Origin of the sequence: Blastococcus sp. TML/M2B (genome assembly GCF_016612865.1) — a bacterium.
GTDB lineage: Bacteria > Actinomycetota > Actinomycetes > Mycobacteriales > Geodermatophilaceae > Blastococcus.
Genome location: NZ_JAENZZ010000001.1, coordinates 284766 through 339731, shown reverse-complemented (window position 1 = coordinate 339731; position 54966 = coordinate 284766). Strand labels below are relative to the sequence as shown.

General features: G+C 74.7%; 57 protein-coding genes, 1 tRNA gene and 8 pseudogenes (1 of these 66 cut by a window edge). 34 read left to right on the top strand and 32 right to left on the bottom strand.

The annotated features are described in order from the left end of the window. Nucleotides 1-12: 12 nt before the first annotated feature. The 3 genes and pseudogenes from JKP75_RS23590 to JKP75_RS01580 form a co-directional block, all read left to right on the top strand. A pseudogene (locus JKP75_RS23590) lies at nucleotides 13-195 on the top strand (histidine phosphatase family protein); the annotation flags it as partial. Nucleotides 196-283: 88 nt separating this feature from the next. After that, a complete protein-coding gene (locus tag JKP75_RS20060; RefSeq protein ID WP_309229417.1) occupies nucleotides 284-565 on the top strand; it encodes a histidine phosphatase family protein in 282 nt (93 codons plus the stop codon). 103 nt (nucleotides 566-668) lie between these two features. Next, nucleotides 669-1430, top strand: a complete 762-nt coding sequence (locus tag JKP75_RS01580) for an adenosylcobinamide-GDP ribazoletransferase (RefSeq protein WP_200489448.1) — start codon at nucleotides 669-671, stop codon at nucleotides 1428-1430. Between the two features lie 393 nt (nucleotides 1431-1823). On the opposite strand, the gene JKP75_RS01575 is transcribed toward JKP75_RS01580, so the two are convergent. Beyond that, nucleotides 1824-2156 carry a tetratricopeptide repeat protein gene (locus tag JKP75_RS01575; protein ID WP_309229416.1) on the bottom strand — a complete coding sequence of 111 codons (333 nt, stop codon included), beginning with the start codon at nucleotides 2154-2156 and terminating at the stop codon, nucleotides 1824-1826. Between the two features lie 148 nt (nucleotides 2157-2304). Between JKP75_RS01575 and JKP75_RS01570 the strand changes: the two genes are divergently transcribed. After that, the gene (locus JKP75_RS01570; RefSeq protein ID WP_200489449.1) at nucleotides 2305-3021 is read left to right on the top strand and encodes a DUF4383 domain-containing protein; all 717 of its coding nucleotides are present in this window, start codon (nucleotides 2305-2307) and stop codon (nucleotides 3019-3021) included. 1 nt (nucleotide 3022) lies between these two features. Here the strand turns inward: JKP75_RS01570 and JKP75_RS01565 are convergent, their stop codons facing one another. After that, complete coding sequence (locus JKP75_RS01565; RefSeq protein WP_200489450.1) at nucleotides 3023-4204, bottom strand: glucose-1-phosphate adenylyltransferase family protein; 1182 nt, start codon at nucleotides 4202-4204, stop codon at nucleotides 3023-3025. A 62-nt stretch (nucleotides 4205-4266) separates the two neighbouring features. Here JKP75_RS01565 and JKP75_RS01560 point away from each other — a divergent pair, with 62 nt between their 5' ends. Further along, complete coding sequence (locus JKP75_RS01560; RefSeq protein WP_200489451.1) at nucleotides 4267-5532, top strand: MFS transporter; 1266 nt, start codon at nucleotides 4267-4269, stop codon at nucleotides 5530-5532. Here JKP75_RS01560 and JKP75_RS22340 read toward each other — a convergent pair. From JKP75_RS22340 to def, 4 genes are all read right to left on the bottom strand, one after another. After that, the gene (locus tag JKP75_RS22340; RefSeq protein ID WP_255523233.1) at nucleotides 5517-5645 is read right to left on the bottom strand and encodes a hypothetical protein; all 129 of its coding nucleotides are present in this window, start codon (nucleotides 5643-5645) and stop codon (nucleotides 5517-5519) included. The genes JKP75_RS01560 and JKP75_RS22340 overlap by 16 nt on opposite strands. Nucleotides 5646-5701: 56 nt before the next feature. Continuing rightward, complete coding sequence (locus JKP75_RS01555; RefSeq protein ID WP_207146568.1) at nucleotides 5702-6145, bottom strand: flavodoxin family protein; 444 nt, start codon at nucleotides 6143-6145, stop codon at nucleotides 5702-5704. 37 nt (nucleotides 6146-6182) lie between these two features. Continuing rightward, a complete protein-coding gene (locus tag JKP75_RS01550) occupies nucleotides 6183-6686 on the bottom strand; it encodes an FBP domain-containing protein (RefSeq protein ID WP_200489453.1) in 504 nt (167 codons plus the stop codon). An 85-nt stretch (nucleotides 6687-6771) separates the two neighbouring features. Beyond that, a complete protein-coding gene (gene def / locus JKP75_RS01545) occupies nucleotides 6772-7329 on the bottom strand; it encodes a peptide deformylase (RefSeq protein WP_200489454.1) in 558 nt (185 codons plus the stop codon). 158 nt (nucleotides 7330-7487) lie between these two features. Between def and JKP75_RS01540 the strand changes: the two genes are divergently transcribed. From JKP75_RS01540 to JKP75_RS01530, 3 genes are read left to right on the top strand one after another with little or no spacing between them, the layout of a single operon-like run. After that, nucleotides 7488-8156, top strand: coding sequence for a 1-acyl-sn-glycerol-3-phosphate acyltransferase (locus JKP75_RS01540; protein WP_200489455.1), 669 nt, complete (start codon nucleotides 7488-7490; stop codon nucleotides 8154-8156). A gap of 44 nt (nucleotides 8157-8200) precedes the next feature. Next, nucleotides 8201-8836, top strand: coding sequence for an MSMEG_1061 family FMN-dependent PPOX-type flavoprotein (locus JKP75_RS01535; protein WP_200489456.1), 636 nt, complete (start codon nucleotides 8201-8203; stop codon nucleotides 8834-8836). A gap of 37 nt (nucleotides 8837-8873) precedes the next feature. After that, complete coding sequence (locus JKP75_RS01530; RefSeq protein WP_200489457.1) at nucleotides 8874-9299, top strand: VOC family protein; 426 nt, start codon at nucleotides 8874-8876, stop codon at nucleotides 9297-9299. A 3-nt stretch (nucleotides 9300-9302) separates the two neighbouring features. Here JKP75_RS01530 and JKP75_RS01525 read toward each other — a convergent pair whose 3' ends face one another. Beyond that, nucleotides 9303-9500, bottom strand: coding sequence for a hypothetical protein (locus tag JKP75_RS01525; RefSeq protein ID WP_200489458.1), 198 nt, complete (start codon nucleotides 9498-9500; stop codon nucleotides 9303-9305). 331 nt (nucleotides 9501-9831) lie between these two features. On the opposite strand from JKP75_RS01525, the gene JKP75_RS01520 reads away from it, so the two are divergent. Then, nucleotides 9832-10215 (top strand): type II toxin-antitoxin system PemK/MazF family toxin, encoded by a 384-nt coding sequence (locus JKP75_RS01520; protein WP_309229415.1) that lies wholly within the window; start codon nucleotides 9832-9834, stop codon nucleotides 10213-10215. A 7-nt stretch (nucleotides 10216-10222) separates the two neighbouring features. Here JKP75_RS01520 and JKP75_RS01515 read toward each other — a convergent pair whose 3' ends face one another. Continuing rightward, nucleotides 10223-10438 carry a hypothetical protein gene (locus tag JKP75_RS01515; RefSeq protein WP_309229414.1) on the bottom strand — a complete coding sequence of 72 codons (216 nt, stop codon included), beginning with the start codon at nucleotides 10436-10438 and terminating at the stop codon, nucleotides 10223-10225. A 160-nt stretch (nucleotides 10439-10598) separates the two neighbouring features. Between JKP75_RS01515 and cobT the strand changes: the two genes are divergently transcribed. From cobT to JKP75_RS22335, 3 genes and pseudogenes are all read left to right on the top strand, one after another. Beyond that, a complete protein-coding gene (cobT, locus tag JKP75_RS01510; protein ID WP_242472904.1) occupies nucleotides 10599-11690 on the top strand; it encodes a nicotinate-nucleotide--dimethylbenzimidazole phosphoribosyltransferase in 1092 nt (363 codons plus the stop codon). Continuing rightward, nucleotides 11690-12694, top strand: a pseudogene (cobA, locus tag JKP75_RS01505) (uroporphyrinogen-III C-methyltransferase); the annotation flags it as partial. The gene cobT and the pseudogene cobA, both read left to right, overlap by 1 nt. A 112-nt stretch (nucleotides 12695-12806) precedes the next feature. Next, entirely contained in the window at nucleotides 12807-12929 is a 123-nt protein-coding gene (locus JKP75_RS22335; protein ID WP_255523232.1) for a hypothetical protein, read from the top strand. A gap of 5 nt (nucleotides 12930-12934) precedes the next feature. On the opposite strand, the gene JKP75_RS01500 is transcribed toward JKP75_RS22335, so the two are convergent. From JKP75_RS01500 to JKP75_RS01485, 4 genes are all read right to left on the bottom strand, one after another. Further along, entirely contained in the window at nucleotides 12935-13576 is a 642-nt protein-coding gene (locus tag JKP75_RS01500; protein ID WP_200489461.1) for a class F sortase, read from the bottom strand. Next, the gene (locus JKP75_RS01495) at nucleotides 13554-14444 is read right to left on the bottom strand and encodes a hypothetical protein (protein WP_200489462.1); all 891 of its coding nucleotides are present in this window, start codon (nucleotides 14442-14444) and stop codon (nucleotides 13554-13556) included. The genes JKP75_RS01500 and JKP75_RS01495 overlap by 23 nt, the downstream gene beginning before the upstream one ends. Nucleotides 14445-14662: 218 nt before the next feature. Continuing rightward, entirely contained in the window at nucleotides 14663-15514 is an 852-nt protein-coding gene (gene ygiD, locus JKP75_RS01490; RefSeq protein ID WP_200489463.1) for a 4,5-DOPA dioxygenase extradiol, read from the bottom strand. Nucleotides 15515-15589: 75 nt separating this feature from the next. Next, complete coding sequence (locus tag JKP75_RS01485) at nucleotides 15590-16723, bottom strand: CdaR family transcriptional regulator (RefSeq protein ID WP_200489464.1); 1134 nt, start codon at nucleotides 16721-16723, stop codon at nucleotides 15590-15592. Nucleotides 16724-16798: 75 nt separating this feature from the next. On the opposite strand from JKP75_RS01485, the gene JKP75_RS01480 reads away from it, so the two are divergent. From JKP75_RS01480 to JKP75_RS01450, 9 genes and pseudogenes are all read left to right on the top strand, one after another. Further along, on the top strand, nucleotides 16799-18103 hold the full coding sequence (locus JKP75_RS01480; protein WP_200492705.1) for an alkyl sulfatase dimerization domain-containing protein: 1305 nt from the start codon (nucleotides 16799-16801) through the stop codon (nucleotides 18101-18103). Then, nucleotides 18100-18459, top strand: a complete 360-nt coding sequence (locus JKP75_RS01475) for a DUF202 domain-containing protein (RefSeq protein ID WP_200489466.1) — start codon at nucleotides 18100-18102, stop codon at nucleotides 18457-18459. The genes JKP75_RS01480 and JKP75_RS01475 overlap by 4 nt, the downstream gene beginning before the upstream one ends. Beyond that, complete coding sequence (locus tag JKP75_RS01470; protein ID WP_200489467.1) at nucleotides 18459-18779, top strand: DUF202 domain-containing protein; 321 nt, start codon at nucleotides 18459-18461, stop codon at nucleotides 18777-18779. The genes JKP75_RS01475 and JKP75_RS01470 overlap by 1 nt, the downstream gene beginning before the upstream one ends. Nucleotides 18780-18810: 31 nt before the next feature. Next, a complete protein-coding gene (locus tag JKP75_RS01465; RefSeq protein WP_200489468.1) occupies nucleotides 18811-19974 on the top strand; it encodes an acyl-CoA dehydrogenase family protein in 1164 nt (387 codons plus the stop codon). Nucleotides 19975-20286: 312 nt separating this feature from the next. Next, nucleotides 20287-21441 (top strand): AMP-binding protein, encoded by a 1155-nt coding sequence (locus JKP75_RS20055; RefSeq protein ID WP_375539224.1) that lies wholly within the window; start codon nucleotides 20287-20289, stop codon nucleotides 21439-21441. Next, nucleotides 21329-21628 (top strand): annotated as a pseudogene (locus JKP75_RS20050) (AMP-binding protein); the annotation flags it as partial. The gene JKP75_RS20055 and the pseudogene JKP75_RS20050, both read left to right, overlap by 113 nt. A 211-nt stretch (nucleotides 21629-21839) precedes the next feature. Continuing rightward, nucleotides 21840-22238 (top strand): hypothetical protein, encoded by a 399-nt coding sequence (locus tag JKP75_RS20045; RefSeq protein ID WP_242471408.1) that lies wholly within the window; start codon nucleotides 21840-21842, stop codon nucleotides 22236-22238. Nucleotides 22239-22391: 153 nt separating this feature from the next. Next, nucleotides 22392-22892, top strand: a complete 501-nt coding sequence (locus JKP75_RS01455) for a phage holin family protein (protein ID WP_200492704.1) — start codon at nucleotides 22392-22394, stop codon at nucleotides 22890-22892. A 7-nt stretch (nucleotides 22893-22899) separates the two neighbouring features. Further along, the gene (locus JKP75_RS01450) at nucleotides 22900-23919 is read left to right on the top strand and encodes an alpha/beta hydrolase (protein ID WP_309229413.1); all 1020 of its coding nucleotides are present in this window, start codon (nucleotides 22900-22902) and stop codon (nucleotides 23917-23919) included. On the opposite strand, the gene JKP75_RS20040 is transcribed toward JKP75_RS01450, so the two are convergent. The 7 genes and pseudogenes from JKP75_RS20040 to JKP75_RS20025 form a co-directional block, all read right to left on the bottom strand. After that, nucleotides 23832-24215: a trypsin-like peptidase domain-containing protein gene (locus JKP75_RS20040; RefSeq protein ID WP_375539230.1), complete on the bottom strand. Its 384-nt coding sequence runs from the start codon at nucleotides 24213-24215 to the stop codon at nucleotides 23832-23834. The two genes, JKP75_RS01450 and JKP75_RS20040, sit on opposite strands and share 88 nt — an antisense overlap. Nucleotides 24216-24309: 94 nt before the next feature. Then, nucleotides 24310-24978, bottom strand: a pseudogene (locus JKP75_RS20035) (CvpA family protein); the annotation flags it as partial. A 38-nt stretch (nucleotides 24979-25016) separates the two neighbouring features. After that, nucleotides 25017-25484: a cupredoxin domain-containing protein gene (locus tag JKP75_RS01440; RefSeq protein WP_200489471.1), complete on the bottom strand. Its 468-nt coding sequence runs from the start codon at nucleotides 25482-25484 to the stop codon at nucleotides 25017-25019. Then, on the bottom strand, nucleotides 25481-26248 hold the full coding sequence (locus JKP75_RS01435) for a CoA pyrophosphatase (RefSeq protein WP_309229412.1): 768 nt from the start codon (nucleotides 26246-26248) through the stop codon (nucleotides 25481-25483). The genes JKP75_RS01440 and JKP75_RS01435 overlap by 4 nt, the downstream gene beginning before the upstream one ends. Next, entirely contained in the window at nucleotides 26245-26814 is a 570-nt protein-coding gene (locus tag JKP75_RS01430; protein WP_200489472.1) for a TlpA disulfide reductase family protein, read from the bottom strand. Before JKP75_RS01430 ends, JKP75_RS01435 begins: the two co-directional genes overlap by 4 nt. After that, complete coding sequence (gene nth, locus JKP75_RS20030; protein ID WP_309229411.1) at nucleotides 26814-27215, bottom strand: hypothetical protein; 402 nt, start codon at nucleotides 27213-27215, stop codon at nucleotides 26814-26816. The genes JKP75_RS01430 and nth overlap by 1 nt, the downstream gene beginning before the upstream one ends. Nucleotides 27216-27304: 89 nt before the next feature. Next, nucleotides 27305-27370 (bottom strand): annotated as a pseudogene (locus JKP75_RS20025) (hypothetical protein); the annotation flags it as partial. Nucleotides 27371-27789: 419 nt separating this feature from the next. Here JKP75_RS20025 and JKP75_RS01420 point away from each other — a divergent pair. Together JKP75_RS01420 and JKP75_RS01415 are read left to right on the top strand one after the other, a co-directional pair. Beyond that, nucleotides 27790-27972 (top strand): hypothetical protein, encoded by a 183-nt coding sequence (locus JKP75_RS01420; protein ID WP_200492703.1) that lies wholly within the window; start codon nucleotides 27790-27792, stop codon nucleotides 27970-27972. A gap of 150 nt (nucleotides 27973-28122) precedes the next feature. Further along, nucleotides 28123-28798, top strand: a pseudogene (locus JKP75_RS01415) (Crp/Fnr family transcriptional regulator). 63 nt (nucleotides 28799-28861) lie between these two features. Here the strand turns inward: JKP75_RS01415 and JKP75_RS01410 are convergent. From JKP75_RS01410 to JKP75_RS01400, 3 genes are read right to left on the bottom strand one after another with little or no spacing between them, the layout of a single operon-like run. Beyond that, nucleotides 28862-29653 carry an NUDIX domain-containing protein gene (locus JKP75_RS01410; protein ID WP_200489475.1) on the bottom strand — a complete coding sequence of 264 codons (792 nt, stop codon included), beginning with the start codon at nucleotides 29651-29653 and terminating at the stop codon, nucleotides 28862-28864. Further along, nucleotides 29650-30120 (bottom strand): RidA family protein, encoded by a 471-nt coding sequence (locus tag JKP75_RS01405; RefSeq protein ID WP_200489476.1) that lies wholly within the window; start codon nucleotides 30118-30120, stop codon nucleotides 29650-29652. The genes JKP75_RS01410 and JKP75_RS01405 overlap by 4 nt, the downstream gene beginning before the upstream one ends. Continuing rightward, complete coding sequence (locus JKP75_RS01400; RefSeq protein WP_091767663.1) at nucleotides 30117-30287, bottom strand: hypothetical protein; 171 nt, start codon at nucleotides 30285-30287, stop codon at nucleotides 30117-30119. Before JKP75_RS01400 ends, JKP75_RS01405 begins: the two co-directional genes overlap by 4 nt. A gap of 92 nt (nucleotides 30288-30379) precedes the next feature. Here JKP75_RS01400 and JKP75_RS01395 point away from each other — a divergent pair, with 92 nt between their 5' ends. The 4 genes and pseudogenes from JKP75_RS01395 (at nucleotide 30380) to JKP75_RS20015 (ending at nucleotide 35022) form a co-directional block, all read left to right on the top strand. Then, a complete protein-coding gene (locus JKP75_RS01395) occupies nucleotides 30380-31375 on the top strand; it encodes an ArsA-related P-loop ATPase (RefSeq protein WP_309229410.1) in 996 nt (331 codons plus the stop codon). Further along, a complete protein-coding gene (locus JKP75_RS01390) occupies nucleotides 31372-32568 on the top strand; it encodes an ArsA family ATPase (protein WP_200492702.1) in 1197 nt (398 codons plus the stop codon). The genes JKP75_RS01395 and JKP75_RS01390 overlap by 4 nt, the downstream gene beginning before the upstream one ends. Before the next feature lie 41 nt (nucleotides 32569-32609). Continuing rightward, nucleotides 32610-33317, top strand: a pseudogene (locus tag JKP75_RS20020) (transglycosylase domain-containing protein); the annotation flags it as partial. Nucleotides 33318-33726: 409 nt separating this feature from the next. Next, nucleotides 33727-35022, top strand: coding sequence for a penicillin-binding transpeptidase domain-containing protein (locus JKP75_RS20015; protein ID WP_309229409.1), 1296 nt, complete (start codon nucleotides 33727-33729; stop codon nucleotides 35020-35022). A 6-nt stretch (nucleotides 35023-35028) separates the two neighbouring features. Here the strand turns inward: JKP75_RS20015 and JKP75_RS01380 are convergent, their stop codons facing one another. Further along, a complete protein-coding gene (locus tag JKP75_RS01380; RefSeq protein WP_200489478.1) occupies nucleotides 35029-35481 on the bottom strand; it encodes a GatB/YqeY domain-containing protein in 453 nt (150 codons plus the stop codon). Between the two features lie 52 nt (nucleotides 35482-35533). On the opposite strand from JKP75_RS01380, the gene JKP75_RS01375 reads away from it, so the two are divergent. The 3 genes from JKP75_RS01375 (at nucleotide 35534) to JKP75_RS01365 (ending at nucleotide 38451) form a co-directional block, all read left to right on the top strand. Continuing rightward, complete coding sequence (locus JKP75_RS01375) at nucleotides 35534-36487, top strand: metallophosphoesterase (protein WP_309229408.1); 954 nt, start codon at nucleotides 35534-35536, stop codon at nucleotides 36485-36487. Between the two features lie 17 nt (nucleotides 36488-36504). Further along, nucleotides 36505-36581: transfer RNA gene (locus JKP75_RS01370), tRNA-Pro, on the top strand. Between the two features lie 61 nt (nucleotides 36582-36642). After that, the gene (locus JKP75_RS01365) at nucleotides 36643-38451 is read left to right on the top strand and encodes a prolyl oligopeptidase family serine peptidase (RefSeq protein ID WP_200489479.1); all 1809 of its coding nucleotides are present in this window, start codon (nucleotides 36643-36645) and stop codon (nucleotides 38449-38451) included. A gap of 56 nt (nucleotides 38452-38507) precedes the next feature. Here the strand turns inward: JKP75_RS01365 and JKP75_RS01360 are convergent, their stop codons facing one another. Together JKP75_RS01360 and JKP75_RS23585 are read right to left on the bottom strand one after the other, a co-directional pair. Further along, the gene (locus JKP75_RS01360; RefSeq protein WP_200492700.1) at nucleotides 38508-39545 is read right to left on the bottom strand and encodes an aspartate-semialdehyde dehydrogenase; all 1038 of its coding nucleotides are present in this window, start codon (nucleotides 39543-39545) and stop codon (nucleotides 38508-38510) included. Continuing rightward, nucleotides 39542-40808, bottom strand: a pseudogene (locus JKP75_RS23585) (aspartate kinase). Before JKP75_RS23585 ends, JKP75_RS01360 begins: the two are co-directional and overlap by 4 nt. A 74-nt stretch (nucleotides 40809-40882) precedes the next feature. On the opposite strand from JKP75_RS23585, the gene JKP75_RS01350 reads away from it, so the two are divergent. The 4 genes from JKP75_RS01350 to leuA all read left to right on the top strand — a co-directional run bounded on the left by JKP75_RS01350 (nucleotide 40883) and on the right by leuA (nucleotide 47045). Next, a complete protein-coding gene (locus tag JKP75_RS01350) occupies nucleotides 40883-42484 on the top strand; it encodes a phospholipase D-like domain-containing protein (protein WP_200489481.1) in 1602 nt (533 codons plus the stop codon). Between the two features lie 221 nt (nucleotides 42485-42705). Then, a complete protein-coding gene (locus JKP75_RS01345; protein ID WP_200492699.1) occupies nucleotides 42706-44202 on the top strand; it encodes a ferric reductase-like transmembrane domain-containing protein in 1497 nt (498 codons plus the stop codon). A gap of 295 nt (nucleotides 44203-44497) precedes the next feature. Next, nucleotides 44498-45139 (top strand): helix-turn-helix domain-containing protein, encoded by a 642-nt coding sequence (locus JKP75_RS01340; RefSeq protein WP_200489483.1) that lies wholly within the window; start codon nucleotides 44498-44500, stop codon nucleotides 45137-45139. A 172-nt stretch (nucleotides 45140-45311) separates the two neighbouring features. Beyond that, the gene (gene leuA, locus JKP75_RS01335; protein WP_200489484.1) at nucleotides 45312-47045 is read left to right on the top strand and encodes a 2-isopropylmalate synthase; all 1734 of its coding nucleotides are present in this window, start codon (nucleotides 45312-45314) and stop codon (nucleotides 47043-47045) included. A 22-nt stretch (nucleotides 47046-47067) separates the two neighbouring features. Here leuA and mnhG read toward each other — a convergent pair whose 3' ends face one another. The 7 genes from mnhG to JKP75_RS01295 form a co-directional block, all read right to left on the bottom strand. After that, on the bottom strand, nucleotides 47068-47517 hold the full coding sequence (mnhG, locus tag JKP75_RS01330) for a monovalent cation/H(+) antiporter subunit G (protein ID WP_200489485.1): 450 nt from the start codon (nucleotides 47515-47517) through the stop codon (nucleotides 47068-47070). Beyond that, on the bottom strand, nucleotides 47514-47858 hold the full coding sequence (locus JKP75_RS01325) for a monovalent cation/H+ antiporter complex subunit F (RefSeq protein WP_309229407.1): 345 nt from the start codon (nucleotides 47856-47858) through the stop codon (nucleotides 47514-47516). The genes mnhG and JKP75_RS01325 overlap by 4 nt, the downstream gene beginning before the upstream one ends. Further along, nucleotides 47855-48448 (bottom strand): Na+/H+ antiporter subunit E, encoded by a 594-nt coding sequence (locus JKP75_RS01320; protein WP_309229406.1) that lies wholly within the window; start codon nucleotides 48446-48448, stop codon nucleotides 47855-47857. The genes JKP75_RS01325 and JKP75_RS01320 overlap by 4 nt, the downstream gene beginning before the upstream one ends. A gap of 17 nt (nucleotides 48449-48465) precedes the next feature. Further along, entirely contained in the window at nucleotides 48466-50757 is a 2292-nt protein-coding gene (locus JKP75_RS01315) for a Na+/H+ antiporter subunit D (protein WP_242472732.1), read from the bottom strand. Then, nucleotides 50754-53630, bottom strand: coding sequence for a Na+/H+ antiporter subunit A (locus JKP75_RS01305; RefSeq protein WP_200489488.1), 2877 nt, complete (start codon nucleotides 53628-53630; stop codon nucleotides 50754-50756). Before JKP75_RS01305 ends, JKP75_RS01315 begins: the two co-directional genes overlap by 4 nt. Nucleotides 53631-53699: 69 nt before the next feature. Next, nucleotides 53700-54377 carry a response regulator transcription factor gene (locus JKP75_RS01300; protein WP_200492698.1) on the bottom strand — a complete coding sequence of 226 codons (678 nt, stop codon included), beginning with the start codon at nucleotides 54375-54377 and terminating at the stop codon, nucleotides 53700-53702. Continuing rightward, nucleotides 54374-54966, bottom strand: the 3' portion of a protein-coding gene (locus JKP75_RS01295) for a sensor histidine kinase (RefSeq protein ID WP_200489490.1). It continues 592 nt past the right edge of the window; the window shows 593 of its 1185 coding nt (coding positions 593-1185); the start codon falls outside the window, past its right edge — the gene reads right to left on this strand; it ends in the stop codon at nucleotides 54374-54376. Before JKP75_RS01295 ends, JKP75_RS01300 begins: the two co-directional genes overlap by 4 nt.

The following is a 54966-nucleotide window of genomic DNA, read 5'->3' as shown; positions in this document are numbered from 1 at the left end:
CTCCCTCCCACCATGGCCCGCCCGCTGACCCTCCTGCTCGTCCGCCACGGGCAGAGCGAGTGGAACGCCGCGGGTCTCATGCAGGGTCAGACGCCGCACGTGCCCCTGACCGCGCTGGGCCGCAGCCAGGCCGAGGAGGCCGCGGCCGAGCTGGCGACCCTCTCCCCCGGCGCGCTCATCAGCAGCGACCTGCTGCGGGCGGTGCAGACCGCGGAGGCCTGCTCCCGCGCGACCGGCCTGCCGGTTCGTCACGACGCCGTCGCTGCGCGAGCAGGGTTACGGCGTGCTCGAGGGCCGCCCGTCCCGGGAGCTGTGGGACGTCGTCGACTGGTCCGACGCGCAGTGGTCGGCCGAGGGCGGGGAGAGCCTGGCCGAGCTGCACGGCCGGGTCGCCGCCTACCTCAAGGACCTGTGCGCCGAGCCGCCCGCGGACGTGATGGCGCTGGTCACCCACGGGGACACGATCCGGGCGATCCAGGCGGTCGTCGCCGACCTGGGGCCGGACGCGATGCCCGCGGTCACGCCGCACAACGGCAGCGTCACCCGGGTGGAGTTCTGCCCGTGACGCCCGCAGCACCCACGGCACCCGCGGCACCCGCAACACCCGCGAGCCGGCCCGCATCCGCGACCTGGCACGTGCCCGCGGCCGGGGCGGGGCGCCGGTCCCGATGAGGACGACCGGCCCCTGGGAGTCGGTCGCGCTGCTCACCGCCCTCCCCGTCCCGGCGTCCGGGGCGCGCTCCACCCGCGGCGTGCTGCCGTGGGCCCCGCTGGTGGGGCTGCTGCTGGGTGGCGTCGCGGCCGCGGCCGGGGACGGCGGTGCACGCGTCGTGTCGCCGCTGACCGGCGCGGTGCTGGCGGTCGCCGCGCTCGCGCTGCTCACCCGGGGCCTGCACCTGGACGGGCTGGCCGACACCGCGGACGGGCTGGGCCCGCTGCGTGGCCGGGAGCGCGCGCTGCAGGTGATGCACCAGAGCGACGTCGGGCCGTTCGGCGTGGTCACGCTGGTGCTGACCCTGCTGCTGCAGATCGCCTGCCTCGCCGCGCTGCTCCCGCGCGACGGCGGCTGGCTGGTGCTCTGGGCCGCGGTCGTGGGCGCCCGGCTGGTGATGGCGCGCAGCGGGCTACCGGGCATCCCGGTCGCGGAGGGGTCCTCGCTCGGCCGCACGGTCGCCGGCACCGTCTCGCGCGCCTGGTTCGCCGGCGCGGCCGCCGCCACCGTGCTGCTCGCCGCGGGGGTCGCGGCCGCGCTGTTCGGGCCGGGGCAGGCCGCCGTGCTGCTCGGCTCGCTCGTGGCCGGCGCCGCGGCCGCCGAGGTGCTGCACCGCCGGGCGGTGCGCCGGCTCGGCGGCACGACCGGCGACGTCATGGGCGCCACCGCCGAGGTGGCGACGGCGGCGACCCTGCTGGTCGCCGCCGCCCTCTGGTAGCTCCGCCCTCTGGGGTTCGGCCGAAAACTCAGCGCCGGGACCTCAGCGCCGGGACCTCAGCGCCGGCGCAGCAGTCCGCCGACGAGCGAGCCGAGCCCGCCGGTAGCCGCCGGAGCGGCCCGGCCGCGCCGCATGCCGCCGCCGAGCGCGCCGCGCCCGCCGACCGCTCCGCGGGCGGCCCCGCGGCCGGTCCCCCGCGCGGGTCGTGCGGTCGTGCGTCCGCCGCGGACCGCTCCACGCGCGGCGCCTTCAGCCGTTCCCATCAGTCGTCCGAGGATGCTCATGGGCAGGTGGGTGCCCCGCCCGGCGGGACCCGATCCGTCCCGTCGCAGCGCCCCCGGCGTGGCGTGACGGGCGGTGGAGGAGCACGGACCAACCATCCGTGCCGGGGGGTCAGCCGGCGCCGAGGGCGTCGGCCATCCGGTGGTGCGGCACCGCCTCGGCGTGCCGGCTCTGCCGCTCCAGCGTGCGGGCCAGGGCCCGGCGGGCCCAGCCGTGCGCCGGCGCGAGCGCGACCAGCCGGGTGAGCGCGGCCTCGGCCCTGGCCAGCTGGGCGGAGCCGAAGTAGGCCCGCGCCAGCGCCTCGAGCGCCGCCTCGTTCTCGGGTGCGGCGTCGACGACGGGCTGCAGGATGCGCGCCGCCTCGTCGGGCCGACCCATGGACAGGAACAGGTCCGCGCGCAGGAACTCCGAGTGCAGGTCGATCTCGAACGGCTGCTGGTCCACGGCACCTCCAACGCCCGCGGGGGGCCGCGGCTTCCCCGGCCGACCTGGTGCTTCGCAGTCACCCCGCGCGACACGCCGGGAAGCCGCATCCAGGGCGCGGGGAGCGGCTGAAGACCGGGGCATCCCTCCCCCTCCCGAGGAGCTCGCCATGCAGCTTCGCCACCGCCCCACCCCCCGGACGACGGACCGCCCCGACCCGGCCCGCGCCACGGCCCGTGCCACGGACGCGCACGGCCGCAGCTACGACCCCCGCGTCTTCGCCGTCCAGCGGACCGGCGCACTCGTCGTCGCCGCCGTGATCCTGGTCTTCGGCGTGCTCGGCTTCGCCGGCGGCCTGGACTTCTTCTCGACCGACGGCGAGCCGATCCTGGGCCTGTCGTCCAACGGCCTGCTGTCGACGGTCTCCGTCGTCACCGCCGCCGTCCTGGTCCTCGCCGCGATGCGCAGCCCGCGGACGGCCTCGACGCTGATGATGGTCGTCGGCGTCCTCTTCCTGGTCTCCGGCCTGGCGAGCCTGGCGGTGCTCCGCACCGAGGCCAACCTGCTCGCCTTCGAGATCGAGAACGTCTTCTTCGCCGAGATCACCGGGCTGGTCCTGCTGCTCCTGGGCGCCTACGGCCGGGTCAGCGGGAACCTCCCGCCGGACAGCCCCTACGCCCGGCCGCGCCCGGGGAGCGACGACGCCGACGGACCGGAGTCCTACCCCTCGACGCCGGCCGAGTTCGCCGCCGAGCGCGCCATGCGCGAGGCCGAGATCGCCGTGGTCGAGCACCGGGCCACCGACGACCAGCGCCGCCGGGTCGAGGCCATGGCGCAGGTGCACACCCGGGGCGACCGGCGTCGGGTGTGGATGCAGTTCGGCTGACTCAGTCCTCGTCCGGCTCGGGGTGGCGGGCGCCGGCGGCGAGCCGGGTGCCGGCCGGCACCGCCGCCCGCCGGCCGACCAGCGCGATGTCCCCCTCACCCCCGACCTCGGCCGACGGGCCGATCTCGACGCCGTCGTCCAGCACCGCCCGGGTGACCCGCGCGCCGGCCCGCACGCGGACCCCGGGCAGCAGCACCGAGTCGACGACGACGGCGCCGCGCTCCACGACGACCCCCGGGGACAGCACCGATCCGCGCACCTCGCCCGCGACGCGGGTGCCGCCGGAGATCAGGCTCTCCTCGACCACCGCGCCGCGCAGCAGGCGCGCTGCGCTGTGCCGGCCGCCACGGGTGCGGATCGCCCAGGACGGGTCGTCGAGGTCCAGCGGTGGCTCCTCGCGGATGAAGTCCCGGTGCGCCTCCCAGTAGGCGGGGACGGTGCCGACGTCGCGCCAGTAGCCGTCCAGCGGCACCGCCCGGGCCAGGCCGTCGGCGGTCTGCGCGGGCAGCAGCTGCGAGCCGAGGTCGTCCAGCCCGTCCTCGCCCGCGTCCCGGGCCAGCGCCTCGAGCCGGTCCAGGGTCGGGCCGGGCGAGAAGACGAACACCTCGTTGGTGGCCGTCGTCGTCGCCGGCTCGTCGGGCTTGTAGGCGTAGCCGGTCACCCGGCCGCCCTCGCCCACCTCGACGATGCCGTAGCGCGAGGCGTCGTCGGGAGCCACCTCGGTGGTCACCATCGTCACCTCGGCGCCCGAGCCGAGGTGGGCCTCGGCGACCTCGCGGTAGTCCAGCTTGTAGACCGCGTCGGAGCTGACCACGACCAGCGCGTCGGGCGCGAAGGCTCTGATCAGCTCGGCCTGGCGCCACAGCGAGTCGGCGGTGCCGGTGTGCCACCCGCCGCGGTCGGTGCCCTGGAACGGCGGCAGGGTCAGCAGCCCGCCGGTCGTGCGGTCGAGGTCCCACGGGCGGCCGTTGGCCAGGTGCTCCGAGATCGAGGTCGGGTGGAACTGGATCGACACCCAGACGTCGGCGATCCCGGAGTGCAGGCAGTTGCTCAGCGGGAAGTCGACCAGCCGGTAGACCCCGGCGAACGGGACGGCGGGCTTGGCCCGTCGGTCGGTGAGCAGCTCGAGCCGGCCACCCGCTCCACCGGCCAGGACGAGGACGAGGATGCGGGGAAGCGCCATGAGCCGCCCCTACCCCGCCGCGCGCCGTCCCGACACGCGTCCGGGGAATCAGCACCCGGGCGATGCGCTTGCTCTCTGTCGTGCCCCCGTCCCGACGCCTGCCCCGCGCCCCCGCCTTCTGGTCGGTCGCCGTCCTCCTGGTGCTCATGCTGGCCGCGTCGGGCGTGCCCTCGCCGCTCTACCGCGTCTACCAGGACGAGTTCGGCTTCGGCCCCGGCGTCCTGACGACGATCTTCGGCATCTACGCGTTCGCGCTGCTGGCCTCGTTGCTGGTCGTGGGTGGCCTGTCCGACCACGTCGGGCGCCGGCCGGTGCTGATCGGGGCGTTCCTGCTCGAGGCGGTCGCCATGGTGCTCTTCCTGGCTGCCGACGGCGTCGGCTGGTTGCTGGCCGCGCGCGTGGTGCAGGGCCTGGCCACGGGCGCGCTCACCAGCACGCTGGGCGCCTCGCTGCTGGACCTGCAGCGCGCCGACCGCCCGATGGGCGCCTTCATCAACAGCGCCTCGCCCGGCCTGGGGCTGTCCGTGGGCGCGGTGGGCGCCGGGCTCCTCGTGCAGTCCGTGGCCAGCCCGGACACCTGGGTCTTCGCGGTGCTGGCCGTCGTCTTCGTGCTGGCCGCCCTCGGCGCCCTGCTGCTGCCCGAGAGCTCACCCCGCCTGCCCGGGGCCGTGGCGTCCCTGCGCCCGCGGGTGCACGTGCCACCGGCGAACCGGCGACCCTTCGTCGCCGCGCTGCCGCTGCTCGTGGCCTGCTGGGCGCTCGGCGGGCTGTACGCCTCGCTCGGCCCGTCGCTGGTCGCCGACGTCTTCGCCATCGACAACCACCTCGTGGGTGCGCTGCTGATCCTGGCGCTCAACGGCACCGGCATCCTCGGGTCGCTCGCGCTGCGCACCGCGGCACCCGAGCGCGCGATGCTCGTCGGCGCGCTGGTCTTCACCGCCGGCGTCCTCGGCACCCTCGGGTCGCTGGCCCTCACCTCCGCGCCGCTGCTGTTCGGCTCGGCCGTCGTCACCGGCTTCGGCTTCGGCGCGGCCTTCCTCGGCGCCGTCGCCACCATCACCCTCGGCGTCGCTCCCGGGCACCGCGCGGGGCTGCTGGCCGCCGTCTTCGTGGTCGGCTACCTGGCGTTCAGCCTCCCGGCGATCGCCGCGGGCATCGCGTCCGGGCACGCCGGGCTGACGGGGACGACGGAGGTGTACGGCGCGACCGTCGTCGTCCTGGCGCTGCTGGCCGTGACCGCCCTCGTGCGCGCCCGCCGGGCGGCCGGGTCGCTCGGCCCGGCCGCCACGGACGCGGAGCTGCGGGCTCCGGCTCAGCTGCCCGGGTAGGGCGTCGCCGTGAGCGCCCGGGCCAGGTGCGCGGCGTTCTCCGCCAGCGTCGCGGTCGTGGAGGCGACGGCCTCGGGCGTCTCGTCCAGGTCCTGGTAGTCGCGGCTGCCCATCGCCACGTCGTTCCAGTAGGTGCCGCCCTGCGACGGGATGGTGAAGCCGATGTCGTTCAGGCCCTGGAACAGGTCCGCGGTGATCTTGTGCGCGCCGTGCCCTCGTTGCCGACGACGGCGGTGACCGCCACCTTCCCGGCGACCAGCGGGCGACCCGAGTCGTCGGTCTCGGACAGCTCGCCGTCCAGGCGCTCGAGCACCCGCTGCGCGACGCTGCTCATGTGCCCGACCCAGGTGGGCGTCGAGACGATCAGGATGTCGGCGGCCATCAGCTGCTCGCGGATGGCCGGCCAGGCGTCGCCCTCGCCCATGTCGATCTCGACGCCGGGCTTCACGTCGTGGTCCACGACCCGGACGACGTCGCCGGTGACGCCGTGCTGTGCCAGCTGGTCGAGGACCTGGCGGGCGAGGAGCTCGCTGCTGGACGGTGCGGGCGAGGGCTTGAGGCTGCACACCAGGGCGAGGGCGCGCAGCGGCGGGGTGGGTGCGGTGTCGGTCATGCGGGGCGGGTGCCCCGGGAGGCCCCCGCCCCACACCTCAGCGGCGGACGGCGTCGACGAAGCCCCGCACCCGGTCGCGCAGCTCGGCGGCGCGCTCGGCGACCACCTCGGCCGGGTCGCGCTCCTGCAACCACGGCGGGATCTCCGTGCGGACGCGGTCCGCGCAGCCCAGGTCGGCGCAGATGTAGGTGCCGATCGTGTTGCCGTTGCGCCCGGCCGCCCCGGTCCGCTTCGCCGTGAACAGCGAGACGGCGTCCCCGCTCTGCGCCGTCTGGCAGAGCAGGCACATGGCCGTGGTCCGCGCCGACATCCGGGACTCCGCGGCGCGCACCGCGATGCCGACCGGCCGGACCCCGGAGGCGTCCCCGGTCTCGACGACGAGGTAGCCGCGCAGCGGCGCCTTCGGGTCCCGCCAGCCGAGCAGCTCGAGGGCGCCCCAGTCGAGCTCCGCGAAGTCCTTCGGCAGGGCCAGGCCCCTGGCCTCGCCCTGGGAGCAGTTGACGAACGAGCGGCGGACCTGCTGCTCGGTGAGGGCGTGCACGATCGATCTCCTCGGCTGGTGGGAACGCTCATCGTGCGGGACGACGGCAGTTCCCTCACCCGGTTTTCCGGCCCGGGAGGGCCCGTCAGGCGGGCAGGTCCCCGTTCGGGCCGGCGGCCTCGGCGAGCAGCCGTTCCCGGTCCGCCTCGGGCAGCCGGTCCACGTACACCGTGCCGTCGAGGTGGTCGACCTCGTGCTGGAGGCACCGGGCGGCCATGCCGGTGGCCTCGATCCGCACCGGGTCGCCGTGCACGTCGACGCCGTCGACGCGGGCGCGGAAGGCGCGCGGCAGCTCGGCATAGGGGCCGGGCACCGACAGGCAGCCCTCCTCGGTGACCTCCTCGGCCGGCTCGCCCTCCTGCGGGTCGAGGATCGTCAGCACCGGGTTCACCACGTACCCGACGACGTCGTCACCGACGGCGTCGGGGCAGTCGATGACGAAGATGCGGGCGTCCACACCGATCTGGTTGGCGGCCAGGCCCACGCCGTCCGCGGCCTCCATCGAGGCGAACATGTCGAGCACCAGGTGCCGCAGGTCCCGGTCGAAGGCGGTCACCGGCGCGCAGGAGCGGTGCAGCACGGGGTCGGTGCCGTAGGTGACGATGGGCCGGGCGACGCCGTCGTAACGGCCGGGCAGACGCATGACGCCGACTCTATTGACCGCCCGGACCGGAGCACCCCCGCGCTCCGGCCGCGGGGAGCCTGCGCGGGGCGCCCGGGGCCGTCGGGGAGGATGCGGACGCCGTACGAGCCGACGGTCCCCCGCCGCCGGCCGGGGGCGGGCCGAGGAGGGAGCACCCGGTGTTCTACGTCGTCGCCCGCTTCGTCATCCGCCCGCTGCTGTGGGTCCTGCTCCGGCCGCGCGTGACCGGCCGGGAGAACGTGCCGCGCACCGGCCCGGTCATCCTGGCCAGCAACCACCTGTCCTTCATCGACAGCATCGTGATCCCGACCGTGGCCCCCCGCCGGGTCGCCCTGCTGGCCAAGGCCGAGTACTTCACCGGCACCGGGATCTCCGGCTGGTTCACCCGCGTCCTGTTCACCGCGCTCGGCGCGCACCCCGTCGAGCGGGAGACCCACCGCGCCGCCCAGGCCGCGCTGGACACCGCACTCGGCCTGCTGCACCGGGGTGAGGCGTTCGGCCTCTACCCGGAGGGCACCCGCTCGCGCGACGGCCGGCTGGCCCGCGGCAAGACCGGGGTCGCCTGGCTCGCCCTGACCGCCGACTGCCCCGTCGTCCCCATCGCCGTGCACGGCACGGACCGGGTGCAGCCGATCGGCGCCCGCTGGCCGCGCCCGCGGCGGGTGTCGGTCACCTTCGGGGCGCCGCTCACCTTCCCGGAGCACCGGGGGCTGGCCGGCAAGGGGAAGGCCCGGCGCGAGGTCACCGACCTGATCATGGAGCAGATCGCCGCCCTCTCCGGCCAGGAGAAGGACGGCTGGGGCGCGCCGACGGGACCCGCCGCCTGAACGGACCGCCAGGGGGTGACGCACCCGCCGGTTACCGTCGTCTCGTGGCTCCCGTTCCCGCCCCGGTCCCCCCGCCCGCAGCGCCCGCCGACCGCGAGGTCCTCGAGGGCTACCGCGCGCCGGGCGGGCTCGTGCTGGACAAGGTGATCGACCACCTCGACCCGCACTGCCGCGAGTTCATCGCGCACTCCCCCTTCGCCACGCTCGCCACCGCCGATCCCGAGGGCTGGCCGGAGATCTCCCCGCGCGGTGGCGACCGCGGGTTCGTGCACGTGCTCGACGAGCACCGGCTGGCGCTGCCCGACCGCCCCGGGAACAACCGGGTGGACAGCCTGAAGAACCTCGCGGTCAACCCGCGGGCGGCGCTGATGTTCTTCGTCCCCGGCGTGGACCAGACGCTGCGCGTCTACGGGACGACGGCGCTGCTGCGCCCCGAGGAGCTCGACGTCGACCTCACCGAGTTCGGCCGCGCGCCCCTGTCGGTGCTGGTCATGACGGTCCGCCGGGCCTTCTTCCAGTGCCCGAAGTCGGTCATGCGCTCGGGGTTGTGGGACCCCGAGCAGCGGGTGGCCCCGGCGACGCTGACCCCGTTCGGCCGGGTCATCAAGGACCACTGCGCGCTCGAGGCGGACCTGCCCGACGACGCCACCATCTGGGCCGACCTGCGCCAGGAGCTGTAGCGCCCGTTCTGTCGGTGGGCTGCCCTAGCGTCCCGGCATGGCATTCGATGTGCAGGTCGTCGTCGACTCCACCGCACCGCACGAGCTCGCCGACTGGTGGGCCGAGGCGCTGGGCTGGCAGGTGGAACCGCAGGACGAGGCGTTCATCACCCGCATGGTGCAGGCCGGGGCCGCGACCGAGGCGGACACGATGCGGCACCGCGGTGCGCTGGTGTGGGCCGTGGGCGCAGCCATCACCTCGCCCGACCCGGGCCGGCCGCGGGTGCTGTTCCAACGGGTCTCCGAGGCCAAGACGGTCAAGAACCGGCTGCACCTCGACGTCCGCGTCGGGCCGGAGCAGCGGGAGGCCGAGATCACCCGGCTGGTCGGGCTCGGGGCGACCGAGCTCTGGCGGGGGGCGCAGGGGCCGATCGCATGGGCGACGCTGGCCGATCCGCAGGGCAACGAGTTCTGCGTGACCTGAGGGTCAGTCCTCGGTCTGGTCCCGGGCGAGCCGGCGGTCGGCGACGGCGCGCTCGGCGAGCACGCGGGCCCGCTGCAGCTTGCGCCTGCGGCGGCTGTCCCGGTAGCGCGCGTCCTCGACCAGCTGGAGGGCGGCCAGGACGCTCGCCTGCACCTCACCGGTCCGGGGACCGGCCGGGGGGACCGGCTCTGCCGACGTCATGGGAACCCCTCATCTCCCGGGGGCGAGCCACGAACGCGCGTGCTCCGGCCGACCCCGTGCGGCGAGTGTTTCCCACCGATCGTGTTCCCTAACCACTCCGTCACCAGATGATTTCCATGTGTCACACGGGACACAGGGGGCGCCGCCCGGGAGCCGCGGCCGTAGCGTGCCGGGCATGGCAGCAGAGCGCGGGCTCCGGAGAGCGGCCCGGTCGATCCTGGGGCTCCTCCGCCCGTCCCACCCGGCCGGAGCAGGCCCGTCCCGCCCGGCCGGAGCAGGCCCGTCCCGCCCGGCCGGAGCAGGCCGGACCGCGCCGCCGCCCAGGCCAGCGGTGCCGGACGTCGAGTACCGGCCGCACGCCGACGACGCGGCGGACCCGGGCGAGATCGTCTGGGCGTGGGTCCCCTACGACGAGGACGACGGGCGCGGCAAGGACCGGCCGGTGCTGGTCATCGGGCGGCGCGGCCCGATGCTGCTCGGCCTCATGCTCAGCAGCCAGGACCACGACCGCGACGCCGCCGACGAGGCCCGCCACGGCCGGATCTGGACCGACATCGGCACCGGCTCGTGGGACGCCCGCCGCCGCCCCAGCGAGGTGCGCCTGGACCGGCTGCTGGAGCTGGCGCCCGGCGATGTGCGGCGCGAGGGCGCCGCGCTGGACCGCGCCCGCTTCGACCGCGTCGTCGCCGAGGCCCGGCGCGTCCAGGGCTGGTGAGCCCGACTCAGTCGGGGACGGCGTCGTCCGGCACGGGGCGCTGCGTACGCGGCCGCACGGTGTAGACGCCGGCGCCGTCGGCGAGGGTCTGCAGGTCGTAGCGGTGCACGACCTTGGGGCCGCCGTGCAGGTGCACGTGCGTGACCGTGGGCAGCGGATCGCCGTGGCAGGCCTTGCGGATCTCCACGCGGCCGTCCAGCGGGCCGCCGACGTACAGCAGCACGGCGTCGTCGTCGGCCGGTTCGGCCCCGGTTCCAGCGTCCTCGGACAGGTCAGCGCTCCCTCGCTCGTTCCGCGACCAGCAAGGGTAGGCGCGCCCCGCGGTCCGGGGGCGGCGTCCGCGCTGCGATCCTTGACCCACAAGCCCCTGCCGAGGAGTTCCGCTGAACACCGACCCGACGCCCTTCGCCGGCACGCTGCTGGGCGACACCATCGCCGCGGTCACCCCGCGGGACGCGGCCGCCGAGCGGGCCGCCCGCGAGCGGCTCGACCGCATGACCAAGCCGCCGGGCTCGCTCGGCGTCCTGGAGGACGTGGCCGCGCAGCTGGCCGGCATCGCGGGCACCTGCCCGGCGCCGCTGCCCGAGCCCGCCGCCGTCGCGGTCTTCGCCGGCGACCACGGGGTGCACGCCCAGGGCGTGACGCCCTGGCCGCAGGAGGTCACCGCGCAGATGGTGGCGAACTTCGTCGCCGGCGGCGCCGTGGTGAACGCCTTCGCCGCGGGCCTCGGCGCGGAGGTCCTCGTGGTCGACGTCGGCGTCGCCGTCCCGCTGGAGCCCGCGCCGTCGCTGCTCGACCGGAAGGTCCGCCCCGGCACCGCCGACCTCGCCCTCGGCCCGGCGATGACCGTCGACGAGGCGCGCCGGGCCGTCGAGGCGGGCATCGAGGTGGCGACGACGCTGGCCGCGCGCAGCGGCTGCCTGGTCACCGGCGACATGGGGATCACCAACACCACCGCCTCGGCGGCGCTCATCTGCGCGTTCACCGGCGCCACCCCGGCCGCGGCGACCGGCCGCGGCACCGGCATCGACGACCCGACGCTGGCCCGCAAGGTCGAGGTCGTGAGCCGTGCGGTGGCCCGCATCCCCTCGCGGCCGACGACGCCCGAGGCCGCGCTCGCCGTCCTCGCCGAGCTCGGCGGTCTGGAGCACGCCGGCCTGGCCGGGTTCGTGCTCGGTGCCGCCGCCACGCGGGTGCCGGTGCTCCTCGACGGCGCGATCGCGGGGTCCGCGGCCCTGGTGGCCGCGGCGCTGTGCCCCACCGCGGTGGAGTTCGCGCTGGCCGGGCACAGCTCGGTCGAGCCGGGCCACGCGGTCGCCCTGGAGGCGCTGGGCCTCCGGCCGCTGCTGGGTCTGGACCTGCGCCTCGGCGAGGGCACCGGCGCGCTGCTGGCGCTCCCGCTGGTGACCAGCGCCGCCCGCGCGCTGCGGGACGTCGCCACCTTCGACTCCGCCGGCGTCACCGAGAAGGCCTGATGGTCTCCCCCGTCTACCCGGTCGGCCTGCGCCTGCGGGACCGGGCCGTCGTCGTCGTGGGCGGCGGGCAGGTGGCGCACCGGCGGGTCGCCGGGCTGCTCGAGGCCCAGGCCCGGGTGACGGTGGTCAGCCCGGAGGTCACCCCGGCCATCGAGGCGCTCGTCGCCCCCGGCTCGCTCACCTGGGTGCGCCGGCCCTACGCACCCGGCGACCTCGCCGGCGCCTGGTACGCGGTGGCCGCGACCGACGACGCGGAGGTGAACGCGGCCGTCGCCGCCGAGGCCGAGAGCGCGCGGATCTTCTGCGCCCGCGCCGACGACCGGACCGCCTCCAGCGTCTGGACGCCGGCCACCGGGCGGCACGGCGACCTCGTCGTCGGCGTCCACGGCGGCGGGGACCCGCAGCGGGCCGTCGCGGTGCGGGACGCCGTCCTCACCGGGCTGACCGACGGCACGATCGCCGACCGCACCTCCCGCCCGGTCGCCGCCGGCCGCGCGGGCGGGGTCGTGCTGGTGGGCGGCGGCCCCGGCGACCCGGCGCTGATCACCGTCCGCGGGCGGCAGGCGGTGGCGCAGGCCGACGTCGTCGTCGCCGACCACCTGGCGCCGCTGTCGCTGCTCGCCTCCCTGCCCCCGGACGTCGAGGTCATCGACGCCTCGAAGCTGCCGCGGGGCCGGTCGATGGCGCAGGAGCAGATCAACGAGCTGCTGGTGGACAGGGCGCTGGCCGGCAAGCGGGTCGTGCGGCTCAAGGGCGGCGACCCGTTCGTCTTCGGCCGCGGCATGGAGGAGGTCGAGGCGTGCCTGGCGGCCGGGGTGCCGGTCGAGGTGGTCCCCGGCGTCACCAGCGCGATCTCCGTGCCCGCGCTGGCCGGGATCCCGGTCACCCACCGCGGGCTGACCCACGAGTTCGTGGTCGTCTCCGGCCACCTGCCCCCGGGCCACCCGAACTCGCTGGTCGAGTGGCCGGCCATCGCCCGGCTGCGCGGCACCGTCGTCGTGCTCATGGGCGTCGACACCGCGCCGGCGATCGCGGCCGCGCTGGTCGAGCACGGGCCGCGACCCGTCGACCCCGGTCGCGATCGTCAGCGACGGCTCGACGCCCACGCAGCGCACGGTGCGCACCACGCTGGGCGGGCTGCCCGGGACCCTCGCGACCGCCGACATCCGGCCGCCCTCGGTGTGGGTGGTCGGGCCGGTGGTCTCACTGGCCCCCGGGGACGACGCGGCCGGCGGCTGACCCGCTCAGCGGACGACGGTCGCGAAGACCACCGTGTTGTCCGTGCTCGCGCCGGCGTCCTCGACGAACTCGCCGCCGCAGGTCACCAGCGCGACGTCGGCGCCGGCCGGGTGGGCGTTGAGCGTGTCGGACAGCGCGGACGTCGCCTTGTCCAGCCCGGTCACCGGCTCGCCCAGGACCTGCAGCCGCAGCACCGCGCCGGCGCCGTCCCGCAGGGTGACCTCGTCGCCGGGGGCCAGCGTGTGCAGCCGGTCGAACACCGCTCCGCCACCGGCCTGCTGGTGGCCGAGGATGACCGCCATCTGCCCGGAGCCCGGCAGCGGCCCGTCGGACCACCACGAGGTCGTCCGCATCGACTCCGGGACGCCGTACCCGTCGACCGGCTGCCCGGTGAACGGGTTCTCGTAGCGGACCGTCCCGCGCGACTCCACGGGGCTGTCCACGCCGATCGCCGGGATGCTCAGCGCCGCGGGCTGGATGGGCCCGGTCGCCAGCACCTCCCCGGGAGCCGCCGCCGCGGGGGCCGGCTGCGGAGCGTCGTCCGCACCCGGCCGCCCGGCGACGAGCAGCAGCATCCCGAGACCGGCCGCCAGCACCACCAGGAAGGCGCCGGCGGCGCGCAGGTCAGCCGCGCGAGCGAACCGCACGGCCCCGCATCCCGTATCCGGCCGCGCCCGCCCCGGCCAGGAGGACCAGCCCCCCGGCGACGGCGGTCAGCGGCACCGACGTGTCGTCGGCCCGCGGCGCGTCGGCGCCGGTCGGCGCGTAGCCGAGGTAGGCCACCGGCTGCGCGGTGGGCGCCGCGGCCACGGGGGCCGGGGTCGCCGCCGGCGGCTGCTGGGTCGGGCTCGCGACCGGCGCAGCGGGCTGCGGGGTGCCGGTGTCGCCCGGGGCGGGCAGGGCCGGGAGGCAGCCGGCCAGCGCCTCGCCGAGCGCCAGCAGGCCGTCGACCAGGGTGGGCAGCTCGGGCGACTCCTCGGCGGGCGCTCCCTCCTCGGGCGCTTCCTCCTCGGATGCCGTCGCCGGCGCGGTGGTGGTGGTCGCCGCGGGCGCCGTCCCCTCCTCCTCGGTCGTGCCACCGGCCGCCAGGGGGGCGGGGACACCGCCACCCAGCCCACCGGTCAGGCCGCCGAGCAGCTCGTCGAGCAGGTCCTCCAGCACGGTGAGGTCGCCGGGCGTGGGCAACCCGCCGCCGCCCAGGAGGGCGAGCAGGTCGGCCAGGACGTCGGCCAGCTCGAGCGGGAGCGCGACCAGGCCGTTCAGGATCAGCTCGAGGGCGTCAGCGACGCCGTCCACGCAGTTCTCCGGCAGCATCGCGGCGTCGGCCAGCTGCTGGAAGGCGTCGCGGATCTCCGGGGGCACCGCGAACTCCGGCAGGCCGGGGACGCTCTGCGCCGACGGCGCTCCCCCGGCCAGCTGGTCGAGGAAGCCCGTCACCTCCGCCACCGGGTCGGGATCGGCCGCGGCGGCGGTCCCGGGGACGGCGACCAGGGCGGCGGCGAGGCCGGCGGCCACGAGGGCACGTCGCCCGGACGGAGAGGAGGAACGGCGCAGAGACAAGTGTGACCCCCGGTAACGACAAGTTGGTGAGCGCCCTCACTGTCCGGAGACGCCTGGATACCTGCCAGCCGGCGCCGGGACTTTTACCTGTGACGCGCGTGTGCCGTCACGATCCGCGACCAGAACGGGACGGACCGTTCCCACTCTTCTCGCCGCAGGCCGCTGACCTGCGGCTAGATGTTGGCGCCGTCGGTCGGCGGGTCCTGCGGCAGCGCGGCGGCGACGCCCGAGCCGGTGGTCTCCGGCGGCGCCATGCCGACCGTGTAGGCGGTCATCGACAGCGAGCCGTAGGCGTAGCCGTCGACCAGCACCTCCGCCGCGTCGCCGGTCGCGCCGGCCAAACCGGCGAGGTAGAGCAGCGGGAGGAAGTGGTCCGGCGTCGGGACGGCGAGGTCGAAGTCGCGGTGCCCGTCGAGCCGCGCGACGTCGGTCGGCGCGGTGAGCATCTGCTCCTTGGCCCGCTCGTCGAAGCGCTGGGCCCAGTCGAACCCGGCGTCGGGCATGGCCCGGCTGACCCCGCCCAGGTTGTGCACGACGTTGCCGCTGCCGATCACCAGCACGCCGCGGCGGCGCAGCGGCGCCAGCGCCGCCCCGAGCTGCAGGTGGTAGTCGAAGGACTTGAGCGCGTTGATCGACAGCTGGACGACCGGGATGTCGGCGTCCGGGAAGGCGTGCAGCAGCACCGACCAGGTGCCGTGGTCGATCCCCCAGCTGTCGACGTCGGCGCCGACCCAGGTGGGGTGCACGACGTCGGCGATCTCGTCGTGGAGATCGGGCAGCCCCGGCGGCTCGTACCGGACGTCGAACAGCTCCCGCGGGAAGCCGTAGAAGTCGTGGATCGTGCGCGGCCGCGGCATGGCGGTCACGGCAGTGGCCTGGATGTACCAGTGGGCGGAGACGACCAGGATCGCCCGCGGGCGTGGCACGGAGCGGCCGAAGGCCCGCCAGGCGTCGGTGTAGCGGTTCCTCTCCAGCGCGTTCATCGGATTGCCGTGCCCGAAGAACGCGGCGGGCAGCACCGTCATGCGACTTCTCCCCGGTCGACGCCGGGTGCGATCATGCACCCGGTCGGCACCCGGCCGCGAGGCCTCCGGCCGCGGTCAGGCCGGCGCCCGGCGCAGCGCGAGCGCCGCGCCGAACAGCTGGATGCCGCGCGCCGACCGGGGATCCACGCCGGTGAGCTCGGCGATCCGCTCCAGCCGGTTGTCGACGGTGTTCGCGTGCACGCCCAGGGCCCGCGCCGTGCCGCGGCGGTCCAGGTCGGCGCCGAGCCATGCGGTCAGCGTGGGCAGCAGGTCGGGGTGCGCGACCAGCGGGTCGAGCACCGCGGCCACCTCGGCGGCACCGTCGCCGGGCTGCGCCAGGTGGTAGTCGAGCAGCACGTCGGCGAGCCGGTGCAGGCCGGGCGTCCCGGCCACCGCCGCGATGCGACCGGCCCGCCGGGCGGCCGCCGGGACGTCCGCCGGCGTCGCGGCCGGCGCCACCCCCACGACCGGGACCCCCTCCCCCGGCGCCGCCGCCCGCACCAGGTCCGCGAGGGGGAACGACGGGGGCAGGAGCACGTGCCCGCCGAGGTCGTCGCGCAGGCTCAGCGCCCGGCCCTCCGCCCGGGCCGCGGTGCGGGCCAGCACCCACCGCAGCGCGACCCGCGGGTCGCCGTCCCCGGGCGCGCGCACCCGGAGCACGAGGTAGCCGCTCTCCAGCGGCAGGCCGTAGCGCGCGGCGACGTCCTCCGGCCGCTCGCCGCGCAGCAGGGCCCAGGTCAGCTCGCGGACGGCGACGTGCTGGTCGGCCCCGCCGGCCAGGTACGCCTCGGTCACCCGGGTGACCGCCGAGCCCACCGCGCGCAGCTGCTCGCGGACCAGGTGCAGCACGGCGGCCGCCTCGTCCGGCCGGGACTCGGCCGCGAGCGCGTCGACGACCACCTCGGCACCGACGTGGTAGGTCTGCACCAGCGCCGCGAGCGGGATGCCCTCCTCCGCCCGCTGCACGGCCCGTTCCCGGGACAGCGCGGAGCCGGCGCCGGGCAGCCCCTGCGCGTGCCGGAGGAACGCCCGGATCGACGCGCGCGCGGTGCCGGCGACCTCGACGTCCTGGATCTCGCCGGGCAGCCGGTCGAACCCCGGCACCTCGGCGCGGATCCGTTCGACGACCCGCCGGGCCAGCTCCGGCACCCGCGGGACGAGCCGCGCCGCCAGCGCGGCGGCCTGCTCCGGCACGTCGGGCTGTGACATCTCACAACGATAGCGGCGTCGACCTGGCGCGCCCGCTCCTTGCCCGCCCCGCGCGCAGCCGCCACGGTGGACGGCATGACGCGCTCCCTCATCGACTACGCCGACGACGTCTGGAACGGGGCGGCGGACGACAACATCGCCCAGAGCGGATCGGCCGGCAGCGGCGTCCTCGACGTCGCCGACGGCGTCGGGTTCCACCCCGGCTTCGGCAACGTCATCACCTTCAAGGCCGGCGGCGAGGTGCTGCTGTTCGACAGCGGCAACCCGATGGGCGCGGCCGCGCTGCACACCGCGATCCGCACCTGGAGCCCCGACCCGGTCAGCACCGTCGTCTTCTCCCACGGGCACATCGACCACGTCTTCGGCGTCGGGCCGTTCGACGCCGAGCCCGGCCCGCGGCCCACCGTCGTCGCCCAGGAGCTCATCGGCGCGCGCTTCGACCGCTACGTCCTCACCAACGGCTACAACGCCGTCATCAACCAGCGCCAGTTCCAGGCCCCCAACCTGACCTGGCCCACCGAGTACCGCCGTCCTGACGTCACCTACCGGGACGCCATGACGCTGACCCGCGGCGGCCTGACGATGGAGCTGTTCCACGTCCAGGGCGAGACCGACGACGCCACCGTCGCCTGGCTGCCCGAGCAGAAGATCCTCTGCCCCGGCGACATGTTCATCTGGGTGACGCCGAACTGCGGCAACCCGCAGAAGGTGCAGCGCTACCCGCGCGAGTGGGCGATCGCCATGCGCCGGATGGCGGCCCTGGGCGCGGAGACCATGCTGCCCTCGCACGGGGCCCCGGTCTTCGGTGCCGACCGGATCCGCCAGGCGCTCACCGAGACCGCCGAGTGGCTGGAGAGCCTGGTCGAGCAGACGCTGGACGGGATGAACGCCGGTGCCCGGCTCGACGAACTGGTGCACGCCGTCCGGGCCCCCGCGCACCTGGCCGACCGGCCCTACCTGCGCGCCCGGTACGACGAGCCCGAGTTCATCGTGCGCAACCTCTGGCGGCGCTACGCCGGCTGGTACGACGGCAACCCGGCCAACCTCAAGCCGGCCCCCGACGCCCAGCTCGCCGCCGCGGTGGCCGAGCTCGCCGGCGGCTCCACCGCACTGGCCGACGTCGCCCGCCGCTACGCCGACGCCGGGGAGCTGCGCCTGGCCGCGCACTTCGCCGAGCTCGCCGTGCAGGCCGACGCCGCCGACGCGACGGCGCACGCCGCTCGCGCCGAGGTGTACGAGGCGCGGGCGAAGGCCGAGGAGTCGCTGATGGCGCGCGGCATCTTCACCTGGGCCGCCGCCGAGTCCCGTAAGGTCACCGGCGGGGCCGGGCAGCAGGCGGGGCCCTCGGCCCGGCTGCTCGCCGGCCCGCGGGACCAGTGACGCGCTGGCCCCGCCGCGTCTACCGGGAGGGCGTCGAGCCCGACCCGCGGTTCACCTTCGCCAACGAGCGCACCTTCCTCGCCTGGCTGCGGACGGCGCTGGCGCTCGTGGTGGCCGGCGTGGCCGTCGACGTCCTCGCCGAGCAGGCCGACGGCGACGCGGACGGCTACCGGCCGCTCGCCGTCGCCCTCATCGTGCTCGGGATGGCCGCCAGCGGGACCGCCTTCGTCCGCTGGATGGCCAACGAACGGGCCATGCGCCGGCAGGAGCCGCTGCCCGGCCTGGGGGTCGGGACCGTCCTGGCCGGGGGCGTCGCGGTGATCGCCCTCGGCCTGGTCCTCGTCCTGCTCCTCTGATGCCTCCCTGGGATCCCGGCCTGCAGCTCGAGCGGACGACCCTGGCCTGGCGGCGGACCGTGCTCTCCGGGTACGGCGCCGCGCTGCTGATCGGCCGGTTGCTGCTCGACCGCTCCCCGGCCACCGCGATCACCCTCGCGGCGGTCGCCACGGCGCTCGTGGCGGTCATCGGCGCCCGTGCGGCGCTGCGGCACCGCACCGCGGAGGACCGGCTGCGGCGCGACGAGGTGCTGCCCGACGCCCGGCTGTTCGCGGTCGTGACCGCGCTGATCCTGCTCGTGGGCGTGATGGCGCTGTCCACCGTCGTCCTCGGCCCCTGACGCCGGTGCCGGGACCTGGTAGGACGGCGGGATGAGCAGCGACGCACAGCTCCGCGACGAGGTCCGCGCCTGGCTGGCCGCGCACTGGGACCCCGCCGCCGACCGGGCCGCGTGGACCGCCGCCGTCGTCGACGCCGGGTACGCGGTGCCGCGCTGGCCGCGCGCGGCGTTCGGCCGGGAGCTGGACGAGGCGCAGGCGCGGATCGTCGAGGCGGAGTTCGCCCGGGCCGGCGCCCCCGGCAGCGGGCAGGACCGGACCAACCTGTGGGCGGGCACCCTGCTGACCTTCGGCACCGACGAGCTGCGCGCCCGGCTGCTGCGCCCCCTGCTGGAGAACCGGGTGCGGATGTGCCTGCTCTACAGCGAGCCGGGCGCGGGCTCCGACCTCGCCGGCGTGCGCACCAGCGCGGTGCGCGACGGCGAGGAGTACGTCGTCGACGGCCAGAAGGTGTGGACGTCGAACGCCGCCGGCGCCGACTACGGGATGCTGCTGGCCCGCACCGACCCGGCCGTGCCCAAGCACCGCGGCCTGAGCTTCTTCTTCCTCCCGATGGACCAGCCCGGTGTCGAGGTCCGGCCGCTGCGGCAGATCACCGGCGAGGCGCACTTCAACGAGGTCTTCCTGACCGGCGCGCGGGTGCCGGCCGCCAACCTGCTGGGCGGGCCCGGGCAGGGCTGGCGGGTGCTGCTCACCGCGCTGGCCTTCGAGCGGGTCGCGCTGGGCTCCACCAACCTGGGGGCGATGACGCGCGCGAACGGGCGCGCGGAGGCCGACCTGCCCGAGCTGGCGAAGCGCCACGGCCGGGCCGGCGACGTGCTGCTCCGCCGCGACATCGCGCGCGTGTTCGCCCTGCGCTCGGTCAACCGCTGGACCAACCAGCGGGCGCTGGCCCAGGCCGAGCAGGGCGGCTCCTCCCCGCTGGCGTCGCTGGGCAAGCTGGCGATGTCGCGGATCGTGCACGAGACCGGCCGCGTGCAGTCAGCGATCGTCGGGGCGCAGGCGCTGCTCGAGGGCCCGGAGCACCCCGACGGCGACGACGCCAACTTCGCCTCGATGAACGCCTACTTCACCTCGATCGGCGGCGGCACCGACCAGATCCAGCGGAACATCATCGGCGAGCGGCTGCTCGGCCTGCCGCGCGAACCCGAGGTGGACCGCGACGTCCCGTTCCAGGACGTGCCGCGCTCCTCCTGACCACCCCCTCCCGGGACTTTCTGTACCGAAAGTCCCCCTCCCATCGGGACTTTCGGTACCGAAAGTCCCCATCCCGTCGGGACTTTCGGTACCGAAAGCCCCTCCCGGGGTCGGCAGCCGGATCAGCGGCGCCGGTCAGGCGCTCGAGGAGGGCGTCCTGCTCCGGCGTGCGCACCCGGCCGCTCTGACCGGCCGCCGCACGGATCCCGCCGCCCGCCGTCCCGGGGCAGACGGGCGGGCACGGGAGGCCATACGGTGACCTGAGCCACGCTGCGCCGCCGATCCGGGCGGCGCCGGACACGGAGGTAGGGCATGAGCGAGACGACCCCGACCGGCAGCCGCACCTTCCCGCCGCCCGAGGCGATCGCCGCCCGGGCCAACGTCGGTCCCGAGGTCTACGAGCGGGCGGCGGCCGACCGGCTGAGCTTCTGGGCCGAGCAGGCGGGCCGGCTGTCCTGGGAGCGGCCGTGGGACGAGGTGCTCGACTGGAGCAACCCGCCGTTCGCCAAGTGGTTCGTCGGCGGGAAGCTCAACGTCGCCTACAACTGCGTGGACCGGCACGTCGAGGCCGGCCACGGCGAGCAGGTCGCCTACCACTGGGAGGGCGAACCCGGCGACACCCGGACGATCACCTACGCCCAGCTCAAGGACGAGGTCAGCCGCGCGGCGAACGCGCTGGTCGAGCTCGGCGTGCAGGCCGGGGACCGGGTCGCGATCTACCTGCCGATGATCCCCGAGGCGGTCATCTCGATGCTGGCCTGCGCCCGGATCGGCGCCGTCCACATGGTGGTCTTCGGCGGCTTCTCCGCCGACGCCCTGGCCAGCCGCATCGACGACGCCGGCGCCGTCCTCGTCATCACCGCCGACGGCGGGTACCGCCGCGGCGCGCCCAGCGCGCTCAAGCCCGCGGTCGACGACGCGGTGGGCCGCTCCCCCGGCGTCCGCAACGTGCTCGTCGTGAAGCGCACCGAGCAGGACGTGGAGTGGACCGAGGGCCGCGACCTGTGGTGGCACGACGTGGTGGGCCGGCAGTCGACCGAGCACACCTGCGAGTTCTTCGACGCCGAGCACCCGCTCTACATCATGTACACGTCCGGGACGACGGCGAAGCCCAAGGGCATCCTGCACACCTCCGGCGGCTACCTGACCCAGGTGAGCTTCACCCACTGGGCGAGCTTCGACCTCAAGCCGGACGAGGACGTCTTCTGGACGGCGGCCGACGTCGGCTGGGTGACCGGCCACAGCTACATCGTCTACGGCCCGCTCTCCCAACCGGGCGACGTCGGTGATGTACGAGGGCACCCCGGAGACCCCGCACCGCGGCCGCTGGTTCGAGCTGATCCAGAAGTACGGCGTGACCATCCTCTACACCGCCCCGACGGTGATCCGGACCTTCATGAAGTGGGGCGCGGAGATCCCGGCCGGCTTCGACCTGTCCAGCCTGCGGGTGCTGGGCTCGGTGGGTGAGCCGATCAACCCCGAGGCCTGGCTCTGGTACCACGAGCACATCGGCGGCGGCCGCTGCCCGATCGTCGACACCTGGTGGCAGACCGAGACCGGCGGCCACATGATCAACCCGCTGCCGGGCGTCACGTCGCTGGTCCCGGGCTCGGCGCAGGTGCCCTTCCCCGGCATCGCGGCGAAGGTGGTCGACGACGAGGGCAACGAGCTGGCCGACGACTCGACCGGCCTGCTCGTGCTCACCGAGCCGTGGCCGTCGATGCTGCGCACCATCTGGGGCGACGACGACCGCTACGTGGACACCTACTGCGTCGCGGTTCGGGAAGAACGTCTACTTCGCCGGCGACGGCGCCAAGAAGGACGCCGACGGCAACATCTGGCTGCTCGGCCGGGTGGACGACGTGATGAACGTGTCGGGGCACCGGATCTCCACGACGGAGGTGGAGTCCTCGCTGGTCGGGCACCCCGCGGTCGCCGAGGCGGCGGTCGTCGGCGCCACCGACCCGACCACCGGCCAGGGCATCGTGGCGTTCGTGATCCTCCGCGAGAGCGGGGTGGACTCCGGCGACGAGCTGGTGCAGACGCTGCGCACGCACGTCGGCAAGGACATCGGGCCGATCGCCAAGCCGCGCCAGATCATGGTCGTGCAGGAGCTGCCCAAGACGCGGTCGGGCAAGATCATGCGGCGGCTGCTCCGCGACATCGCCGAGAACCGCGAGCTCGGCGACGTCACCACGCTCACCGACTCGTCGGTGATGAACCTGATCAAGGAGAAGCTGCCCGCCGCCCCCGCGGAGGACTGACCCGCCGGCTCCCCCCGAGGGCAGAAATGGCCATGTCTGCCCTCGGGGGGTGACCCGTCGGGGGACGCGAGGGCGCGCCCCGGTCCGCCGTGGGGCACCATTCCCCTGGTCAGGAACGCTGATCCGCACGACCCGACGAAGGAGGAGCCACCCGTGGCCCACAGTGTGTCGCCGACCCCGCTCGGGACGACCGCCGGAGCCGAGGAGCCCTCGGTCGGGGCCCTCGTCCAGAGCGCGATGGCCGACATGTCCACCCTGGTCCGCGCCGAGATCGAGCTGGCCAAGGCCGAGGTCGGCAAGTCCGCGAAGAAGGCCGGCATCGGTGGTGGCCTGTTCGGCGCCGCCGCGGTGGTCGCGGGCTTCTCGATGTTCTTCGTCTTCATCGCGCTGGCCGAGGGGCTGACCGCGATCGGCCTCCCCCGGTGGCTGTCCTACCTGCTGGTGTGGGTCTTCCTGCTGCTGCTGGCCGGGCTCCTCGCGCTGGTGGGCAAGCGCCTGATCTCCAAGATCGAGAAGCCCGAGCGCACGCTGGAGACCCTCTCCGACCTGCCGGACGTGCTGCACCGCGAGGCTCCTGGCCAGCGGCACCGGGCCGTGCCCGAGGTGAGCGGCGGCAAGGTCGCGCTGCGCGGCAACGAGTCCTACAAGCTCTGAGCCGGCGGTGACCGTCCCGCCGGACGGGCAGCCGGACGCGACCAGCGTCCTGCTGCCGGGGCCGTGGACCCACCGGGACGTCTCGGCCAACGGCATCTCGCTGCACACCGCCGAGGCGGGCGAGGGTCCGCTGGTGCTGCTCCTGCACGGCTTCCCGCAGTTCTGGTGGGCCTGGCGGGCCCAGCTCACCGCCCTGTCCGCGGCGGGTTTCCGCGTGGTCGCGCCCGACCTGCGCGGCTACGGCGCGAGCGACAAGCCGCCGCGCGGCTACGACCTGCCCACCGCGGCGGCCGACGTCGCCGCGCTGGTGCGCGCCCTGGGCGAGCGGGACGCCGTGCTGGTCGGGCACGACTGGGGTGCCCTGGTCGCCTGGACGACGGCCGCGCTGCACCCGCGCAGCGTCCGCCGCCTCGTCGTCCTGTCCATGGCGCATCCGCGCCGGCTGCGCGCCGGGATGGCCGACGCCGCGCAACGGCGGGCGTTCCGCTACTTCCTGGGCGCCCAGCTCCCGCGGCTGCCCGAGCGCCGGCTGACCCGTGCCGACGACGACCCGGTGGCCGAGCTGCTGCGCGACTGGTCGGGCCCGGCGTGGACGCAGGCGCCCGGCTTCGCCGAGGCCGTCGACCGGTACCGCTCCGCCGCCCGCATCCCGCAGGCCGCCTACGGCTCGATGGAGTACTTCCGCTGGGCGGGCCGCTCGCAGCTGCGGCCCGACGGCCTGCGGTACGCCCGGCGGATGGCCGCGCCGATCTCCGCGCCGACGCTGCAGCTGCACGGCGAGCTCGACGGGTGCGTGCTGCCGGCCACCGCGGCGGGCTCGGGCCGCTACGTCGCCGGTGCCTACGAGTGGCGCGCGAGCTGCCCGGTCGGGGGCACTTCCTCCCCGAGGAGGCCCCCGACGAGATCAGCGCGGCCATCGCCGACTGGGCCCGCTGAGGCTCACTCGCAGGGGCCGGTCCCGACGGTCGCGCGGGCGGTCGTGCCGGCCAGTGCAGCGTCCTCGACCTCGGCGCCGGTGAGCGCGTAGCCGGTGTCCGGGTCGTCGATCGCCGAGGCGAAGACCACGCCGAGCACCTGGCCGTCGGGCGCGAGCAGCGGGCCGCCGGAGTTGCCGGCCCGCACGGTGCCGAACAGCGCGTACACGTCGCGGACGACGGTGCGGCTGCCCCGGAAGTCCGGCCCGCTGATGTCGCCCTGGTCGCGGATCCGCGCGGCACCGACGAAGAAGTCCCCGCCCCCGGGGTAGCCCATGATGATCGCGTCGTCCCCGGCCGCGGCCGGCGCCGTGGTGAGCGTCAGCGGCACCTGCGGCAGGCCCGGCACGAGCAGGACGGCGACGTCGATCGCCTCGTCCAACGTACACCGGCGTCGCGTCGTACTCCTCGCCCTCGGCCTCGACGGTGGGCTCGGTGACCCCGGCGAGCACGTGCGCGTTGGTCATGACCCGCTCCGGCGCGTAGACGAAGCCGGAGCCGTCGATCTGCCGCGAGCAGGACGGCGCGATCCCGGTGATCTTGACGACCGAGCCGCGCACGGAGGTGACGACCTGGCTGCCCTCGAGCGCGGGGTCCGGCGCCGGCACGTCGCGGACCCGTGTCGGGGTGAGCGGGTCGAGCACGTCGGGCAGCCCCCGCCGGTCGATGGCCTCGCGGAGGCTGTCGTAGACCGACCGGACGCCGGAGGGCACGGTGCTGTCGACGGCCTGCACCAGCGCCGACTGCCGCACCTGCGCGGCCACCTGCGGGAACGGCGAGCTGGCCAGCGGCGAGGCGACCATCCAGGCGACCAGCAGGACGGCGGCCGCGGAGACGACGGCACCGGCGACCGAGTCCAGCATCTTCGCCGGCTCCCAGGTCACCGTGCGCCGGACCGCCCGGCCGATCGCCCCGGCCAGGATCTGCCCGAGCAGCGCCCCGGCGAGGACGACGACGAGCGCGGCGAACACCCGGGTGACGCTGGAGCCGTCGATCCGCTCGGCGACCGGCCCGGACAGCTGGGCGCCGAGCACCGCGCCGCCCAGGAAACCGGCGATCGAGGTGGCCGACACGAGCAGCCCCTGCCGGAACCCGGACAGCGCGAAGGCCATCGCCAGCACGATCAGCACCACGTCCACCAGCGACACGGTCAGCCCCCCTGGCTCACCGTCATGGTGCCCACCTGGCCGAGCTGGGTGTGGAACGTGCAGGTGAACGGGTGGTCGCCGGGCACGGCGACCTCGAAGTCGATGGTCAGCTCCTGGCCGGGGGCCAGGAAGTCGATGCCGGCGCCGATCGGTTCGGGCCCCTCGCCCTCGTCGAACTTCAGGTTGTGGGTCATCTCGTCGGCGGCGTTGACCACCGTCAGCCGCACCTTCCCCGGCGCGACGGTGAAGGTGTCCGGGGTGAAGACGTAGTCGTCCTGGGTCCGGATCGTGACCTCCTGGACGCCGTCCTCGGCGATGGTCACCACCCCGAGAACCTCGGTCGAGGCCGACGTCCCGTCGCCCCCGCCGCCGTCCCCGCCGTCGTCGCCCCCGCAGCCGGTGAGCGCCCCGACCGCGAGCACCGCCCCGGCGCACAGCGCCGCCGTCCGCCGCCTCGCGCCCGCCCTCATCGGGGAGGGACCGTACGCGTCGGCGGGCCGTCGGGCGCGGGATCGGCCACCGTCGGCGCGGCGGCGTCGCCGGCCGGGTCGTCGTCCCCGGAGCCGGGCAGCGTGTACCGCTTCGGCCGGGCCGCGCCCATCGTGCGGACGTCGCGCTGGTCCCACGGCCGGGTCAGGCCGGCGGCCTCCAGGATCGTGTCGACCAGCCCGGCGGTGAAGCCCCACACCTCCATGTCGGCGACGGCGAAGGCCGGGCCGATGTAGCCCGACGGGTGGCGCAGCCGGTAGCGGTTGGCCGGGTCGACCAGCTCGGCCAGCGGCACCCGGGCCACGCGGGCCACCTCGTGCGGATCGCCGACGGTGACGTCCCGCGGGTCGTCCCACCAGCCGACGACCGGCACCACGAGCCGGTTCGACGGCGGCAGGTAGAGCTCCTGCAGCGTGGCCAGCACGCGCACGCTCTCGGGGTGGATGCCGGCCTCCTCGTGCGCCTCGCGCAGCGCGGTGCCGATCGGGAAGTCGTCACCGGCCTCGGCCCCGCCACCGGGGAAGGCGGGCTGGCCGGCGTGGCTGCGCAGGTGCGCGGACTTCTCGATGAACAGCAGGTCCGGGCCGGCCGGGCCCTCGCCGAACAGGATCAGCACGGCCGCGCGCCGGGCGGTGGCCGAGGGCTCCGGCATCCGGCGGGCCAGGGGCAGGTCGTCGGCGGCGTCCAGCAGCCGCCGCAGGTACTCGGGCACCCCGTCGGTGCGGACGTGGTCCGCTGCGCTCACAGCTGCACCCCGAGGTGCTCGGCGACGAGGGTGCGCAGCTCCTCGACCGAGGTCACCTGACCGACCTCGGTGTGCACCAGCGCGCCGTCGGCGTCGAGGAAATAGGTGAACGGCAGCGCGTTGATGCCGAGCTCGTCCATGAGCTCACCGTCCCCGTCGAAGGCACCCGGAAACGTGATCCCCAGATCAGCGGCGAGCGAGTCGGCCTGCGGCGCACCGTCCTTGCTGATGACGCCGAGCACGCGGACCCGGTCGCCGGCCGCCGTCGCGAACTCCTGGATCAGCGGCAGCTCGGTGCGGCAGGGCGCGCACCAGCTGCCCCACAGGTTGACCAGCGTCGGGACGCCCGGTGCCCGTCCGAGGTCGAGCGAGCCCCCGCCCAGGCAGTCGAAGACCAGCGGGGGCAGGGTCGCCGCGCCCGCGGCCGGCTGGTCCGGCTGCTCGGGGCATGGTTCCAGGGCGGTGGCGTCGGCGAGGGTGCGCGAGGGGGCGGCGTCGTCGGCGTCGTCACCGGTGCAGGCGGTGAGGGCGAGCAGCGCGGCGAGCCCCAGGAACCGGACGCGCATCACTCGGTGTCCGAGGCCGCGGGGGTCTTGACCAGCTTCCCGGCGACCTCGGGGTCGACCGGGCCGATGCCGTAGGAGGGGCACCACTGCGCCAGCCCGCATGCCCCGCACGCGGCCTTCTTGGCGTGGCACACGCGCCGGCCGTGGAAGATCACGCGGTGGGAGAAGTCGGTCCACTCCTTCTTCGGGATCAGCTCGGCGATCTGCGCCTCGACCTTGACCGGGTCTTCCTCCTCGGTCCAGCCGAAGCGGCGCACCAGCCGGCCGAAGTGCGTGTCGACGGTGAGCCCGGGGATGCCGAACGCGTTGCCGAGGACGACGTTGGCCGTCTTGCGCCCGACGCCGGGCAGCGTGACGAGGTCGGCCATCCGGCCGGGCACCTCGCCGTCGAACCGCTCCACCAGCGCCTGCGCCAGCCCGAGGGCCGAGTTCGAATCTTCGCGCGGAAGAAGCCGGTGGGCTTGAGGATCTCCTCGAGCTCGGCGCGGTCGGCACCGGCGAGGGCGTGCGCGTCCGGGAAGCGGGCGAACAGCCGCGGGGTGACCTTGTTGACCATCTTGTCCGTCGTCTGCGCGGACAGCACGGTGGCCACGAGCAGCTCGAAGGCGTTCGTGAAGTCCAGCTCGCAGTGCGCGTCGGGGTGGATGACGGCCAGCTCGCGCGCCATGCGCCGGGCCCGGCGGGTGCGACCGAGCGGGGTCTCGCCCGGATCGAAGGGGGAGGCCCCCGTGCGGGCGGCCTTCGTGGGCCGGCGGGGCTTGACCGGGCGCGCGTAGGCCGGCGACGGAGCGGGGGCGGACACGCGACCGAGCGTAGGCGGCCCGGCTGACAGGGAGCGGTCGTGCCAGAATCGAGAACGGCCGATCCCGCGTCCCGCGGGCCGGCGACGCGTCGCACGAGGTCGGGAGGAGGTCGCCGTGGTCGCGCTGAGCGTCCATCCTCTTCCCGCCCCTGCTGATCGCCTTCCTGCTCGTCATGGAGCGCGTCGAGGAGCCGTTGCGCCGTCCCGCCTCGCCGCGCGAGGTCGGCGAGTTCCTCGACACCGCCACCGCCGACGAGGTCGACACGCTGGCCTCCTCGGGCATCCGCCGGGCGCTGTTCCGCTGGCGACGCCGCCGCAAAGGCGGCGCGAGCACCACGAACCCCCCGCTGGTCTGACCCCCGGCCGGGGCGCCTGTGAGCCGGCGCACTCGCTCGCAGGGGGGACACCGGGTGCCACCGAACGGGTGACCCGGGGCACAGGCCCCTAGACTCGCTGCGGACACGGGAGCAATGCGCCCGTCGAGCAGCAGTGGGAAAGGACGTGCAGTGGACGAGGTGCTGGCCCAGTCGGGGCTCTTCCAGGGGCTGTCGGAAGACGCGGTGGACCCCGTCCTCAGCCGGCTCGAGATCGTCACGCTCCCCCGCGGCCGCGTCGTCTTCAACGAGGGCGAGCCCCGGCGACAGCCTCTACATCGTGATGACGGGCAAGATCAAGCTCTCCCGCCGCGCCCCCGACGGCCGCGAGAACGTGCTGGCCGTAATGGGCCCCTCCGACCAGTTCGGCGAGCTGTCGGTCTTCGACCCCGGCCCGCGGACGGCGACGGCGACCGCGGTCACCGACGTCCGCCTGGCCCGCATGCCGCAGTCGGTGCTGCGCCCGTGGATCGAGGCGCACCCGGAGATCGGCGAGCAGCTGCTCCGCGTGCTGGCCCGCCGCCTGCGCCGCACCAACGACTCCGTCGCCGACCTGATCTTCACCGACGTCCCCGGCCGCGTGGCCAAGGCGCTGCTGCAGATGGCCGACCGCTTCGGCAACCGCGAGAGCGACGGCCTGCGCGTCAAGCACGACCTCACCCAGGAGGAGCTGGCCCAGCTCGTCGGCGCCTCCCGCGAGACGGTCAACAAGGCGCTGGCCGACTTCGTGCACCGCGGCTGGATCCAGCTGCAGGGCAAGTCGGTCGTCGTCCTCGACGAGGAGCGCCTGCGCCGCCGCGCGAGGTGACCTGAGCGTTGAACGCCAGAGGCCCGGAACCGTCACGGTTCCGGGCCTCTGTCGTTCGATGCCCTACTTCTTCGTCATAGCCACCAGGGGGACCTTCTCCCCGTTGGGCAGGACTGCGAAGCGGCCCTCGTCGGTCTGCTCGAACTCGGGCAGGATCGGCTCGATCGGGTCCGGCGGGGAGCCGGCGAGCGCGGCGGAGACGTCGGCGAACCGGCCCAGCTGGGACAGCGTGTGCGACGTCGGCGGCAGCATCGGCCGGGTCCCGGCGTGGTGCTCGGCCAGCGCGGCGGCCGGCGAGAGCCAGGCGGCCTCGTCGGCCTCCCCGGAGACGTCGCGCGCCTCCTGCCCGGCCGGCAGCGCCGCCACGAAGAACTTGGTGTCGTAGCGGCGGGACTCCATCGGCGGGGTGATCCAGTGCGCGAAGGGGCGTAGCAGGTCCGAGCGCAGCACCAGGCCGCGGCCGGCGAGCAGCTCGGTGAGCGACAGGTCGCGGCGCAGCAGCGCCTGGCGCTGCTGCTCCCAGTCGTCGCCGGAGACGTCCGGCACGACCGCACCCTCGGCGGGCCCGGCCAGCAGGACGCCGGCCTCCTCGAAGGTCTCCCGCACCGCGGCGCAGACCAGCTCGCGGGCCAGCCGCTCGTCGCAGCCGAAAGCGGCCGCCCACTCGGCGGGCGTCGGGCCGGCCCAGCCGATCTCGGTGTCGGCGTCGCGCTCGTCGACGCCGCCACCTGGGTAGGCGGTCATCCCGCCGGCGAACGGCATGCCCTTGGTGCGCCGCAGCAGGTACACCTCGAGGCCGGGATCGCCGTCGCGGACGACGAGGACGGTGGCCGCGTGCCGGATGTCGGCGCTCATCGCAGCTCGACCGTCAGCTCGACCTCGACCGGGGAGCCCAGCGGCAGCTCGGCGACGCCGACGGCGCTGCGGGCGTGCCGGCCGGCGTCCCCGAAGATCTTCGCGAGGAACTCGCTGGCGCCGTTGATCACCCGCGGCTGGCCGGTGAAGCCCTCCGCGCTGGCCACGTAGCCGACCACCCGCACCACGCGGGCCACCTCGTCCAGGCCCACCAGGTCGTCGACGGCGGCGAGGGCGTTGAGCGCGCACACCTTGGCGTCGGCGGCCGCGGCCTCCACGTCGACCGAGCCGCCGACCTTGCCGGTGCGGCGCAGCCCGCCGTCGACGAACGGCAGCTGGCCGGAGGTGAACACCAGCGACCCGGTGCGCACGGCCGGCACGTACGCGGCGACCGGCGCGGCCACGGGCGGCAGCCGGATGCCCAGTTCGGCGAGCCGGGCGTGCCAGCCGCCCGCGGGCGCCGTCACGCCGGGCGCTTGAGGTACGCGACGAGCTGGTCGGACCCGCTCGGGCCGGGGAGCACGGTGACCAGCTCCCAGCCGTCCACGCCCCAGGAGTCGAGGATCGCCTTGGTGTTGTGGATGAGCAGCGGGATGGTGGCGTACTCCCAGCGCTGGCGTGCCGATTCCGTCATGCGCGCGACGCTAGCGCAGCGGGCGGCGCCCGCCGAGCATGCGTCCCCGGCTGCGCCGGGCCGGGCGACCGACCTGCTCCTACGCTGGAGCGGTGAGCCCCGACCCCTCGTCCGCGCGCCTGCACGTCGTCACCGGCAAGGGCGGGACGGGGAAGACCACCGTCGCGGCGGCGCTGGCGCTCGCACTCGCGGCCGACGGGCGCTCGGTGCTCCTCGTCGAGACCGAGGGCCGCCAGGGCATCGCCCAGCTGTTCGACACCGCGCCGCTGCCCTACGAGGAGCGCCGCGTGGCCGTGGCCCGCGGCGGCGGCGAGGTGCGCGCGCTGGCCATCGACGTCGAGGAGGCGCTGCTGGACTACCTCGACATGTTCTACAACCTGCGCCGCGCCGGCCGGGCGCTGCGCAAGATGGGCGCGATCGACTTCGCCACGGCCATCGCCCCGGGCCTGCGCGACGTGCTCATCACCGGGAAGATCAAGGAGGCGGTCAGCCGCCGCAAGGACGGCCACCCGGTCTACGACGCCGTCGTCGTCGACGCGCCGCCCACCGGCCGGATCACGCGCTTCCTCGGCGTCACCGGCGAGATGTCGCAGCTGGCCCGCTCCGGCCCCATCAAGACCCAGAGCGACGGCGTGATGGCGGTGCTGAAGTCGCCGCAGACCGCCGTCCACCTGGTCACGATCCTCGAGGACATGCCCGTGCAGGAGACCGCCGACGCGATCGCCGAGCTGCGCGAGGCCGGGCTGCCGATCGGCTCGGTGATCGTCAACCTGGCCACCGAGCCCGTGCTCCCGCCCGCTGACCTCGCCCGCGCCGCGGACGACGGGCTCACCGGCGCCGACCTCGCCCCCGCGCTGGCCGCCGCGCACCTGCCCGGCGACGGCGCGGTCGCCGAGGCGCTGGCCACCCAAACCGTCGAGCACGCCCGCCGCTGGGCCGCTCAGGACGCGCTGCGCGACGACGTCGAGGCGCTCGGCCAGCCCACGGTCGAGCTGCCGCTGCTCACCGGCCCGGTGGACCTCGGCTCGCTGTTCGAGCTCGCCGGACGGCTCGAGGAGCACCTGCTCGCCGAGGACGTCGCCGCGTGACCGCCGCCCGGCCCCGCCCGCAGGCACCCGCGCTCGACCTCGGCGCGCTGATCGCCGACCCGGCGACCCGGATCGTCGTCTGCTGCGGCGCCGGCGGCGTCGGCAAGACGACGACGTCGGCCGCGCTCGCCCTGGCCGCCGCCGAGGCCGGCCGCAGCGTCGTCGTCCTCACCATCGACCCGGCCCGCCGGCTGGCGCAGTCGCTGGGCCTGACCGAGCTCGACAACGAGCCGCGGCGGGTCGACGTCCCGGGGGCCCCGGGCGAGCTGCACGCGATGATGCTGGACATGAAGCGGACGTTCGACGACGTCGTCGCCGCGCACTCGACGCCCGAGCGGGCCCAGCAGGTCCTGGACAACCCCTTCTACCAGACCCTGAGCTCGTCGTTCTCCGGGACGCAGGAGTACATGGCGATGGAGAAGCTGGGGCAGCTGCGGGCCAGCGACCAGTGGGACCTCATCGTCGTCGACACCCCGCCGTCGCGGTCGGCGCTGGACTTCCTCGACGCCCCGAACCGGATGAGCCGCTTCCTCGACGGCACGATGATCCGGCTGCTCATGGCGCCCAGCCGGGCCGGTTTCAAGTTCGCCAGCGCCGGCTTCCTGCTGTTCAGCCGGATCGTGTCGAAGATCCTCGGCGGCCAGCTGCTGCGCGACATCTCCGCGTTCGTCGCCGCGCTGGACACCATGTTCGGCGGCTTCCGCGAGCGGGCCACCGCCACCTACGAGCTGCTCCGCAAGCCGGGGACGTCGTTCGTCGTCGTCGCCTCCCCGGAGCCGGACGCGCTGCGCGAGGCCTCCTACTTCGTCGACCGGCTCTCCGCCGACGAGATGCCGCTGGCCGGGCTGGTCGTGAACCGCACCCACCCGCCGGCCACCGCCGCGCTGTCGGCCACCCGCGCCGAGGCCGCGGCCGAGGAGGTGCTGGAGGCCGGTGGGCCCGACGCGCCGCTGGCCGCGGCGGCACTGCGGGTGCACGCCGAGCGGATGACGCTGGCCGCGCGCGAGCAGCACCTGGCCGACCGGTTCACCAGCGCCCACCCGGAGGTCGCCGTCCGCACCGTGCCGGCCGCTGCCGGCGACGTCCACGACCTGGACGGGCTGCGCACCATGGCCGACGCGCTGACCGGCGCCGACGGGGACACGCCGACCGGCACGCCGCGCACGCGCATCCTCCCCGCGCGCCGAGGCTGAGCCGGGGTTCCTGTCGGCCCCGCGCCGTACATTGGGCGGCGATGTCGGACAACGCCCGCCTCCGCACCCGCCTGCTCGCCAAGCTCGCCCTGACGATCGTCGTCGCCGGGGTGCTCGTGGCCGGTCTCCTGCTGCCGTGGGTCGGGGGCGGCGGGCTGGTCGCCCGCAACTCGGCGAACCTGCTCGACGCGCTGCCGGTGGAGCTGACCGACGCGACGCCGGCCGGGATGACGAAGGTGCTCGCCGCCGACGGGCAGCTGATCACCAACCTGTACGACAAGAACCGGACGCCCGTTGCCTCGGACGAGATCGCCGACGTGATGAAGCAGGCGCTGGTCGACATCGAGGACTCGCGCTTCTACGACCACAACGGGCTCGACGTGCAGGGCACGATGCGCGCGCTGGTGAAGAACCTGGTCGCGGGCTCGGTGCAGGAGGGCGGCTCGACCCTCACCCAGCAGCTGGTCAAGCAGACGCTGCTGCAGACGGCGGACACCGCCGAGGCCCGCACCGCGGCCACCGAGCAGACGCCGGCGCGCAAGCTGCGCGAGGCGCGGCTGGCGCTCGCGCTCGAGGAGACCTACGACAAGGACGAGATCCTCACCCGGTACCTGAACATCGTGTACTTCGGGAAGGGCGCCTACGGCATCCAGGCCGCGGCCCAGCGCTACTTCAGCGTCGACGCGCGCGACCTGACGCTCCCGCAGGCGGCGATGCTCGCCGGGCTGGTGCAGAGCCCGTTCCTCGACGACCCGATCGACAACCCGGAGAACGCGCAGACGCGGCGCAACCAGGTGCTGAAGCGGATGTTCGACCTCGGGCACATCACCGAGCAGCAGTACACCGAGATCGCGGCCACCCCCGTCGAGGTCGCGCCCGGCATCCCCCCGGCCAACGGTTGCATCGACGCCACCATCGGCGGCTTCTTCTGCGCCTACGCCGTCAACTACCTCACCGGGGAGCTCGGCCTCACCGAGAGCCAGTTGAAGACCGACGGGCTGACCATCCAGACCACGCTGCGCCCGGACATGCAGGTGCTGGGGGACCAGGCGGTGCTCAACACGCTGCCCATGGGCGACCCCCTCGCCGGCATGTACACCGCACTGGAGCCGGGCACCGGCAAGCTGCTGGCGATGAGCGTCAACCGGCGCTTCGGCTGTGACGGCCAGGAGTGCGAGTCCGGTCATCCTGAACGCCCGCGCCAGCCAGGGCGCGGGTTCGACGTACAAGGTCTTCACCGCCGCCGCAGCGCTCGCCGAGGGCATCCCGGCGACCACGACGATCTCCACCCCGGGCGACCGCTACACCTCCCGGATCTTCCGCGGCCCCAGCTGCGGCGCCGACCGCAACGGCACCAACGCGCGCGGCATGTACTGCGTGCAGAACGTGGGCAACTACCCGGACACGCTCGACATGCGCGGCGCCCTGGTGCGCTCGTCCAACACCTACTTCCTGGCCCTGCTCGACCAGCTGGGCAGCGTCGAGCAGCCGGTGCGGATGGCCCAGGCGATGGGGCTGCGGTCCCTCGACCCGGTGGCCGACCAGATCATCGCCGAGCGCCGCGGCTCGTTCACCCTCGGGTCGGAGGCCACCAGCCCGCTGGACCTCGCCAGCGCCTACGGCACCATGGCGGCCAACGGCACGGCCTGCCCGCCCACGCCGATCGATGGCGTGCTGGACCGCTTCGGTGAGCCGCTCGAGAAGGACGACGGCACGCCGGTGTGGGCCGGCAACGCCTGCACCCCGGAGGCGATCCCGCCGGGCGTGGCCACCACGCTGAACGACATCCTCAAGGGTGACGTCATGAGCCCGGAGGGCACCGGCACCCGGGCCGCCGTCCCGGGCGTCGACATCGCCGGCAAGACCGGCACCTCGCAGAACAACTTCTCGGTGGCGTTCGTCGGCTACACCCCGCAGTACGCGGCCAGCGTGATGGTGCTCAACCCCAAGGAGAACCAGGACGTCGGCGGCTTCGGCGGCAACAAGCCGGCCACCATCTGGCACGACGCCATGGCGCCGATCCTGAGCGCCCAGCCGAACGTGCCGTTCGCCCCGCCGGACCCGCAGGTGCTCAACGGCCGCAGCGTTCCGGTGCCGAGCTGCTCCTCCCCCGCCGAGTGCGAGCAGGCCCTCACCGCCGCCGGCCTGCAGGTCACCAGCCGCACGGTGGAGAGCGACTCCCCCCGCGGCACCTTCCTGGGCACCAGCCCGGCGGTCGGTCAGCAGGCCTACGTGCGGGAGCCGGTGGCGATCCTGGTCAGCGCCGGGCCGCGGCCGGTCGAGACGCCGTCGCCGACGCAGCAGCCCGACCCCACCCAGCAACCGCAGCAGCAGCCCCAGCCCCAGCCACCCGCTCCGGGTGGGCCGCAGGGCCCGGGCGGAGGGCCCCGCACCCAGCCGGGCGAGCCGGCGCCCGAGCCGCCGCCGGCACCCGAGCCCCCGCCGGCGCCCTGAGCCGGCTCAGCCGAGCTGGCGGCGCACCTCGGCGGCCACGCGCCCGCCGTCGGCCCGACCCGCGACGACGCCGTTCGCCGCGCCCATGACCTTGCCCATGTCCTTCATGCCGGAGGCCCCGGTGCGGGTGATCACGTCGGCGACGATCGCGGCCAGGTCGGCGTCCTCCAGCTGGGCCGGCAGGTAGCCGGCGAGCACCTCACCCTCGGCCCGCTCGCGCTCGGCCTGCTCGGCCCGGCCGGCCCCGGCGAACGCCTCCGCGGCCTCCTTGCGCTTCTTCGCCTCGCGGCGCAGCACCGCCTGCACCTCGTCGTCGTCGAGCTCGCGGGCCTCCTTGCCGGAGACCTCCTCCGCGCTCACGGCGGTCAGCACCATGCGCAGCGTCGCGGTGCGCAGCTCGTCGCGGGCCTTCATGGCGGTGGTCAGGTCGTCGCGCAGCTGCTTCTTCAGGTCACTCACGTTCCCAGCCTGGCACGGCGGCCCGCGGGCCCGCGCCCGTAGGCTCCCCGGTGTGCGCTGGTACACCGTCCCCGCAGCCCTCGCCGCCACCGGCGCCGGCACGATCGCCTACGCGAGCCTCTACGAGCGCACCCGCTGGACGCTGCGCCGCTTCGAGGTGCCGGTGCTCGCGCCGGGCTCCGCGCCGCTGACCGTCCTGCACCTGTCCGACCTGCACATGACCGCGACCCAGCGGTCCAAGCAGGAGTGGGTCGCAGCTCTGGCCGCCCTCGAGCCGGACCTGGTCATCAACACCGGCGACAACCTGGCCGGCTTCGACGCCGTCCCGGGCACGCTGCGGGCGCTGGACCCCCTCATGGACCGGCCGGGCGCCTTCGTCCTGGCCAGCAACGACTACTACGCGCCCCGGCCGAAGAACCCGTTCAAGTACTTCTTCCCCAGCCACAAGCGGGTGCACGGCGACGAGCTGCCCTGGCGGGACCTGCGCGACGGCATGCGCGACCGCGGCTGGCTGGACCTCACCAACGGCGCCGGCGAGCTCGTCGTCGGCGACCGGCGGATCGCGCTCGCCGGTGTCGACGACTCGCACCTCAAGCGCGACCGGTACGACGTCGTCGCCGGGCCCGCCGACCGCTCCGCCGATCTGCGCCTGGGCCTGGCGCACTCCCCCGAGCCGCGGGTGCTCGACCGGTTCGCCTCCGACGGCTACGACCTGATGCTGTGCGGGCACACCCACGGCGGCCAGCTCCGGGTGCCCTTCTACGGCGCGCTGGTCACCAACTGCGGCATCGACCGCGACCGGGTGCGCTGGCTGCACCGCTGGGCGGAGCCGGACGCCGAGCGCCCGAACGGCACGTGGCTGCACGTCTCGGCAGGTCTCGGGACCAGCCCCTACGCCCCGGTCCGCTTCGCCTGCCCGCCCGAGGCCACGCTGCTCACCCTCGTCGCGCGGGAGGCCGCAGCCGCCGCCGCCCCCGCCGGTCGGGGCGCGAGCGGGGAGCGCTAGACTCGTCCAGCGCACCTCGGGGTGTGGCGCAGCTTGGTAGCGCGCGTCGTTCGGGACGACGAGGCCGCAGGTTCAAATCCTGTCACCCCGACCAGCACTCAGGGGCCGCCGATGGCGGCCCCTGAGTCGTTTCCGGTCAGGGGCAAGATGGTGCGGTGACGTCCGAGCCGACCGCCCCCGCCCTTCCCCCCGAGGTCACCGCCCGCTGGCAGGCGCGCTTCCGCGCCCCGCGGGTGTCGCTGCCGGACTGGGCGTTCGACGCCCCGCACCGCAACCTCTACGCCTCCGACGTCAGCGGCGTCATCGAGCAGTACGCGTGGGACCGCTCGACCGGCACCCACCGCCAGGTCACCGACCGGCCGAACGGCACGCTCATCGGCACGCTGAGCCCCGACGGCGAGACGATCTGGTGGTTCGCCGACACCGACGGCGACGAGTTCGGCGTCTGGATGACCCAGCCCTTCGCCGGCGGCCCCGACGTCGTCGCCGTCCCCGAGGTCGGGCCGGCCTACCCGGCGGGCCTGGAGCTCGGCGACGACGTGGTGGCCATCGGGCGCTCCACCGACGACGGCAGCGAGCTGTGGCTCTGCCCCCGCGGCGCCGACCCGCGGGTGGTCTACCGGCACCCCGACCCGGCGTCGGTCGACGCCCTCACCCACGACGGCGACCTGCTGGTCATCTCGCACTCCGAGCACGGCGACCCGCGCTACCCGGCGCTGCGCGTGCTGCGGACCGCCGACACCACCGAGGAGGCGCCGGCCGTCGTCGCCGAGAAGTGGGACGGCGAGGGCCTGGGCCTGCACGCCTCGGAGTTCGCGCCGCTGCCCGGGGACACCCGGCTGCTGGTCGGCCACGAGCGCCGCGGCCGCGAGGAGCTGCTGATCTGGGACGTCGCGACCGGCACCGAGACCGAGCTCGACCTGGACCTGCCCGGCGACGTCTCGGCCGGCTGGTACCCCGACGGCAGCGCGCTGCTGGTGGGCCACGACCACGCCGCCCGCACCGAGCTCTACCGCTACGACCTGGCCAGCGGGGCCCTGGAGAAGCTGGACACGCCGACCGGCGTCGTCCGCGGGGCCACCGCGCGCCCGGACGGAACGGTGGAGCTGGCCTGGTCCAACGCCGAGCTGCCGCCGGTGATCCGTCGCGCGGACGGGCCCGTCGTCCTCTCGGTGAGCGAGGAGGAGCCGCCCGCGGCCTACCCGGTCGAGGACCGCTGGGTGCCCGGCCCGGGCGGGGACATCCACGCGCTGCTGGTGCGCCCGGCCGGCGACGGGCCGTACGCGACCGCGTTCCTCGTGCACGGCGGCCCCGAGGCGGCCGACGACGACTCCTACCGCGCCCGCCGTGCGGCCTACGTGGACGCGGGCTACGCCGTCGTCCACGTCAACTACCGGGGCTCCACGGGCTACGGCTCGGCCTGGCGGGACGCGCTCACCGGCCGTCCGGGCCTGACCGAGCTGGAGGACATCGGCGCCGTCTACGACGCCCTGGTCGCCGAGGGGATCGTCGACCCGGCCCGCGCGCTGCTGACCGGCGGCTCGTGGGGCGGCTTCCTCACCCTCCTCGGCCTGGGCACCCAGCCGGAGCGCTGGGCGGCCGGCATCGCCGAGGTGCCGGTGGCGGACTACCTGGCCGCCTACGAGGACGAGATGGAGGGCCTGCGGGCCTACGACCGCGCGCTGTTCGGCGGCTCACCGGACGAGGTGCGCGACGTGTACGTGCGCTCCTCGCCGATCACCTACGTCGACGCCGTCGCCGCCCCGGTGCTGGTGGTCGCGGGCGCCAACGACCCCCGCTGCCCCATCCGGCAGATCGACAACTACCTGGCCCGGCTGGCCGAGCTCGGCAAGGAGCACGAGGTCTACCGCTTCGACGCCGGCCACGGCTCGCTGGTCATCGAGGAGACCATCCGCCAGGTCGAGGTCGCCCTCGCCTTCGCCCTCCAGCACGTCAAGCCGTGAGCAACCGCGACGGGGACGCGCTCAGCGCACCCGGGGCACGGCTCCTGGTCGCGGTGTCACGCGGAGCGTGACGATGCGATGAGCTCGGCGATCTGGATGGTGTTGAGCGCGGCGCCCTTGCGCAGGTTGTCGTTGCTGACGAACAGCGCGAGGCCGCGCTCGCCGTCCTGCCGGATGCGGCCCACGTAGCTCGGGTCGCGGCCGGCGGCGTGCAGCGGGGTCGGGACCTCGGAGAGCTCGACGCCGGGTGCTGCGGCCAGCAGCTCGGTGGCCCGCTCGACACTGATCTCACGCTGAAATTCCACGTTCAGCGACAGCGAGTGGCCGGTGAAGACGGGCACCCGCACGCAGGTGCCCGAGACGCGCAGGTCGGGGATGCCGAGGATCTTGCGGCTCTCGTTGCGGAGCTTCTGCTCCTCGTCGGTCTCGAAGCTGCCGTCGTCGACGACGGAACCCGCCATGGGCAGCACGTTGAAGGCGATCGGCGCGACGTACGTGGCGGGCGCTGGGAACTCGACCGCGGAGCCGTCGTAGGCCAGCTCGTCGGCCTTGTCGACGACGGCGCGGGCCTGCGAGTGCAGCTCCCGGACGCCGGCGATGCCCGAACCCGAGACCGCCTGGTAGGTGCTGGCGATGATGCGGACCAGGCCGGCCTCGTCGTGCAGCGGCTTGAGCACCGGCATCGCGGCCATGGTGGTGCAGTTCGGGTTGGCGATGATCCGGCCGTGCGCCTTGGCGATGTCGCCGGGGTTGACCTCGCTGCAGACCAGCGGGATCTCCGGGTCGCGGCGGAACGCGGAGCTGTTGTCGATGACGGTGACGCCGGCCTCGGCGAACCGGGGGGCCTGCGCGCGCGACGTGGTCGCACCGGCGGAGAACAGCGCGACGTCCAGGCCGGTGGGGTCGGCGGTGGCGGCGTCCTCGACGGTGATCTCGCCGTCGCCCCACGGCAGCGTGCTGCCGGCGGAGCGGGCGGAGGCGAAGAAGCGGATCGAGGCGATCGGCAGGTCGCGCTCGGCCAGGATCGAGCGCATGGCCGCGCCGACCTGGCCGGTCGCGCCGACGATCCCGACGTTGAGCGGGCGCATGGTCATCGTCCGGTCCCTCCGTAGACGACGGCCTCGACGTCCGAGCCGAGGTCGAAGGCGTCGTGCACCGCGCGGACGGCGATGTCGACGTCGGTGTCGCGGCAGACCACGGAGATGCGGATCTCCGAGGTGCTGATGAGCTCGAGGTTCACGCCGGCGTCGGCGAGCGCGCCGAAGAACTTGGCGGAGACGCCCGGGTGCGAGCGCATGCCGGCGCCGACCAGCGACACCTTGCCGATGTGCTGGTCGAAGCTCACGTCGGTGTAACCGACGGTGTGCTTCACCCGTTCCAGGGCGGCCAGCGCGGTGGGGCCGTCGCCCTTGGGCAGCGTGAAGGAGATGTCGGCGAGCTTGTCCGCGGCCGTCGACACGTTCTGCACGATCATGTCGATGTTGACCTCGGCGTCGGCCAGGACGCGGAAGAGCTGGGCGGCCTCGCCCGGCCGGTCCGGCACCCCGTAGACGGTGATCTTGCCCTCGGAGCGGTCGTGCGCGACGCCCGTGATGATCGCCTGTTCCACCGGGAGGTCCTCCATCGAGCCGGACACGATCGTGCCGGGGAGCTGTGAGTAGGAGCTGCGGACGTGCACGGGGATGCCGTAGCGGCGGGCGTACTCGACGCAGCGGAGCATGAGCACCTTCGCCCCGGACGCGGCGAGCTCGAGCATCTCCTCGTAGGTGATGGTGTCGAGCCGCTGGGCGTTCGGGGACGATGCGCGGGTCGGCGGTGAAGACGCCGTCGACGTCGGTGTAGATCTCGCAGACGTCGGCGTTCAGCGCGGCGGCGACTGCGACGGCCGTGGTGTCGGAGCCACCGCGGCCGAGCGTGGTGATGTCCTTGGTGTCCTGGCTGACGCCCTGGAAGCCGGCGACGATGACGATCGAGCCCTCGTCCAGCGCGGAGCGCAGCCGGCCGGGCGTGACGTCGATGATCCGGGCCTTGCCGTGGCTGCCGGTGGTGATGACGCCGGCCTGCGAGCCGGTGAACGAGCGCGCCTCGTAGCCGTGGGTCGAGATGGCGATCGCGAGCAGCGCCATGGAGATGCGCTCGCCCGCGGTCAGCAGCATGTCGAGCTCGCGACCGGGCGGTTCGTCGGTGATCTGCCCGGCGAGGTCGAGCAGCTCGTCGGTGCTGTCCCCCATCGCGGAGACCACGACGACGACGTCGTCGCCGTTCTGCTTGGCGGCGACGATCCGCTCGGCGACACGCTTCATGTGTGCTGCGGAGGCGACGGAGGAGCCGCCGTACTTCTGGACGACGAGGGCCACGGGTCCACAGGCTACCGACGTCGGCGCAGGCGCCGGCGGTTGCGTCCGCCGTTCCCGCAGGGTGGGATCGGCCGGTGGACGACCCGTCGCGCTGGCTGCTGACCTCGGAGGAGCGCGGGAACCCGGGCACCCCCCTCCCCGCGTGGACGTCGGGGAACCTCGTCCGCCCCCTCCTGCACGGCGCCGCGTACTTCGACCGGCTGGTCGAGGTCGTGCAGCAGCTGGGCGAGGGCGACCGGTTGTGGTTCACCGACTGGCGCGGCGATCCCGACCAGCGGCTCCGCGCCGACGGGCCCACCGTCGACGAGCTGTTCAGCGCGGCGTCCCGGCGCGGGGTGGATGTCCGGGGGCTGGTCTGGCGCTCGCACACCGACGCGATGTCCTTCAGCAAGGAGGAGAACCGGGCGCTGGACCGGGAGATCGAGGAGGACGGCGGCAAGATCGTGCTCGACCAGCGGGTGCGGCGGGCGGGCAGCCACCACCAGAAGCTGGTGCTCGTCCGCAGCCCCGGCGATCCGTCCCGCGACGTCGCCTTCGCCGGGGGGATCGACCTGTGCCACAGCCGGCGGGACGACGCCGCGCACGGCGGGGACCCGCAGGCGGTGCGGATGTCGGACGCCTACGGCCGCACCCCTCCCTGGCACGACGTGCAGGCAGAGATCCGCGGCCCGGCCGTCGCGGTGCTGGAGACGGTGTTCCGGGAACGCTGGGACGACCCCACCAATCCCGACAGCGGCAACCCGATCGCCTACCTGGTCGACCGGTTCCGGCGGGCCCGGCTGGACCCCTCACCGCTGCCGCCGGAGCTGCCGCCGCCGGCGGAGTGCGGGCCGCACCTGGCGCAGACGCTGCGCACCTACCCGAAGATCCGACCCGCCTACGACTTCGCGCCCGAGGGCGAACGGTCGGTCGCGCGGGGCTACACGAAGGCGATCAGGAGGGCCCGCCGGCTGATCTACCTGGAGGACCAGTACCTGTGGTCGGCCGAGGTGGCCCAGCTGTTCGCCGACGCTCTCGAGGCCAACCCCGACCTGCACCTGGTGGTGGTGGTCCCCCGGCTGCCGGACCAGGAGGGCTCGTTCAACGCGACGCCCCAGTACGTGGGCCGCCGGCAGGCGATCGACCTCTGCGTGCGGGCCGGCGGCAAGGAGCGGGTGCACGTCTTCGACGTGGAGAACCACGAGGGGACGCCGGTCTACGTGCACGCCAAGGTCTGCGTCGTCGACGACGTGTGGGCCAGCATCGGCAGCGACAACTTCAACCGGCGCTCCTGGACCCATGACAGCGAGCTGTCCACGGCGGTGCTCGACACGACGCGCGATGCGCGGGAACCCCTCGACCCGGGTGGTGCCGGCGACGGTGCGCGGGTGTTCGCCCGGGACCTGCGCCTCGCGCTCGCCCGCGAGCACCTGGACCTCGATCCCGACGGCGCCGAGGACGAGCTGGCGATCGACGTGCAGCGCTTCGTCGACACCCTGGAGGCGCGCGCGGCCGCACTGGCGGAGTGGCACGAGGGTGGCCGGCAGGGCCCTCGCCCGCCCGGCCGCCTGCAACCGCACCGCCCGGAGAAGCTCTCCCGGCTCACCCGGCTGTGGGCCACGCCGGTCTACCGGCTGCTGGTCGATCCCGACGGCCGCCCGCTGCGCCTGCGCCTGCGCCTGCGCAAGGGCTTCTGACCGCGCGGGCACTCCCCCGGCACGCGGTGACCGACATCACGGTGGTCCCCGACCAGCACGGATGCGGACCGGTCCGTCTCACACCTTCTCCGAGCCCGCTCGGTCACCTACCGTCGTCAGCCGAGCACGGTGCGTCTCGTCGCCTCGCGCCCCGCCGTGAGCGGTGCCGTGCCCGTGGGCTCCGCCGCCCACCTTCCCCGGTCGCGTCCTCCAGGAGAGCCATGTCCACGCCGCTCGTGTCGACCCGGAGCGGTGGCCGGCACTCCGAGGAGCGCGCCTCGCTCCCCTCCCGGCCGGTGCCCGCGCCACGACGGCCCACGCCGCGACCGCACCCTCCGCGACTGCCCGCGCCGGACTCCGGCAGCTACCCGGCGGTCCAGAGCCGGCCCCGGCGGGCCGCCCCCTCCACCGGCGGACGGGCGGCGGGGTGGGTCGCGGGGCACGTCGCCATCGGCCTGACCCCCCTGGCGCTGTGCTTCGGCGAGGAGCACGCCGGGCGGGGCTTCGTCGTCAACCTGTCGGTGGCGCTGGGATTCGTCGCCCTGTCGGTCCTGGGCCTGCAGTTCGCCCTGGCCGCCCGCTTCACCCGCGCGACGGCCCCGTTCGGGATCGACGCGGTCCTGCGGTACCACCGACAGATCTCGTTCCTCGCGGTGCTGGCCGCCTTCGGCCACCCGGTGCTGCTGTTCTGCACGTCGGACACCTACCGCCGGCTGCTCGACGTCGTCCACGCCCCGCTGCGCGCCCAGCTGGCGTGGCTGTCGGTCCTCGCCCTGCTGGCGCTGATGGTGACCTCGATCTGGCGGCGGGCGCTGCGGATCAGCTACCCGGTGTGGCACGTGCTCCACTCCGCCCTCGGGGTGGGGATCGTCCTCGCCGGCCTCGGCCACGCGTTCGGCGTCGGCTACTACTTCAGCGAACCCCTGATGCGCCTGGTCTGGGGCTGCTACACCGCGGCCTTCCTGTGGCTGGCCGTGTGGGTCCGGCTGGTGAAGCCCCTGGCGCTGTGGCGGCGCCGCTTCCGCGTGGCCACGCTGTGGCCCGAGCCGGGCGGGAGCGTCACCGTGGGGCTCGAGCCCGCGCGGCGGCACGCCCGCCCGTTCCGCTTCCGCGCCGGCCAGTTCGCCTGGATCCTCCCGGGCCGGACCCCGTTCACGCTGACGTACCACCCGTTCTCGATGTCGTCGAGCGCGCACGCGGCCCGCGTCGAGTTCACCATCAAGCAGGTCGGCGACTTCACCGACTCCATCCGCGGCCTGCAGATCGGCGACACCGTCTACGTCGACGGCCCGCACGGCTCGTTCACCCTCGAGCGGCACCCGGGCATGGGCTTCGTCTTCATCGCGGCCGGGGTCGGGGTCACGCCGTTCCTCAGCATGCTCGCCACCCTCGCCGACCAGGGCGACCAGCGGCCCTGCACGCTGATCCTCGCCAACCGGTACGAGGACCAGGTGACCGGCGTGCGGCAGCTCGCCCGCCTGCAGGACCGGCTGAACCTCCGGGTGGTCCACGTCATCAGCCGACCGTCGGAGCAGTGGACCGGGGTGCGGGGGCACGTCGACGCCGATCTGCTCGACCGCCTGCTGCCGCAGCACCGCCGCTCCCTGCAGTACTTCATCTGCTCGGGGGAGCAGATGGTCGAGTCCGTCGAGGCCTACCTCGACTGGCTCGACGTCCCCCGCCACCGCGTCCACAGCGAGAAGTTCGGAATGGTCTGACATGCGCTCCCTCGGCACCAACGGCACCGCCCTGCTCAGCAGCCTGGTCATCCTCCTGGCCTGCGTCCTGTGGGCCGCGGCGCAGGTCTGACCCGTCGCCCCGGAGCGCGACCTCGCCCGATGCTCCCGCGCACAGTTGGCTTCTGCCCATCTCCGTGGGCAGAAGCCAACTGTGCGGGGAAGAGTGTTCGCAGGACCGCCGGGCGTCCGCCGCCGACCCTGTGGGCACGGACCGGCTGTCCACAGATGCACGAGCTGCCCCGGGACGGCGGTCGGGGTCGACCACCATCGACACGTGCCCGGGACCGGCTTCGACCTGAGCGGCATCCTGCGCCGCATCCGCCGGTCGGCCGACCTGTCGCAGCGCGAGCTGGCCGCGCGGGTCGGCGCCTCGAAGTCCGCGATCGCGGCTGCTGAGACCGGCGGTGGTGGCCTCGACGTCCGTGTCCTCGCGGCAGCGGCGGACCTGGCCGGCCTGCGCCTGGCGCTGCTCGACGGCGACGACCACGAGGTCCGGGGCATGCGCCCGGACGGCGTGCGGGACAGGGGCGGACGGCGGTTCCCGGCCCACCTCGACACCGTGCTGAGCGAGGAGCGCGCCTGGAGGTGGGAGCACCGCCCGACCCTGCGCCGGCCGACGTACACGTTCGACCGCCGCTCTCCGTGGGACGACGCCGGCACCCGGGCAGGGGACCGGCCGGACGACCACCTCGTGCCGCAGCCCGGCGACGCACCGGAGGAGCGGGCCGCGGCCCGGCGTCTCGCCGCGATCCGCCGCCTCCGCGAGGAACGGGCGCACCGGTTCCTCGCAGGCGAGCTCCGGAGCGGCGACCCCGGCTTCGAGTGCGCGTGCCCGCCGGCGTGCGACGAGCTCGACGACCGGTCCGGGCCGCCCGTCCACACCGAGAGCTGCCCGTGTTCCTGCGACCTCGCCTGAGGCGCTGGTACCGTGACGGCGTGCGCGGCAGCCTCCTGCTTATGAGCCGCGGCGAGGCCCTCTCCTAGGTCGGCCCCCTCGCCGCGGTGTCCCGCCGTGACCCCACGCGTTCCCGGCGCCTGCTGACCGCCCCACCGGAGCTGAGTCCAGCCCGCGCCAGAGGAGCCCTTCCGTGAACGAGCAGCACCCGCACGTACGCCATCCGCAGCAGGCCTCGCGGATGCCGATCCACCGCTACGCCCCCTTCACCCCGGTCGTCCTGGCCGACCGCACGTGGCCCGACCGCGTCACCACCCAGGCCCCGCGCTGGTGCGCGGTCGACCTGCGTGACGGCAACCAGGCCCTCATCGACCCGATGACCCCCGATCGCAAGCGGCGCATGTTCCAGCTGCTGGTCGGCATGGGCTACAAGGAGATCGAGGTCGGCTTCCCCGCGGCCAGCCAGACCGACTTCGACTTCGTCCGGCAGCTCATCGAGGACGACCTGGTCCCCGACGACGTCTGCATCCAGGTGCTGACGCAGGCCCGCGACGAGCTCATCGAGCGCACGTTCGAGTCCCTGGTCGGCGCCAAGCAGGCGATCGTCCACCTGTACAACTCGACCAGCACCCTGCAGCGCCGCGTCGTGTTCGACTCCGACCGCGCCGGCATCGTCGACATCGCCGTCCACGGCGCCCGGGTGGTGCGGAAGTTCGCCGAGCAGATGGGCGACACCGACATCCGCTACGAGTACTCCCCCGAGTCCTTCACCGGCACCGAGCTCGACTTCGCCGTCGAGATCTGCGACGCCGTCACCGACGTCTGGGAGCCCACCCCCGACCGGCCGACGATCCTCAACCTGCCGGCCACCGTCGAGATGGCCGAGCCGACCGTCTACGCCGACCAGATCGAGTGGATGCACCGCAACCTGGGCCGCCGCGACTCGGTGGTCCTCAGCCTGCACCCGCACAACGACCGCGGCACCGCCGTCGCCGCCGCCGAGCTGGGCTACCGCGCCGGCGCCGACCGCATCGAGGGCTGCCTGTTCGGCAACGGCGAGCGCACCGGCAACGTCGACCTGGTCACCCTGGGCCTGAACCTGTTCAGCCAGGGCATCGACCCGCAGATCGACTTCTCCGACATCGACGAGATCCGCCGCACCGTCGAGTACTGCAACCAGCTGGGCGTGCACGAGCGGCACCCCTACGGCGGCGACCTGGTCTACACCGCGTTCTCCGGCTCCCACCAGGACGCGATCAACAAGGGCTTCAAGGCCCTCGAGGCCGACGCCGCGGCCGCCGGCACCACCGTCGACCGGATGCCGTGGGCGGTGCCGTACCTGCCGATCGACCCCAAGGACGTCGGCCGCAGCTACGAGGCCGTCATCCGGGTGAACAGCCAGTCCGGCAAGGGCGGCGTCGCCTACATCATGAAGACCGAGAACCACCTCGACCTGCCCCGCCGGCTGCAGATCGAGTTCAGCGCGGTCATCCAGCAGCACACCGACGACGAGGGCGGCGAGGTGACCGCGGCCCAGATGTGGACCGCGTTCTCCAACGAGTACCTGCCCGACCCCGACGCCCCGTGGGGCCGGTTCGGCCTGGCCGGGCACCGGCACACCGCCAGCGGGGAACAGGAGGACGAGATCGTCGTCGACCTGGTGGACAACGGCGTCCCGGTGACGCTGCAGGGCCGCGGCAACGGCCCCATCGCCGCGTTCGTCGACGCCCTGTCCGGCGTGGACGTCGACGTCCGGGTGCTGGACTACGCCGAGCACGCGCTCTCCGCCGGCGGCGACGCCCGCGCGGCCGCCTACGTCGAGTGCGCCGTCGGCGACCGCATCCTGTGGGGCGTCGGCATCGACGCCAACATCGTCACCGCCTCGCTGCGCGCGGTCGTCTCCGCGGTCAACCGGGCCCAGCGCTAGGCGGACCGGGGGTCCCTCCCGCTCAGGCGGGCGGGAGGGTCCCCTCGTCGCGACGGCTCTCCTCGAGCGCCGTCGCGGGCTCCTCCGGCGGGGCGTCGGCCGGCTCGTCGCCGCGGTACAGCCGGTCGGCCGCCTCGCCGGTGCGCAGCTCGTCGACCAGCAGCAGGTCGCGCCGCACGTGCCGCCGGCGGTAGGCCACCCGGCTGATCATGTGCGCGCTCACCGGGGCGGTGAGCATCTGGAACACCGCGACCAGCAGCAGCATCCACGTTGCCGACCAGCCCTCCAGCCGGATCGCGCCGCCGATCATGATCAGCAGGATGCCGAGCACCTGCGGCTTGGTGCCCGCGTGCATGCGGGTCAGCACGTCGTGGAACCGCACGAGGCCCAGCCCGGCGGTGAGGCACAGGAACGCCCCCGCCAGCAGGAGCACCACGGCCACGACGTCGCGGACGCTGTCCACGTCGCTCATCGCCGCTCCTCCTCCGCCCCTCGGGCGATCCGCTCCTCGTCGGCCAGCGGCAGGCCGACGTCCTGGCCGTCCCCGCCGGAGGTGAGGAGCATGCCGCCGATGTAGCGGGCCACCGACACCGAGCCGACGAAGGCCAGCAGCGACACCACCACGAGCACCGGCACGACGGTCGGGTCGCGCTGCAGCGCCGCGTACACCGCCAGGCCCGCCGAGATGATCACCAGCAGGACGTCGGTGGCCACCACCCGGTCCAGCAGCGACGGGCCGCGCGCCAGCCGCACCAGGGTGAGCAGCGCACCCGCGCCGAGCATCACGTAGGCCGCCCAGAACACGGCGATCACGGTGTCCGCCTCCCCGTCGCGACCGGCGCCTCACCCGGGGCGTGCGCGAGCGCGGCGATCTCGTCCGGCGACCCGAACGCCCGCACCACCCGCTCCTCCTCGGCCAGCACCGCGGCCCGGCGCGACTCCACGTCGGCGAGGTCGCGCACGTGCAGGATGTGCAGCGACAGCGTCCGCCGCTCGCGGTCCATGTCGATCACCACCGAGCCGGGCACCAGCGTCAGCGACTCGGCCACGATGGTCAGCAGCAGGTCGGAGTCGGTGCGCATCTGCACCTGGATGATCGCGCTGTTGCCGATCCCGCCCGGCCGCAGCGTCTGCCACGCCACCAGCGCCGCCGAGCGCACCAGGTCGACGAAGAAGTAGCCGACGAAGACCGCCAGCCCCACCGGGTGCACCCGTGCGCCGCCGATCACCGGGGGCAGCGGCAGCAGCACGGTCACCGCCAGGGCCACCACGGACCCGCTGATCAGGTTCGCCCACGACCAGGTGCCCCACAGCAGCATCCAGACGAAGACCAGCCACAGCATCAGCGGCACCTGGTGCTTCAGCTGGTGGGCCAGCCCCTCGCCACCCGGGTCCGTGCCCACGGCTCGCCCCCCGGCGCTCACTGCGCGTCCTCCGCTCCGAAGACGGCGGAGATGTACGGCGTCCGGTCCCGCAGGTCCTCGGCAGCGCGCATCGCCACCCCGTACAGCGGGCCGGCGACGGCGGTGAGGCCCACGGTCACCACGACCATCGCCGCGGTGGCCCCGACCATCACCCGGGGCAGCGGCTCCAGCGGCCGTTCCCGGCCCCGCCCGCGCTCCCCGCCCCGCCCGGCCTCGGCCGGCTCGGAGTCGGTCGCGACGGCGGTGTGCCGCAGCCACGCCGCGCGCCGCGCGGCCCGGCGTCCCCCGGCCGCCGACGCGCCCGCTGCGGCCGCCTCGTCGGCACCCCCGGCGTCGGTCTCCGCGGCACCCGGGGCGTCGGCGGACACGCCCGCCGGCTGCAGCTCCGGCCCGGCGTCGGCGGCCGCGGCGTCCGAGGAATCCTGCGCCGCCGACTGCGCCGGTGGCCGCCAGAACGCGCGGTTCCAGACCCGCGAGATCGCCACCAGCGTGAGCAGGCTGGTCACGACGCCGCCCACGACCAGCACCACCGGCAGCGTGCCGCCGTCGTCGATGCCCGCCTCGAGCAGCCCGACCTTGCCGATGAAGCCGGAGAACGGTGGGATCCCCGCCAGGTTCATGGCCGGCACGAAGTACAGGACGGCGAGCAGCGGCGACGCCGTCGCGAGGCCGCCCAGCCGGTCCACCGACGTCGACCCGCCCTGCCGCTCGACGAGCCCGGCGACCAGGAACAGCGTGGTCTGGATGGCGATGTGGTGGACGACGTAGAAGATCGCGCCGGCCAGCCCCGCGGTGGAGGCCAGCGCGATGCCGAACACCATGTAGCCGATGTGGCTGACCAGCGTGAACGACAGGATCCGCCGGATGTCGGTCTGCGCCACCGCACCGAGGATGCCGATCACCATCGTCGCGAGCGCCGCCCACATGAGGATCCCGTCGAACGCCCCACCCGGGAACAGCAGCGTCTGGGTGCGGATGATCGCGTAGACGCCGACCTTGGTCAGCAGGCCGGCGAACACCGCGGTGACCGGCGCCGGCGCGGTCGGGTAGCTGTCCGGCAACCACGCCGACAGCGGGAAGACCGCCGCCTTGATGGCGAACGCGATGAGCAGCATCGACTGCAGCAACAGCTGGGTGCCGTCGGGCAGCTCCTGCAGCCGGACGGCGAGCTGGGCCAGGTTCACCGTGCCGGTCGACGCGTAGACCAGCGCGATCGCGGCGAGGAAGATCAGCGACGACAGCAGGCTCACCACGATGTAGGTGATGCCGGCGCGGATGCGGGGGGCCGAGCCGCCGAGGGTCAGCAGCACGTAGCTGGCGGTCAGCAGGATCTCGAAGCCGACGTAGAGGTTGAACAGGTCGCCGGCGAGGAACGCGTTGGCCACGCCCGCGATCAGCACCAGGAACGTCGGGTGGAAGATCGACAGCGGCGTCTCCTCGTCGCCGTCGGCCGAGCCCTGGCCGACGGCGAACACGAGCACCCCGAGCGCCACCGTCGCCGCGACCACCAGCATGAGAGCCGACAGCCGGTCGACGACCAGCACGATGCCCAGCGGCACCGGCCAGCCGCCCACGGAGACCGAGGCGGCGCCGTCGGAGTCGGCGATGACGAGCAGCACGACCGAGACGGTGAGCACCGCGGTGAGCACCACGATGCTCAGCGCCCGCTGCACGCCCGGGTGCCGCCCGCCGACCAGCAGCGCCGCGGCTGCGCCCAGGAGCGGCAGCAGCACCGGCAGGGGGGTCAGGACGCTGATCACCGGTTCCCGCCTTCCCCAGACCGGCAGGTCGACGTCGTCGGAGGGGATGCCGGGGAGCCGTTGCTCCAGCAGCGCCTCCACCTCGGCGTCGGACTGCAGGCTGTCGGCGTGCCCGGCCGGGCGGTCCTCGGGGGCGAGGTCGTCCGGGTCGATCTCGTCGGCGTCGGTGCTGCGCGAGCGGCGCGCCACCCGGCGGTCCTCCTCGTCCACCCCGACGACCTCCTGCCGGACCAGCCGCCAGGAGCGGTAGATGATCGCCAGCAGGAACGCGGAGATCCCGAAGGTGATGACGATGGCGGTGAGGATCAGCGCCTGGGGCATCGGGTCGGTCATCTCCTCGGGTTCTGCGTAGCCGAGGATCGGCGCGCGGCCGTTCGGGCCGCCCGAGGACAGCAGCAGCAGGTTGGTGGCGTTGCCGAGCAGCAGGACGCCGAGCAGCACGCGGGTCAGGCTGCGGTCCAGCAGCAGGTAGACCCCGGCGGCGTAGAGGCCGCCGATGATCACCGGCAGGACGACGGTGGGCGTCATCGGACGATCACCTCGTCGGGCGCGGCGTCGATCGGGTCGTTCTCGTCCACCTGGCGGTCCAGCTCGGCGCCGAGGCTGCGCAGGATGTCGAGGACCAGGCCGACCACCACCAGGTAGACGCCGATGTCGAAGAACAGCGAGGTCACGAGCTTGACGTCGCCCAGGACCGGCAGCGTCGTCTGCAGGATCGCCGTCTGCAGCACCTCGGCGCCCAACGCCAGCCCGACGACGCCGGTGCCGCCGGCGAACAGCAGCCCGATGCCCAGCAGCAGGCCCGGGTCGACCGGCGCCGCCTCGCCCAGCTCGTAGCGGCCGCCGGCGAGGTAGCGCAGCACGAGCGCGAGCCCGGCCACCAGCCCGCCGGCGAACCCGCCGCCGGGTTCGTTGTGCCCGCTGAACAGCAGGTACACCGAGAACACGACGACGGTGTGGAACAGGATCCGGGTGATGACCTCGAGCACCACCGACCGCCGCTCGGGGGCCAGCGCGGCCGACGCCGCCAGCCACTGCCCGCGGGGCGCGCGGCGGAGGTTGTCGGTGCGCCGGGCCAGCTGCACGGGGTCGATCCGCTCGACACCGCCGGTGCGCCGGCGCAGGAACACCAGGCTGGCGACGCCGGTGGCGGCCACGACGAGCACCGAGATCTCGCCGAGGGTGTCCCAGGCGCGGATGTCGACCAGGGTCACGTTGACGATGTTCTGGCCGCCGCCGAACTCGTAGGCGGCCTCCGGGTAGTCGACGGAGACCGGGGTGGCGGTCCGCGAGCTGAGCGCCACGGCCCCGACGCAGGCCATGAGCAGGCCGACGGCGACGGCGATGACGCCGCGGACGGCGCGCTCGCGCGGGCGGTGCCGGTCGGTGATGTCCTTGGGCAGCTTGCGCAGCACGAGGACGAAGACGACCAGGGTCAGCGTCTCGATGAGGAACTGGGTGAGCGCGAGGTCCGGCGCCCCCTGCAGCACGAACAGCACGGCCAGGCCGTAGCCGGTGACGCCGACGACGAGCACCGCCGACAGCCGCTGGCGGATCCGGAGCGCGAGCACGGCGGCGATGAGCACGACCGCGCCGACGAGCGCCTGGATCGGGGTGTCCCAGGCGCGCCACTCCCCCGGCCACGGCGCCCGGAACAGCAGCACGCTGCCGGGCAGCGCGAGGACGACGACGAGGATCGTGCCCAGGTAGGCCGGCAGCGAGCCGCGCTGCGTCGTCCCGGTGACCAGCACCGACAGCCGGTCCAGGCCCTGCATGACGTTCCAGTAGCCCTCGTCGGCCGAGGCGCCGACGGCCACCTTCCGCTGGAACCGGTTGATCGGCGCGCGGAGGGCGAAGATCGCGTAGCCGCCGAGCAGGGTGATGGCCGAGAGCGCCAGGGCCGGCTGCAGGCCGTGCCACAGCGCCAGGTGCTCGGCCTCCGGGGCGATCAGCGGCAGGTCCTCGGCGTAGCCGGCAGCCAGCGGGTCGAGCAGGGGGCTGCCCGGGCCGAGGACCAGGCTCGCCGTCGCCAGCAGCGCCGGGGCGGCGAGGAAGAGTCCGGTCGGCGGGTGCACCAGCTCGGTGTCGGCGCAGGCGGGCTTGCGGGCGAAGGCGCCCCACAGGAAGCGGAACGTGTAGGCCGCGGTGAGCACCGACCCGAGCACCAGCCCGGCCAGCTCCAGCAGGGCGGCGGTGCGGTCGGGCAGGCCGCCGTCCAGCAGCGCGGTGAACGCCGCCTCCTTGCCGACGAAGCCGAGCAGCGGCGGGATGCCGGCCATGGAGGCCCCGGCCAGCCCGGCGACGAGGGCGAGCACCGGCAGCCGGCGGCCGAGGCCGGAGAGCACGCGCAGGTCGCGGGTGCCGGTCGCGTGGTCGATCACGCCGACGCTCAGGAAGAGGGTGGACTTGAACAGGGCGTGCGCGACCACCATCGCCAGCCCGGCCGCGGCCATCTCCTGGCTGCCGGCGCCGACCAGCACCATGAGGAAGCCCAGCTGGCTGACGGTGCCGAAGGCCAGCAGCAGCTTGAGGTCGTTCTGCCGCAGCGCGCGGTAGCCGCCGACGAGCATCGTCGCCAGGCCCAGCCCGAGCACGATCGGCCGCCAGCCCGGCACCTCGGCGAATCCGGGCGCCAGGCGGGCCACCAGGTAGATGCCGGCCTTCACCATGGCCGCGGCGTGCAGGTAGGCGCTGACCGGCGTCGGCGCCTCCATGGCGGCGGGCAGCCAGAAGTGGAACGGGATCATCGCGGACTTGGTGATCGCCCCGACCAGGACCAGCACCGTGCCCGCGATCAGGAACGGCCCGTCGCCCGGGTTCGCGACCACCTCCGACAGCAGGTAGCTGCCGCTGGTCTCCCCGATCATGATCAGCCCGACCAGCATCGCCAGGCCGCCGGCGGTGGTGAGCACCAGCGCCTGGCTGGCCGCGCGCCGGGCCGCCAGGCGGGCGCCGGAGCCGCCGATCAGCAGATAGGAGAAGACGGTGGTGAGCTCCCAGAACACGTAGAGCAGGAGCAGGTCGTCGGCGAGGACGAGCCCGAGCATGGAGCCCGCGAACGCGGTGAGGTTGCCGGCGAAGCGGCCGATGCCCTCGTCGTCGGGCTCGAAGTAGCGCGCGCAGTAGAGCAGCACGAGCGCGCCGACGCCGGTGACCAGCGCGGCCAGGGTCAGGGAGAGCTCGTCGAGGCGCAGCGCGAGCTCGAGGTCGAGCGCGGGCACCCACGCCGTCGTCTCGCGGACCTCGTCGCCGCCGGTGACGGTGCCGAGCTGGGCCATGGTCCAGGCGAAGGCTGCCGCAGGGACGAGCGCCAGGGCGAGGAAGGCCTGCCGCCCCCACCAGCGCACGAGCAACGGCGCAGCCGTCGCAGCGACCAGGTGGAGGAGCAGCAGAGCGAGCACGGGTCTCCGGGAGTCTCGAGGGGCTCGGGGGACCACAGACGTCGGAGGACACCGGCGGTGCCGTCCAGGTTACCGTCCCGCGTTCAACGACCGCCGGGCGTCACCAGCCCGCTCTCGGTAGGCGAACGCCACGGCCTGCACCCGGTCGCGCAGACCCAGCTTGAGCAGGATCCGGCTCACGTGGGTCTTGACCGTCGCCTCGCCGAGGTAGAGGCGGGCGGCGATCTCGGCGTTGGAGTGCCCGGCGGCGACGAGGGCCAGCACGTCGGTCTCCCGCTCGGTGAGCCCGGCGAGCGCGGCGGCGCGGGCCGGATCGGGGGCCGGGGCGGCGGCGTACCGCTCGATCACCCGCAGCGTGACCGCCGGGTCGAGCAGCCCCTGCCCCGCGGCCACCGTGCGCACGGCGCCGACCAGGTCCTCCGGCGGGGCCACCTTGAGGAGGAACCCGCTCACCCCCGCGCGCAGGGCGGCGGCCACGTACTCGTCCTCGTCGAACGTGGTCAGGACGACGACACGGGTGGGCAGGTCCGCGACGAGGATCTGCCGGGCCGCCTCGAGCCCGTCGGTCCCGGGCATCCGCACGTCCATGAGCACGACGTCCGGGATCAGCTCGGTGACCACGCGGACGCCGGCCGCGCCGTCGTCGGCCTCCCCGACGACCTCGATGTCGTCCTCGGCGGCGAGCACCATGCGCAGGCCGGTGCGCACCATCGCCTGGTCGTCGACCAGCACCACCCGGATCGTCACGCGCGCACCGCCGCGGCCTCCGCCGGCAGCGGGAAGGTGGCGCGCACCCGGTACCCGCCGCCGCGCACCGGCCCCACCTCCAGCGCGCCGCCGGAGACCGCCACCCGTTCGCGCATGTGCAGCTGGCCGTGCCCACCGGAGGTGCCGCCCGCGCTCCGCGGGGCCGGCACCCGCGGCCGCCCGTCGTCGCAGACGGCGACGGCGACCTGGCCCCGGCTCCAGGCCACCTCGACCCGCGTGGCGGCGGCGCCCGCGTGCCGGACGACGTTGGACAGCGCCTCCTGCACGACCCGCACGGCGCTCACGTCCACGAGCTGGGGCAGCTCGACGGGCTCGCCGGTGACCACCAGCTCGATGGGCATGCCGCCGGCGCGGAGCTCGTCGAGCACGGCGTCCAGCCGGGCCAGCGAGGGCTGCGGCGCCGGGTCGGCGGCCTCCCCTGCCACCCCGTCGCGCAGGATGCCGACCACCCGGCGCATCTCGTCGACCGCCTCGCGGCCCAGCCGCTCCAGGCCCAGCAGCACCTCCTGGGCCTCCGGGTGGTCGGGCAGCAGCCGGCGCAACCCGCCCATCTGCAGCACCATCACGC

Excerpts from the sequence above, each read along its gene's own strand:
- JKP75_RS01580 (WP_200489448.1), top strand. The coding sequence starts at position 669 with ATGAGGACGACCGGCCCCTGGGAGTCGGTCGCGCTGCTCACCGCCCTC.
- JKP75_RS01570 (WP_200489449.1), top strand. The coding sequence starts at position 2,305 with ATGCAGCTTCGCCACCGCCCCACCCCCCGGACGACGGACCGCCCCGAC.
- JKP75_RS01565 (WP_200489450.1), bottom strand. The coding sequence starts at position 4,204 with ATGGCGCTTCCCCGCATCCTCGTCCTCGTCCTGGCCGGTGGAGCGGGT.
- JKP75_RS01560 (WP_200489451.1), top strand. The coding sequence starts at position 4,267 with ATGCGCTTGCTCTCTGTCGTGCCCCCGTCCCGACGCCTGCCCCGCGCC.
- JKP75_RS22340 (WP_255523233.1), bottom strand. The coding sequence starts at position 5,645 with ATGGGCAGCCGCGACTACCAGGACCTGGACGAGACGCCCGAGGCCGTC.
- JKP75_RS01555 (WP_207146568.1), bottom strand. The coding sequence starts at position 6,145 with ATGACCGACACCGCACCCACCCCGCCGCTGCGCGCCCTCGCCCTGGTG.
- def (WP_200489454.1), bottom strand. The coding sequence starts at position 7,329 with ATGCGTCTGCCCGGCCGTTACGACGGCGTCGCCCGGCCCATCGTCACC.
- JKP75_RS01530 (WP_200489457.1), top strand. The coding sequence starts at position 8,874 with ATGGCATTCGATGTGCAGGTCGTCGTCGACTCCACCGCACCGCACGAG.
- JKP75_RS01525 (WP_200489458.1), bottom strand. The coding sequence starts at position 9,500 with ATGACGTCGGCAGAGCCGGTCCCCCCGGCCGGTCCCCGGACCGGTGAG.
- ygiD (WP_200489463.1), bottom strand. The coding sequence starts at position 15,514 with ATGACGGTGCTGCCCGCCGCGTTCTTCGGGCACGGCAATCCGATGAAC.
- JKP75_RS01485 (WP_200489464.1), bottom strand. The coding sequence starts at position 16,723 with ATGTCACAGCCCGACGTGCCGGAGCAGGCCGCCGCGCTGGCGGCGCGG.
- JKP75_RS01480 (WP_200492705.1), top strand. The coding sequence starts at position 16,799 with ATGACGCGCTCCCTCATCGACTACGCCGACGACGTCTGGAACGGGGCG.
- JKP75_RS01470 (WP_200489467.1), top strand. The coding sequence starts at position 18,459 with ATGCCTCCCTGGGATCCCGGCCTGCAGCTCGAGCGGACGACCCTGGCC.
- JKP75_RS01465 (WP_200489468.1), top strand. The coding sequence starts at position 18,811 with ATGAGCAGCGACGCACAGCTCCGCGACGAGGTCCGCGCCTGGCTGGCC.
- JKP75_RS20055 (WP_375539224.1), top strand. The coding sequence starts at position 20,287 with ATGAGCGAGACGACCCCGACCGGCAGCCGCACCTTCCCGCCGCCCGAG.
- JKP75_RS20045 (WP_242471408.1), top strand. The coding sequence starts at position 21,840 with ATGAACGTGTCGGGGCACCGGATCTCCACGACGGAGGTGGAGTCCTCG.
- JKP75_RS01440 (WP_200489471.1), bottom strand. The coding sequence starts at position 25,484 with ATGAGGGCGGGCGCGAGGCGGCGGACGGCGGCGCTGTGCGCCGGGGCG.
- JKP75_RS01430 (WP_200489472.1), bottom strand. The coding sequence starts at position 26,814 with ATGCGCGTCCGGTTCCTGGGGCTCGCCGCGCTGCTCGCCCTCACCGCC.
- JKP75_RS01420 (WP_200492703.1), top strand. The coding sequence starts at position 27,790 with ATGGAGCGCGTCGAGGAGCCGTTGCGCCGTCCCGCCTCGCCGCGCGAG.
- JKP75_RS01410 (WP_200489475.1), bottom strand. The coding sequence starts at position 29,653 with ATGAGCGCCGACATCCGGCACGCGGCCACCGTCCTCGTCGTCCGCGAC.
- JKP75_RS01400 (WP_091767663.1), bottom strand. The coding sequence starts at position 30,287 with ATGACGGAATCGGCACGCCAGCGCTGGGAGTACGCCACCATCCCGCTG.
- JKP75_RS01360 (WP_200492700.1), bottom strand. The coding sequence starts at position 39,545 with ATGACCATGCGCCCGCTCAACGTCGGGATCGTCGGCGCGACCGGCCAG.
- JKP75_RS01345 (WP_200492699.1), top strand. The coding sequence starts at position 42,706 with ATGTCCACGCCGCTCGTGTCGACCCGGAGCGGTGGCCGGCACTCCGAG.
- mnhG (WP_200489485.1), bottom strand. The coding sequence starts at position 47,517 with ATGAGCGACGTGGACAGCGTCCGCGACGTCGTGGCCGTGGTGCTCCTG.
- JKP75_RS01315 (WP_242472732.1), bottom strand. The coding sequence starts at position 50,757 with ATGACGCCCACCGTCGTCCTGCCGGTGATCATCGGCGGCCTCTACGCC.